Here is a 56707-nt window from a genome sequence, read left to right on the forward strand (position 1 = left end):
AGTGGGTCCCCCGCCGCCGAGCGGTCGACCGGCGCGAAGCCCGCCGCGAGCCCCGCCCCGGCAGCCGGACGCACCCCCGCCGGTGAACGCACCCCCGAGCGGGCCGCCTCCCACTGGCAGGCGCTGCAGCGGGGCACCGACTCCGGCCGGGCCGCCGTGGCCCGGGCCGAACGGGAGGAGGCCGCCGGCGCCGCGCCCGGCCGGGCCGCCCCCGGACACGGCGTCAGCACCACCGGCGGCACCCCCGGCACCACCACCGCCGACCGCGACCCCGGTGCCCCGAGCGCCGGTACGGCCTCAGAAGGAGCAGAGCAGTGAGCAGCACGCCCAGTCCGACCGCCACCGACGAGATCTCGTGGGTGCTGACCCCGCTGCTGGAGCTGCCGGGGGTGCTGCACGCCGTCATCGCCACCGGGGACGGTCTGGTCGAGGGCGCCTCGGACGGCCTGGAGCGCGCCTCGGCCGAGCGGGTCGCCGCGATGACCGCCACCGTGCACGCCGCCGCCCGCGCCTTCACCAGCGCGTTCACCGACGTCGAGCGGCCCCGGCTGGCCCAGACCGTGGTGGAGTCCGACCTGGGCTACGCCGTCGTGGTGCCCGCCGGGGAGAACACCTCGCTCGCCGTGTTCACCACGCCGGACGCCCAACTCGGCAACGTGGCCTACCAGATGCAGCTGCAGGTCGCCGCCCTCGGTCGCGTGCTCGCGAGCCCGACCCGGCGGCAGGACGACGACGAGCGGTCATGACCGCGGCCCCCCGCAGGCGGATGGTGCCCGCCTACCTGGCCACCGGCGGCCGCAGCCGCCCCGGCACCAAGGGCTTCGAGCGGCTGACCGTGCTGTTCGCCGACCGCGCCGACCCCCCGGACACGCTCGAAACCGAACACCGCCGGCTCTGGGAACTGCTGCGCCCCGGCGCGCTGACCGTGGTGGAGGCCGCCGCGCACCTGAGCCTGCCGGTCAGCGCCACCGTCTTCCTCGCGGCCGACCTGGTCGAGGCGGGCTGCCTGCACGCCCGCGCGCCGATCCCGCGGGCCCAGCAGACCGACCGCTCCATCGTCGAGAGGCTCCTCGTTGGACTCCGTGCGCTCCGGTGACCCGGCCGGCCGGCCGGACCCGGAAGACCAGAGCCGGGTGGGCTACCTGCCCGACCAGGACCAGACGCTGATGAAACTGGTGGTGGCCGGCCCGTTCGGGGTCGGCAAGACCACCCTCATCCGGACCCTCTCCGAGATCGCCACCCTGCACACCGAGGAGGCGATGACCGAGACCGGCCGCCCGGTGGACGACCTGGCCGGCGTGCCCGAGAAGGCCACCACCACCGTCGCCGTCGACTTCGGCCGGCTCACCCTGCCCGGCAACGTCGTGCTCTACATGTTCGGCACCCCCGGCCAGCGCCGCTTCTTCCCGCTCTGGCAGGACATCGCCCGCGGCGCGGTGGGCGCCCTGGTGCTCGCCGACACCCGCCGGCTCGCCGACTCCTTCGAGATCATGGACATGGTTGAGGAGCAGGGCCTGCCGTACGCCGTCGCGGTCAACCGCTTCCCGGACGCACCGGACCACCCCGTCGAGGTGCTGCGCACCCACCTGGACCTGCACGCGGCCACCCCGCTGCTGCTCTGCGACGCGCGCGAGCGCGGCAGCAGCCTGGACGCGCTGATCGCGCTGGCCGAGCACGTCCTGGACGCCCTGCCCGCCGCCCCCGCCACCCCGGAGCAGCCGTGACCGTCGAGTCCCGCCCGACCCCGATCCACGGCCCGGTCTTCGCCGCCGACCCCCAACTGGTCTACGAGCGGCTGCGGCGGCACGGCGCGGTCGCCCCGGTGGAGATCGCGCCCGGCGTCGAGGCCCTGCTGGTCACCGACTACCAGGCCGCGCTGGACCTGCTGCGGGACACCGACACCTTCTCCAAGGACTCCCGGGCCTGGCAGCGGACCGTCGCCCCGGACTCCCCGCTGCTGCCGGTGCTCGGCTACCGCCCCACCGCGCTGTTCAGCGACGGCGAGACGCACGCGCGCTACCGGGCCGTGATCACCGACGCCCTCGCGATGTTCGAGCCGCACCGGCTCCAGCGGCAGGTCGCCGGCGCCGCGCACCGGCTGATCGACCGCTTCGCCGCCCTCGGGCACGCCGACCTGATCGCCGAGTACGCCCGCCGGCTGCCCGCCTTCGCGCTCACCACCTGGTTCGGCGTGCCGGAGGAGCAGCGCGAGGAGGTGGTGACCGCGATCACCGGGCTGATCGAGTCCACCGCGCAGGCCGGCGCCTCGTACGGCAAGCTCCTCGCCGTGGTCACCGCGATGGTCGCCGAGCGCCGCGAGCGCCCCCGGCACGACCTCACCTCCATGTACGTCACCCACCCGGTCGGGCTGGACGACGACGAGGTGATCCGGCAGATCACCCTGACCCTGATCGCCGGGCACGAACCGACCACCAACCTGATCGGCAACGCCCTGCTGCGCCTGCTCACCGACGCCCGCTACGCCGGCTCGCTGTTCGGCGGCGCGATGACCGCCCACCAGGCGATCGACGAGGTGCTCTGGCACGAGCCGCCGATGGCCAACCTCTCGGCCCACTACCCGCGGTACGACATCACCTTCCACGGCCGGGAGATCAAGGCGGGCACGCTGGTCCTGGTCTCGTACGCGGCCGCCAACTCCCAGGCCGCGCCGCCGAGGGACGACATCGGGCGGCGCAGCGGCGAGAGCGCCCACCTGGCCTGGGCGGCCGGCCCGCACGCCTGCCCGGCCCGGGACCCGGCCCTGCTGATCGCGATCACCGCCATCGAGCAGCTGGGCAGCCGCCTCAGCGACCTCGAACTCTCCACCCCGGCCGAGGACCTCCTCTGGCGCCCGGGCCCGTTCCACCGCGCCCTGATGCACCTCCCGGTCCGCTTCGCACCGGTGGAGGGGTAGCGCGGAGGCCCGGACACCGACCGTGTCCGGGCCTCCGCGCCGTCCGCCGGGCCTACTCGGCCGGCTTCAGCGTCAGGGAGACGCTGTTGATGCAGTACCGCTGGTCCGTCGGCGTGCCGTAGCCCTCGCCCTCGAAGACGTGGCCGAGGTGTCCGCCGCACTTCGCGCAGCGCACCTCGACCCGGCGCATGCCGAGGGAGTCGTCCTCGATGTACTGGACGCGGTCCCCGGCCAGCGGCGCGTAGTAGGACGGCCAGCCGCAGTGGCTGTCGAACTTGGTCTCCGAGCTGAACAGTTCGGACCCGCAGGCCCGGCAGCTGTAGACGCCGACCGTCTTGGTGTCGGTGTACTCGCCGGTGAACGGGCGCTCGGTGCCCGCCTCGCGGAGCACGTGGTACTCCTCGGGGCTGAGCTGGGCGCGCCACTCGGCCTCGGACTTCTCGATCTCGTAGCTCATCTCACGGCTCCCGGTCGCGGTGGACGGACGTCGGACGGACGTCGGACGGACGTGGGTCAGACGTTGGAAGCAACGTTCGCGAGGTGCCGGAGGATTTCCGGCCCCAGGTTGGTGACGTCCCCGGCGCCCATGGTGAGCAGCAGGTCGCCCGGGCGGGCCAGGCCGGCCAGCAGGGCGGGGGCGGCGGCGAAGGAGTGCTCGGCGGTGACCTCGGCGCCGGCCCGCTGGGCCGCGTCGATGATCAGCTCGCTGGTCACGCCGGGGATCGGGTCCTCGCGGGCCGGGTAGATGTCCAGCACCACCGAGGCGTCGGCCAGGGCCAGGGCCCGGCCCATCTCCTCGGAGAGCTGCTGGGTGCGGCTGAACAGGTGGGGCTGGAACACGACCAGCACCCGGCCCTCGCCGGTCAGGCCCTCGCGGATCGCCTCCAGGTCGGCGGTCATCTCGGTGGGGTGGTGGGCGTAGGAGTCGATCACCTGGACGCCGGCGGCCTCGCCCTTGAGCTGGAGGCGGCGGCGCACGCCGGTGTAGGCGCCGAGCGCCTTGGCGAGGTCGGCGGCCGGGACGCCCAGCGCGACACCGGCGGCCAGCGCGGCGACCGCGTTGTGGGCGTAGTGGCGGCCGGGCACCGACACGGTGAAGGCCAGCTCGGCGCCGTCGATCAGCACGGTGACCTCGCTGGTCATGCCGCGGGCGACCACCGAGAGCACCCGCAGGTCGGCGTCCTCGGCGGAGCCGACCGTCACCACGTTCAGGCCCTCGCGGCCGGCCACCCGGGAGGTGAGCTCGCGGGCGCCGTCGTGGTCGGCGGAGACGACCAGGGTGCCGCCGGGCACGATCCGGCCCACGAAGGTCTCGAAGGACTCGTAGATCTCGTCGATCGAGGCGTAGTTGGCGTGGTGGTCGAGCTCCACGTTGAGCACGATCGCCACCTCGGGCGCGTACTTGTGGAAGCTCCGGTCGCTCTCGTCCGCCTCGGCGACGAAGATCTCGCCGGTGCCGTGGTGGGCGTTGGAGCCGGGTGCGTCGAGGTCGCCGCCGATCGCGTAGGACGGGTCCAGGCCGAGCTCGCCGAGGGCGACGGCGAGCATGCTGGTGGTGGTGGTCTTGCCGTGGGTGCCGGCCACCGCCAGCGCCCGGCGGCCACCCATCAGCGCGGCCAGCGCGTCGGAGCGGTGCACCACCGGGATGCCGCGCTCGTTGGCGGCGACCAGCTCCGGGTTGTCGGCGCGGATCGCGCTGGAGACGACCACGCTGCTGGTGCCGTCCGGCACGTGCTCGGCGGCGTGGCCGACGTGCACGGTGGCGCCGAGGGCGCGCAGCGCGAGGACGGTCTCGGACTCCTTGGAGTCGCTGCCCGAGACGCTGGCCCCGCGGACGGCGAGGATCTTCGCCAGGCCGGACATCCCGGCGCCGCCGATGCCGATGAAGTGCGGGGCGTGCAGGTCGTGCGCGGCGTCGTTCAAGGCGTGGCTCCGTACGGGCGGGGGCAGACAGGGCGGGCGGACGGGACGGAAGACGGAATCGTCCTCGCGGGCGGACCGCAAGGACGATTCTGCACCACCACCGGGTGAGGTCAGGAGTCGCTGGCGAAGAGCCTGAGCACCGGGACCCCCACCTTGTGCCGGGCCTGGGAGGCCCAGTCGCGGTGGAAGAACTCCTCCACGAAGTGCGGTGAGGTGAGCACCACCACCTCGTCCGCCCGCTGCTCCTCGACGACGGCGCGCAGCCGCTCCAGCGGCTTGTCCTCGACGAGTTCGCCCACCGCCTCGGCCCCGGCCGAGCGCAGGTGGCGCAGGCTGTGCTCCAGCGACTCGGTGGCCACGGTCGGCCCGCTCTCGGACTCGTCGTGCTCGTGGACCACCTTGTCGAGGTGGCCGAGGGCGACGTCGTCGAGTGCCCGCAGCAGTTCGTCCTGCTTGCCGCGCGGCTGCATCAGGACGACGAAGGACACCTTCTCCTCGCCGTGGAGCGTGGTGACGAGTTCCACGTCCGCGTCGGAGAGAGCCTTTTCGATCATCAGTACCGTCTTGAACACGTGAGTCCCTTCCAGTGGCCGGCCCCCGGGCCCCGGCATCGCATAACGGGATCACGATCGGGGGGTCACGGGGTCATCCGAACCGGGGTGACGCAGGTAGCGGGTGAAGAGGAATCCTTTCTGCTCGATCAATGAGACCAGCCGCATCCGCTGGACGTCCGGCATTCGCGCGTCGTGGAGGATGCGCGGCGCGTCGCCGCCGGTGAGCAGCGGGGCCAGCGACAGGCACAGCTCGTCCAGCAGCCCGGCCGCCGCGAGCTGCCCCAGCAGGCGCGGGCCGCCCTCGGTCAGCAGCCGGGTCCAGCCCCGCTCGGCCAGGGCCGCCACGGCCATCCGCAGGTCCACCGAGCCGGTGCCGGCGAGCACCAGGTCGGCCACCTCGGCGACCGCCCGGCGGCGCTCCTCGGCGGCGTCCTCGGTGGTGATCACCACCGTCCTGACCAGCGGTTCGGTGAACAGCGGCGCGGTCAGGTCCAACTGCAGCGAACGGCTCACCACGGCGATCACCGGGGCCGGCGCCTGCCCGGCCGCCGTCCGGGCCGCCGCGAACTCCTTGCGGGCCCGGGCCGGCCGGTAGCCCTCGGCGCGGACGGTCTCCGCGCCCACCAGTACCACGTCCGACAGCGCCCGCAGCACACCGAAGATCCGCTTGTCGGCATCGCCGGAGAGGCCCTCGGAGAGCCCGTCGAGCCTGGCCCCGCCGTCCAGGCCGGACACCATGTTGGCGCGCAGCCAGGGGCGTCCCTGATTCACCTGTTCGGGGTACGCGTAGACGGCGGCGAGCGATTCCAGTGCGGCCGGATCGGTGAGCCGCCCGCTCAGCGGACTGATCAACTGTTGCATGTCCCCAGTCTTCCACCGCCCGGCGTGGGCCGTCCGGGTCCGCGGGCGGCGGGCCGTCCCCAGCCGTCCCCAGCCGTGCGCCGCCCCGGCCGTGCGCCCTCCGCAGCCGCGCGCCGCCCCGGCCGTGCACTGCCCGCAGCCGTGCACCGCCCGCAGCCGTGCGTCGTTCGGACGGCCCACCCGGCAGGCGTACCCTCTACTGATGTGCCCGCAGCCTCCCACTCCGCCACCGCGCCCGAGCCGATAGCCGCCGCACCCGCGTCCGGCTCCCCGATCGCGCTCACCGACCGCCGCCCCGTCGTGCCCGCCGAGCGGCTGGTCGCCGAGATGGTCCCGCCGCCCCGGTTCGCCGACGTGAGCTTCGGGACGTACATCCCGGACCCGACCCAGCCGAGCCAGTACGAGGCCGTCCAGGTCCTGGAGCAGTTCGCGGCCACGCTCGGTGGAGGAAACGGTTCGGCGCCCAAGCGCAGCTGGTTCCGCCGCTCGGCCCCCGCGCCCACCGGCCCGGCCGGGGTCTACCTCGACGGCGGCTACGGCGTCGGCAAGACCCACCTGCTCGCCTCGCTCTGGCACGCCGCCCCCGGCCCCAAGGCCTTCGGCACCTTCGTGGAGCTGACCAACCTGGTCGGCGCGCTCGGCTTCCAGCAGGCCGTGCGGACCCTCTCCGGGCACACCCTGCTCTGCATCGACGAGTTCGAGCTGGACGACCCGGGCGACACCGTGCTGGTCTCCACCCTGCTCGGCCGGCTGGTCGACAACGGCGTCAAGCTGTGCGCCACCTCGAACACCCTGCCGGAGAAGCTCGGCGAGGGCCGCTTCGCCGCCGCCGACTTCCTGCGCGAGATCCAGGGCCTGTCCGCGCACTTCCGCCCGATGCGGATCGACGGCCAGGACTACCGCCACCGCGGCCTGCCGGACGCCCCGCCGCCGTACACCGACGAGGCCGTCGCGGCCGCCGCGGCCCGCACCCCCGGCGCCTCGCTGGACGACTTCGACGGCCTGCTCGCCCACCTCTCCGCCGTCCACCCCAGCCGCTACGGCGCGCTGCTGGACGACGTCACCGCGGTCTGCCTGCGCGGCGTCAAGCAGGTCGACGACCAGTCGACCGCGCTGCGCCTGGTCGTGCTGGCCGACCGGATGTACGACCGCGAGCTGCCGATCACCGCCTCCGGCCTGCCCTTCGACCAGGTCTTCCCCGAGGAGATGCTGCGCGGCGGCTACCGCAAGAAGTACCTGCGCGCGATCTCCCGCCTGGTCGCCCTCGCCCGGGACAGCGCCAAGGCCTGACCCGTGACCCTCCCCCTCGCTCGGCAGTTGTTCCCACTGCCGAGCGAGGGGGAGAGGCGTGACCGGTGACGAGTCCGGGGCGGGCTACGGGATCGAGATCGAGCCCGAGGTGCGGGTGTGGCTCCAGAACTGCCCGACCGCCGAGTACCGGGCGGCCGAACGCGCCGCCGACCGTCTCGCCGAGGACGGTGAGGCGCTGTCGTTCCCGTTGGCGAGCCACCTGGGCGGCCCGCTGCGCGAGTTGCGGATCGGGTCCATGCGCATCACGTACTGGCTCGCGCCGGGGCGGAGGGCTGTGCTGCTGACGGTCTTCCGCAAGACTAGGAACCGCGAGACCGATCAGGTCGAACGGGCGCGCCGCGCGCAGAAGGTCTGCGAGGCGGAGCACGGGCCCGCCGCCGACCACGAGATCTACGACCGGGAGGAGCGGCGATGAGCAGCGGCTACCACACCCGCTGGACCGTGCCGGCGGAGCACCGGGAGAGCGAGGAGTACCGCGCGGCCGGGCGGCGGATGGCGCTGGCCGAGGCCGTGTACGCCCGACGCTCCGCGCTCGGGTGGACACTCGCCGAGCTCGCCGAGCGGGCCGGGCTGGACGAGGAGACCGTCGAGGGCATCGAGGAGAGCGGGGTCGATCCGACCCTTCCGCTGATCGAGCGACTCGCCGCCGCCTTCGACTCCGTGGTGCGGATCGACCCCGCCCGGGAGCCGGCCATGAGCTTCGAGGCCCACGCGGCCTGATCGAACCGGCCTCGCTTGTCAGTGGGGGGTCGTACCGTTGAGTGGTGCGTCCCATCACGAGTATTGAGCGGTCCGTGGCGCCCTTCGAGGTCGTCAGCCCCTTCCAGCCGAACGGTGACCAGCCGGCGGCGATCGCCGAGCTGGAACGGCGGATCAGGGGAGGGGAGAAGGACGTCGTGCTGCTCGGTGCCACCGGCACCGGCAAGTCGGCCACCACGGCCTGGATGATCGAGAAGCTGCAGCGGCCCACCCTGGTGATGGCGCCGAACAAGACGCTGGCCGCGCAGCTCGCCAACGAGTTCCGCGAGCTGCTCCCGAACAACGCGGTCGAGTACTTCGTCTCGTACTACGACTACTACCAGCCCGAGGCGTACGTCCCGCAGACGGACACCTACATCGAGAAGGACTCCTCGATCAACGAGGAGGTCGAGCGGCTGCGCCACTCGGCGACCAACTCGCTGCTGACCCGCCGGGACGTGGTCGTGGTCGCCTCGGTCTCCTGCATCTACGGCCTCGGCACGCCGCAGGAGTACGTGGACCGGATGGTGCGGCTCAAGGTCGGCCAGGAGATCGACCGGGACGACCTGCTGCGCCGCTTCGTCGACATCCAGTACGCCCGCAACGACGTGGCCTTCACCCGCGGCACCTTCCGGGTCCGCGGCGACACCATCGAGATCTTCCCGGTCTACGAGGAGCTCGCCGTCCGGATCGAGATGTTCGGCGACGAGATCGAGGCGCTGTACACCCTGCACCCGCTCACCGGCGAGATCATCAGCCAGGACGACTCGGTCTACGTCTTCCCCGCCTCGCACTACGTCGCCGGCCCCGAGCGCATGGAGCGGGCGATCACCGGCATCGAGAAGGAGCTGGAGGGGACGCTCGCCCGGCTGGAGAAGCAGGGCAAGCTGCTGGAGGCCCAGCGGCTGCGGATGCGCACCACCTACGACATTGAGATGCTGCGCCAGATCGGCACCTGCTCGGGCGTCGAGAACTACTCGATGCACTTCGACGGCCGCGAGCCCGGCTCCCCGCCGAACACCCTGCTCGACTACTTCCCGGAGGACTTCCTCCTGGTCATCGACGAGTCGCACGTCACCGTCCCGCAGATCGGCGCGATGTACGAGGGCGACGCCTCCCGCAAGCGCACCCTGGTCGAGCACGGCTTCCGGCTGCCCTCCGCGATGGACAACCGCCCGCTGAAGTGGGAGGAGTTCCTGGAGCGGATCGGCCAGACCGTCTACCTCTCGGCGACGCCCGGCCCGTACGAGCTGTCGCGCGGCGACGGCCAGGTCGAGCAGATCATCCGCCCGACCGGCCTGATCGACCCCGAGGTGATCGTCAAGCCGACCGAGGGCCAGATCGACGACCTGGTGCACGAGGTCCGCACGCGGGTCGAGCGGGACGAGCGCGTCCTGGTCACCACGCTGACCAAGAAGATGGCCGAGGACCTCACCGACTACATGCTCGGCCTGGACATCCGGGTCCGGTACCTGCACAGCGACGTGGACACCCTGCGCCGGGTGGAGCTGCTGCGCGAGCTGCGGGCGGGCCGGTACGACGTGCTGGTCGGCATCAACCTGCTGCGCGAGGGCCTGGACCTGCCCGAGGTGTCGCTGGTGGCGATCCTGGACGCGGACAAGGAGGGCTTCCTGCGCTCCGGCACCTCGCTGATCCAGACCATCGGCCGCGCCGCCCGCAACGTCTCCGGCCAGGTCCACATGTACGCGGACAGGATCACCCCCGCGATGGAGAAGGCCATCGACGAGACCAACCGCCGCCGGGCCGTGCAGCAGGCCTACAACAAGGAGCACGGGATCGACCCGCAGCCGCTGCGCAAGAAGATCGGCGACATCCTGGACACCCTCGCCCGCGAGGACGTGGACACCGACGAGCTGCTCTCCTCCGGCTACCGGAACCAGGGCAAGGGCAAGGCGCCGGTGCCGGCGCTGGGCGCGGACCGCAAGCCGGCCAAGTCCCTGCCGGCCGCCGAACTGGCGGACCTGATCCAGGAGATGACCGACCGGATGCACACGGCCGCCGCGGACCTCCAGTTCGAGGTCGCGGCCCGGCTGCGCGACGAGGTCAAGGAGCTGAAGAAGGAGCTGCGGCAGATGCGCGAGGCCGGTGTGGCGTAGGGCGTGTCCTGGGGGCGCCCCGCCCGGGCTTGGCCGGAATGACACCGGTCAAGCCCACCGGTGTCTCAGCCTTGCCACAAACGGGGAAACCCGGGGGAGCCCGGGGTGCCGCAGGCCCTAGGCTGGCCTGCGGCATCGTGCCCTCGGGACGGGGTGGCGGGCCGTACGCAGAGGGGGCCTCAGCCGGGGGACGGCGACGGGGTGTTCCACCGTGGAGCCGCGCGGGCGCGACCGGGCGGCCGGCAGAGAGGGCAACGTCGTGTCGGTGAACCTGGCCAAGGGGCAGAGGGTCAGCCTCCAGAAGGGTCAGGGCGGTGCCCTGACGGTGGTCCGGATGGGCCTGGGCTGGCAGGCCGCGCCCAAGCGCGGGCTGTTCGGCAGCCGCACCCGGAAGATCGACCTGGACGCCTCGGCGCTGCTGTACGCCGAGAAGACCCCGTCCGACGTGGTGTTCTTCTCGCACCTTGAGAGCAACGACGGTTCCGTCCGGCACACCGGCGACAACCTGGAGGGCGGCTCGGGCGCCGAGGACGACGAGGCGATCCTGGTCGACCTGGTGCACGTGCCCGTGAACATCACCCAGGTAGTGTTCACGGTGAGCTCGTACACCGGGCAGACCTTCGCCGAGGTGCAGCGGGCGCACTGCCGGCTGGTGGACGAGGCCACCGGGCTGGAGCTGGCCCGTTACGAGCTGGCGGGCGGCGGGCCGCACACCGGGCAGATCATGGCCAAGGTGGTCCGGGACGGCGACGGCGGCTGGGAGATGCAGGCGATCGGCGCCCCGGCCAAGGGGCGCACCTTCCAGGACCTGCTGCCGGCGATCGAGCCGTACCTGTAGCCACCGCCGCGGCCGCGCGGTCCGGCAGCCGCCGGAGAACCCCCGCGGCGGGGTGAGCCGCCTCCGCGTTCTTTACCTTCTTTACCTTTCCTTGGGTGTCCTGTTACCCTCGTTGGCAGCGGAGGGGAGTATTCCTCGACAGCCGACCCCGTCATCACGGATGCCCGTCGCGGCATCCCGGGGCGCTGGCCCGACGGGCGGAAGAGACCTCCGGCAGTGACGATGACTGTCTCGCCTACCTGCCGGAGGAGCAGTAGTGGACGTTTCCGTAACCATGTGGGTCTCCACGATCCTGGTGCTGATCGCACTGGTCGTGGCCGACTTCTTCATCGGAGGGCGCAAGCCGCACGAGGTCTCGATCAAGGAGGCCGGGATCTGGACGGCCGTCTGGGTCGCCCTGGCGGTGCTCTTCGGTGGCTTCCTCTGGTGGCACTCCGGCGGGCAGCCGGCGGGCGAGTTCTTCGCCGGCTACATCACCGAGAAGTCGCTCAGTGTCGACAACCTCTTCGTGTTCATCCTGATCATGGGCAAGTTCGCGGTGCCCAGGATCTACCAGCAACGCGTGCTGATGTTCGGCGTGATCATCGCACTGGTGCTCCGGGCGGTGTTCATCGCCGGCGGCGCCGCGCTGGTCTCCGAGTTCTCCTGGGTGTTCTTCATCTTCGGCGGCTTCCTGATCTGGACGGCCTGGAAGCTGATCAAGGAGGCCCGCGCCGAGGAGGAGGACGAGGAGTTCGAGGAGAACCGCGTCCTCAAGTCGATCACCCGCCGCTTCCCGGCCACCGAGGACTACCGCGACACCAGGCTGATCGTCCGGGAGCACGGCCGCCGGCTGATCACCCCGATGCTGATCGTCATGCTGGCGATCGGCACCACCGACGTGCTGTTCGCCCTGGACTCGATCCCGGCCATCTTCGGCCTGACCCAGGACCCGTACATCGTCTTCACCGCCAACGCCTTCGCCCTGATGGGGCTGCGCCAGCTGTACTTCCTGATCGGCGGCCTGCTGAAGAAGCTGGTCCACCTGTCGTACGGCCTGTCGGTGATCCTCGGTTTCATCGGCGTGAAGCTGGTGCTGCACGCCGCCCACGAGGCCGGAGCGACGTGGGCCCCGGAGATCGGCATCCCGTTCTCGCTGGGCTTCATCGTGGTCGTGCTGGCGATCACGACCTTCACCAGCCTGCGGGCCGCGAAGAAGGCGGACCGGGACGAGCAGGAGAAGCTCGACGCCTGAACCGCCGAGGGCGCACAGGGGCCCCCGCGACCGCTTCCGGTCGCGGGGGCCCCGCCGTCCGGCGCGGAGGGCTACCAGCCGCGCTCGCGCCACTCGTCGAGGTGCGGGCGCTCGGCGCCGAGGGTGGTGTCGTTGCCGTGGCCGGGGTAGACCCAGGCCTCGTCGGGCAGGGCGTCGAAGATCTTCTCGGTGACGTCCCGGTAGAGGGTCCGGAAGGCCTCCGGGTCGCCCCAGGTGTTGCCCACGCCGCCCGGGAAGAGGCAGTCGCCGGTGAAGACGTGCGGGTGCCCCTGGGGGTCGTCGTAGACCAGCACGATGGCGCCCGGGGTGTGCCCGACCAGATGGCGGACGGTCAGTGCGACCTCGCCGACCCGCAGCGTGTCGCCGTCCGCGAGCAGCAGCTCGGTGGGGACGTCGATGCCCTCGGCGTCGTGCTCGCCGGCCGCGGTGCGGGCGCCGGTGGTGGCGACCACCTCGGCCAGCGCCGCCCAGTGGTCGTGGTGCCGGTGGGTGGTGACCACGGTGCCGAGCTCCTCGCCCACCGTCTCCAGCAGCACCGGGGCGTCCGCGGCCGCGTCGATCAGCAGCTGTTCGTCGGTGGCCCGGCAGCGCAGCAGGTAGGCGTTGTTGTCGTACGGGCCGACGGCCACCTTGGTGATGATCAGGTGGGCCAGCTCCCGCACGTCCGGCGCCCCGCCGACCTTGACCGCTCCGTGGTACGTCATCCGTTCGCTCCCTCTCCGGTGGCTCCTGGGATCATCCTCGCGCCGTCAGCCCATCGGGGGAAGCGGGGGGAGGTCGGTGTCGGGGGCGTGGCGCAGTCCGTCGCCGGTGGAACGGCCGGAGAGCCAGGCGGTGAGGGCGCGGAGTGGGCCCTCGACGGTCAGGGACACCTCGCCCGAGCCGATCACGGCGCGGTCCGCGGTGTCGTCGGAGACCAGCTCGACGGCCGGCAGGTCGGCCGCCCCGGCCAGCCCTCCGGAGATCCGGCGGAACTGGGCGGCCGCGAACTCCTCCGGCCAGTGCGCGGGGGTGTACCCGGCGTCCAGGTCGACGTGGTGGAACTCCAGCTCGACCACGCGCTTGGCCGGGATGTCGCAGGCCGGGAAGACGTAGCCGAAGCGGTGCCTGACCGTCGCCGTCCAGGCCTCGTCGGTCATCCGCGCGGCGGCGGCCAGGAAGCGCTCGTGGGAGTCGCGCAGGTCGGCGAGCTGGACGTCGAGCGGCCGCGGCGCGTCGCGCTCGATGTCGGCGTCGCGGGCCTCGTGGGTGGCGTACTGGGGGATGTCGGTGCCGGTGCGGGCGCCGGTCAGCAGGTTGACCAGCGAGTCGGCGTTGCGGGCGAGGTGGGCGAGCACGTGACCGCGGGTCCAGCCGGGCAGGGCGGAGGGTTCGGCGAGGGCCTGCGGCTTCAGCTCGGCGGCGGTGTGCAGCAGGTGTCGGGTGCTCTCCTCGACCCGGGCCAGGGCCCGGGAGGCGGAGGCGGCGGCGGACTTCGGGTCGGCGGACTTCGGGTCGGTCATCACATCTGCCTTCTGTGCGCGACGGCGCGTTGCCCGAGGGGGCCCCGCTCGTTGACCATGTGACGCTACCGCCGAAATCGGGCCCTGAGCAGGCCCTTTTTCGGTCCGGGTACGGACGGTCCGGAGGTCGGCCTCACTCGTTCGGGTGGTCCCGGCTGGACAAGGTCGATATTCGAACGTCTGAGCTATAGGCTGGCTGCCGCATCCTGGAAGAAGCAGCACATCCCAACGCAAGCCCTCTCGCACCGGAGAAAGGCGCCAGAAGCAGTGGCCGACCGCCTCATCGTCCGCGGTGCTCGCGAGCACAACCTCAAGAACGTCTCGCTCGACCTGCCCCGCGACTCCCTCATCGTCTTCACGGGCCTCTCCGGCTCCGGCAAGTCCTCGCTCGCCTTCGACACGATCTTCGCCGAGGGCCAGCGCCGCTACGTCGAGTCGCTGTCGTCCTACGCCCGCCAGTTCCTGGGCCAGATGGACAAGCCCGACGTCGACTTCATCGAAGGCCTCTCCCCGGCCGTCTCGATCGACCAGAAGTCCACCAACCGCAACCCCCGTTCGACCGTCGGGACCATCACCGAGGTCTACGACTACCTGCGCCTGCTGTTCGCCCGGATCGGCAAGCCGCACTGCCCGCACTGCGGCCGTCCGATCGCCAAGCAGTCCCCGCAGGCGATCGTCGACAAGGTGCTGGAGCTCGCCGAGGGCACCCGCTTCCAGGTGCTGAGCCCGGTGGTGCGCGAGCGCAAGGGGGAGTTCGTCGACCTCTTCGCCGACCTCCAGTCCAAGGGCTACTCCCGCGCCCGGGTCGACGGCGGGACGATCCAGCTCGCCGAGCCGCCGAAGCTCAAGAAGCAGGAGAAGCACACCGTCGAGGTGGTGATCGACCGCCTGACCGTCAAGGACAGCGCCAAGCGGCGGCTCACCGACTCGGTGGAGACGGCCCTGCGGCTGTCCGGCGGCATGGTCGTGCTCGACTTCGTCGACCTCCCCGAGGACGACCCGGAGCGCGAGCGGATGTACTCCGAGCACCTCTACTGCCCGTACGACGACGTGTCGTTCGAGGAGCTGGAGCCGCGCTCGTTCTCCTTCAACTCGCCGTTCGGCGCCTGCCCGGACTGCTCGGGCCTGGGCAACCGGATGGAGGTCGACCCGGAGCTGGTCGTCCCGGACGTCGAGCGCTCGCTCGACGAGGGCGCGATCCACCCGTGGTCGGCCGGGCACGCCAAGGAGTACTTCCAGCGCCTGATCGACGCGCTGGCCGGGGAGCTCGGCTTCCGCACCGACATCCCCTGGGCCGGGCTGCCCGCCCGGGCCAGGAAGGCGCTGCTGTACGGCCACAAGCACCAGGTGGAGGTCCGCTACCGCAACCGCTTCGGCCGGGAGCGCTCGTACAGCACGGGCTTCGAGGGCGCGATCCCGTTCATCCAGCGCCGGCACACCGAGGCGGAGAGCGACAGCAGCCGCGAGCGCTTCGAGGGCTACATGCGCGAGGTGCCCTGCCCGACCTGCCGGGGCACCCGGCTCAAGCCGGTGGTGCTCGCCGTCACCGTCCAGGACAAGTCGATCGCCGACGTCTCCTCGATGTCGATCAGCGACTGCTCCGAGTTCCTGGGCGCGATGAAGCTCAACGCCCGGGACAAGCAGATCGCCGAGCGGGTCCTCAAGGAGGTCAACGAGCGGCTGCGCTTCCTGGTCGACGTCGGCCTGGACTACCTCTCGCTCGACCGCGCGGCCGGCACCCTGTCCGGCGGCGAGGCCCAGCGCATCCGGCTGGCCACCCAGATCGGCTCCGGCCTGGTCGGTGTGCTGTACGTGCTGGACGAGCCGTCCATCGGCCTGCACCAGCGGGACAACCACCGGCTGATCGAGACGCTGGTGCGGCTGCGCGACATCGGCAACACCCTGATCGTGGTCGAGCACGACGAGGACACCATCAAGACCGCGGACTGGGTGGTCGACATCGGACCGGGTGCCGGTGAGCACGGCGGCAAGGTGGTGCACTCCGGCTCGCTGAAGCAGCTGCTCGCCAACAAGGAGTCGCTGACCGGCCAGTACCTCTCCGGCAAGCGGTCCATCCCGATCCCGACCACCCGCCGCGAGCGGGACAAGAAGCGCCAGCTGACCGTCCACGGGGCCCGCGAGCACAACCTCAAGGACGTCACGGTCGGCTTCCCGCTCGGCACCTTCACGGCGATCACGGGCGTCTCCGGCTCCGGCAAGTCGACGCTGGTCAACGACATCCTGTACACCCACCTCGCCCGGGAGCTGAACGGCGCCCGCAGCGTGCCCGGCCGGCACACCCGGATCACCGGCACCGACCTGGTGGACAAGGTGGTGCACGTCGACCAGTCGCCGATCGGCCGTACCCCGCGCTCCAACCCGGCCACCTACACCGGGGTGTTCGACCACGTCCGCCGGCTCTTCGCGGAGACGCAGGAGGCCAAGGTCCGCGGCTACCTGCCCGGCCGGTTCTCCTTCAACGTCAAGGGCGGCCGCTGCGAGAACTGCTCGGGCGACGGCACCATCAAGATCGAGATGAACTTCCTGCCGGACGTCTACGTGCCGTGCGAGGTCTGCCACGGCGCCCGGTACAACCGGGAGACGCTGGAGGTCCACTACAAGGGCAAGTCCATCGCCGAGGTGCTGGACATGCCGATCGAGGAGGCGCTGGCGTTCTTCGAGGCCGTCCCGGCGATCGCCCGGCACCTGCGGACGCTCAACGACGTCGGCCTCGGCTACGTCCGGCTCGGCCAGTCCGCGCCCACCCTCTCCGGCGGCGAGGCGCAGCGCGTCAAGCTCGCCTCGGAGCTGCAGAAGCGCTCCACCGGGCGGACGGTCTACGTGCTGGACGAGCCCACCACCGGCCTGCACTTCGAGGACATCAGCAAGCTGATCAAGGTGCTCAGCGGGCTCGTCGAGAAGGGCAACACGGTGATCGTCATCGAGCACAACCTCGATGTGATCAAGACCGCCGACTGGGTCGTCGACATGGGCCCCGAGGGCGGCTCCGGCGGTGGCACGGTGGTCGCCGAGGGCACCCCCGAGCAGATCGCCGGCGTGCCGGAGAGCCACACCGGCAAGTTCCTGCGGGACATCCTGCCGGACGGCTTCGCGGACGCCCCGGCCGCCGCCCCGGCGAAGAAGGCGCCGCGCAAGCGCGCGGCCGCCGCGAAGAAGTAACCGCCGCGAAGAAGTAACCGACGCGAAGACACGGCCGTCGAGAAGACGCGGCCCCGCCCGCCCCGCCGCTCCCCGGGCACTGCCAGGAGCGGCGGGGCGGGCGCCGCATAGACTTCCGTGGTCCCTCGCCGCAGCAGCAAACCGTAGGAGCACACCGATGTCCGAGGCCCCCGAGACCAGCCCCACCGCCTCCCGCCGCACCCTGCTCTGCGGGGCCGCGGCCGTCCTGGCGGCCGGCGGCACCGTGGCGGTCACCGGGTGCAGTTCCTCGGCGGGGGACAAGGGCGCCCTCAAGGGCCCGGTCGACCTCGGCCCGGCTTCGGCCGTGCCGGAGGGCGGCGGCAAGGTCTTCCGCGAGCAGAAGATCGTGGTGACCCAGCCCACCGCTGGCCAGTACAAGGCGTTCAACGCCCGCTGCACCCACGCCGGCTGCCTCGTCGACCAGGTGAAGAACGCCCAGATCCAGTGCCCCTGCCACGGCAGCCGGTTCGCCATCGCCGACGGCGCCGTGCAGGACGGACCGGCCCCCTCCCCGCTGCCCGCCTACACCGTCACGGTCGAGGGCGGCAACCTCAAGGTGACCCCGAGCTGACCGAGTTGACCGAATTGACCGCCTCCCGACCGCCACGGTCCCCGTTGACGATCGCCGCCCCGCGGCCCCGGCCCCACTCGGTACGGTGGACCCATGGCTGACCCGAGCACCTACCGCCCCGCGCCCGGTGCGATCCCGACCTCCCCCGGCGTCTACAAGTTCCGCGACGCCCACGGCCGGGTCATCTACGTCGGCAAGGCCAAGAGCCTGCGGCCGCGCCTCTCGTCCTACTTCCAGGACCTGGCCGGCCTGCACCCGCGCACCGCGACCATGGTCACCACCGCCGCCTCGGTGGAGTGGACCGTCGTCGGCACCGAGGTCGAGGCGCTCCAGCTGGAGTACTCCTGGATCAAGGAGTTCGACCCGCGGTTCAACGTCAAGTACCGCGACGACAAGAGCTATCCGGAACTCGCCGTCACCCTGAACGAGGAGTACCCGCGGGTCCAGGTGATGCGCGGGGCGCACAAGAAGGGCGTGCGCTACTTCGGCCCGTACGGGCACGCCTGGGCGATCCGCGAGACGGTCGACCTGCTGCTGCGCGTCTTCCCCGTCCGCACCTGCTCCAACGGCGTCTTCAAGCGCGCCCGCCAGGTCGGCCGGCCCTGCCTGCTCGGCTACATCGGCAAGTGCGCCGCGCCCTGCGTCGGCAAGGTCTCGGCGGACGAACACCGGGCGCTGGCCGAGGACTTCTGCGACTTCATGGCCGGGCGCACCGGCAACTACCTGCGCCGGCTGGAAGACGGGATGCGGGAGGCCGCGGCCGAGCTGGAGTACGAGAAGGCGGCCCGGCTGCGCGACGACATCGGCGCCCTCAAGCGCGCGATGGAGAAGAACGCCATCGTGCTCGCCGACGCCACCGACGCCGACCTGCTGGCCGTCGCCGAGGACGAGCTCGAAGCCGCCGTGCAGATCTTCCACGTCCGCGGCGGCCGGGTGCGCGGCCAGCGCGGCTGGGTCACCGACAAGGTCGAGGACGTGGACACCGCCGGCCTGGTCGAGCACGCCCTCCAGCAGCTCTACGGCGGCGGCGAGTCCGTCCCCCGCGAGGTGCTCGTCCCCGCTTTGCCCGACCCGGCGGAGCCGGTCCGCGAGTGGCTCGGCGGCCTGCGCGGCAGCCAGGTCGACCTGCGCATCCCCCAGCGCGGCGACAAGAAGGACCTGATGGCCACCGTGCAGCGCAACGCCCAGCAGGCGCTCGCGCTGCACAAGACCAAGCGCGCCTCCGACCTCACCACCCGCAGCCGCGCCCTCCAGGAGATCGCCGACGCGCTGGAGCTGGACTCCGTCCCGCTGCGCATCGAGTGCTACGACATCTCCCACCTCCAGGGCGAGGACGTGGTCGCCTCCATGGTCGTCTTCGAGGACGGCCTGGCCCGCAAGAGCGAGTACCGGCGCTTCCAGATCAGGGGCTTCGAGGGCCAGGACGACGTCCGCTCGATGCACGAGGTGATCAGCCGGCGCTTCCGCCGCTACCTCCAGGAGCGCGAACAGACCGGCGAGTGGGCCGTCCCGGAGTCCGAGGACGGCCCGGCCGAGGACGACCGGCCGGAGGACGGCCCGCGCACCGAGGATGGCCGCCCCAAGCGCTTCGCCTACCCGCCTCAGCTGCTGGTCGTCGACGGCGGCCAGCCGCAGGTCGCCGCCGCCAAGCGCGCCCTGGACGAGCTCGGCATCGACGACGTCGCGCTGTGCGGCCTGGCCAAGCGCCTGGAGGAGGTCTGGCTGCCGGGCGAGGACGACCCGGTGGTGCTGCCCCGCTCCAGCGAGGGCCTCTACCTGCTCCAGCGGGTCCGCGACGAGGCGCACCGCTTCGCGATCAGCTATCAGCGCAACAAGCGTTCCAAGCGACTCACCGCCGGGGAACTGGACTCCGTCCCGGGCCTCGGCGAGACTCGCCGCCGGGCGCTGCTCAAGCACTTCGGCTCGCTGAAGAAGCTCCGGGCCGCCACCGTGGACGAGCTCTGCGAGGTACCCGGCATCGGACGCCGCACCGCGCAGACTGTTGCGGAGGCGTTGTCGTCCCGTACACCCGTCGCACCCGCGGTCAACACCGCGACCGGCGAGATCATCGAGGACGGGGTCGACGAGACCACCGAGCCGGTGGCAGCAGCACCCCAGACCGCACCATCCCAGGAGACGCCATGACGGCCGACGCCGCCCGTCAGCCGGTGCGCCCCGGCCCCGCCCGCCTGCCCGGGCCGGGGAAGGGCGGCCGAGCCGTACGCGTTCTCCCCAGCAGAAAGACCGAGAGCGGGGAACCGAAGTGACCGTGTCAGACGTGGCCGAGAACGCGCCGGAGCTGGTGATCATCTCCGGCATGTCCGGAGCCGGCCGCTCCACCGCGGCCAAGTGCCTGGAGGACCTCGGCTGGTTCGTGGTGGACAACCTGCCGCCGGCCCTGATCCCGACCATGGTCGACCTGGGCGCGCGCTCCCAGGGCAACGTCGCCCGGATCGGCGTGGTCGTGGACGTCCGCGGCCGGCAGTTCTTCGACGACCTCCTCACCTCGCTGGACGAGCTGGAGAAGCGCGGAGTCCGGCTCCGGGTCGTCTTCCTGGACTCCTCCGACGAGGCGCTGGTGCGCCGCTTCGAGAGCGTCCGCCGCCCGCACCCGCTGCAGGCCGACGGCCGGATCGTGGACGGCATCGCCCAGGAGCGCGACCTGCTGCGCGACCTGCGCGGCGAGGCCGACCTGGTGATCGACACCTCCAACCTCAACGTGCACCAGCTGCGGGCCAAGCTGGACGCCCAGTTCGCCGACCACGACGAACCCGAGCTGCGCGCCACCGTGATGTCCTTCGGCTTCAAGTACGGCCTGCCGGTCGACGCCGACCTCGTGGTGGACTGCCGTTTCCTGCCCAACCCGCACTGGGTGCCCGAACTGCGGGCCCGCACCGGCACCGACGCGGACGTCGCCGACTACGTCTTCCAGCAGCCCGGAGCCAACGAGTTCCTGGACGGCTACACCCAGCTGCTGCGCATCATCACCGAGGGATACCGCCGCGAGGGGAAGCGCTACATGACGCTTGCCGTAGGCTGCACCGGTGGCAAGCACCGCAGCGTCGCCATGTCCGAGCGTCTGACCAAGCGTCTCATCGCCGACGGAGTCGAGACGGTGCTCGTTCACCGTGACATGGGACGGGAGTAACCGCCGCCTCCCTGCCGGGCCCGTCGGCGGAGCGGTCGGCGGGCCGAGGAACGCGAGGTGATTGTGGCGGGATACGTGCCCGGGCGGCAGCCGCAGAGCAGGACCGGTGACCGGGCGGGCAGCCCGGCCCGGCCCACGGCGCCGAGTCGTCCGCGCAGCAGTCCCGCCCGGGCCAATCCGGCCCCGAGGATCACCGCGCTCGGTGGCGGGCAGGGCCTGTCCGCCTCGCTGTCCGCGCTGCGCCGGCTCACCAGCGACCTGACCGCCGTGGTCACCGTCGCCGACGACGGCGGCTCCAGCGGGCGGCTGCGCGAGGAGCTGGGGGTGCTGCCCCCGGGCGACCTGCGCAAGGCGCTGGCCGCGCTGTGCGGGGACGACGACTGGGGCCGCACCTGGTCCGAGGTGATCCAGCAGCGCTTCACCGGCAACGGGGAGCTCGGCGGCCACGCGGTCGGCAACCTGCTGATCGTCGCGCTCTGGGAGAAGCTGGGCGACCCGGTGGCGGCACTGGACTGGGTCGGCCGGCTGCTCAACGTCCAGGGCCGGGTGCTGCCGATGTCGGCGGTGCCGCTGGACATCGAGGCGACCGTCCGCGGCCACGACCCGCTGCACCCCGGCGAGCTCACGGCCGTCCGCGGCCAGGCCGACGTCGCGGTGACCCCGGGCACCGTGCAGTCGATCCGGCTGCTGCCCGACGAGCCGCCCGCCGTCCCGGAGGCGGTCACCGCCGTCCGGGAGGCGGACTGGGTGGTGCTCGGCCCCGGCTCCTGGTTCACCAGCGTGCTGCCGCACCTGCTGGTGCCCGAGCTGGCCGCGGCGCTCACCGAGACCCGCGCCCGCCGGCTGCTCACCCTGAACCTGGCCCCCCAGCCCGGGGAGACCGAGGGCTTCACCCCCCAGCGCCACCTGGAGGTCATCGCCGACCACGCTCCGGACCTCGCGGTGGATGCGATCCTGGTGGACGAGCGCGCCGTCACCGGCGGGGCCTTCGGCCAGGCCGACCTGGACGGCTTGGAGAAGTCCGCGGCCCGGATGGGCGCCGCTCTGGTACTCGGCTCGGTGGCCCGCACCGACGGGACGCCGCGACACGACCCCGAGCTGTTGGCGGCAGCGTACGACCGGATTTTCCGGACACATGGAAGGATCGGGCCATGGCGATGACTCCAGCGGTGAAGGACGAGATCAGCCGGCTCCCGGTCACCCGGGCCTGCTGTCGCAAGGCGGAGGTGTCGGCGATCCTGCGGTTCGCGGGCGGACTGCACATCGTGAGCGGCCGCATCGTGATCGAGGCGGAGCTGGACACCGGAGCGGCGGCACGGCGGCTGCGCAAGGACCTGCTGGAGATCTTCGGGCACTCCTCGGACCTCGTGGTGATGGCCCCCGGCGGGCTGCGCCGCGGCAGCCGCTTCGTGGTGCGGGTGGTCAAGGACGGCGAGCTGCTCGCACGCCAGACCGGGCTCGTGGACGGCCGCGGCCGTCCGATCCGGGGGCTGCCCCCGGCGGTCGTCTCCGGGGCGACCTGTGACGCCGAGGCGGCCTGGCGCGGGGCCTTCCTGGCGCACGGCTCGCTCACGGAGCCGGGTCGCTCCTCCTCGCTGGAGATCACCTGCCCCGGCTCCGAGGCCGCCCTCGCGCTGGTCGGCGCCGCCCGTCGGCTCGGCATCCCGGCCAAGGCCCGCGAGGTGCGCGGCGTGGATCGGGTGGTGATCCGCGACGGCGACGCGATCGGCGCCCTGCTGACCCGGCTCGGCGCGCACGAGTCGGTGCTGGCCTGGGAGGAGCGCCGGATGCGGCGCGAGGTGCGCGCCACCGCCAACCGGCTGGCCAACTTCGACGACGCCAACCTGCGCCGCTCGGCCCGGGCCGCGGTGGCGGCCGGTGCCCGGGTGGCCCGCGCGCTGGAGATCCTCGGCGACGAGGTGCCCGAGCACCTGGCCGCGGCCGGCCAGCTGCGGATGCAGCACAAGCAGGCCTCGCTGGAGGAGCTGGGCGCGCTCGCCGACCCGCCGCTGACCAAGGACGCGGTGGCCGGCCGGATCCGCCGTCTGCTGGCGATGGCCGACAAGCGCGCCTCCGAGCTCGGCCTGCCGAGCACCGAGGCCAGCATCACCGACGAGATGGCGATGAACTGACGGTCACGCCCGGTGACGACACCACGGCCGGCGCCCCCGCTCGGGGGCGCCGGCCGTCGGCGTTCCCGGGCGTTCCCGGGGGCGGCCTCCGAACGGGTTTCCGGGCCCGCCGACACTCCCGAATTGGTAGAGACCACTGGCCCGGGACCAACTGCCCGGCGGAGCAAGGCCGGACGGCCTGAAATCGGGTTTCGGCCGCGCCACGCCCGGTCCCACCAGGCGGCGCGATGTGCCGTCCCAGGCCCCGGAGGGGTAGGGTCATAGGCGGTCGGGGACTTCCCAAATCTCACCCCCGCCGGGCCTCGCGCCCGGCGTACCTAACGAGGAGATCGGTTCGTGACGATCCGGGTAGGCATCAACGGCTTCGGCCGCATCGGCCGCAACTTCTTCCGCGCGGTCAAGGCTCAGGGCGCGGACATCGAGGTCGTGGGTGTCAACGACCTCACCGACACGAAGACCCTGGCCCACCTGCTCAAGTACGACACCACCCTGGGGACCTTCCCGGGCGAGGTCTCGCACACCGAGGACAGCATCACCGTCGACGGCCACACCTTCAAGGTGACCGCCGAGCGTGACCCCGCCAACCTCCCGTGGGCCGCCCTGGGCGCCGACATCGTCGTCGAGTCCACCGGCATCTTCACCAAGGCCGAGGCCGCGAAGAAGCACCTCGCCGCCGGCGCGAAGAAGGTCATCATCTCGGCGCCCGCCAGTGACGAGGACGTCACCATCGTGCTGGGCGTCAACGACGAGAAGTACGACGCCGCCAACCACCACATCATCTCCAACGCCTCCTGCACCACCAACTGCGTGGCGCCGATGGCGAAGGTGCTGAACGAGGCCTTCGGCATCGTCAAGGGCCTGATGACCACCGTCCACGCGTTCACCAACGACCAGGTGACCCTGGACTTCCCGCACAAGGACCTGCGCCGTGCTCGTGCGGCCTCGCAGAACATCATCCCGACCTCGACCGGCGCCGCCAAGGCGACCGCCCTGGTCCTGCCGGAGCTGAAGGGCAAGCTGGACGGCACCTCGCTGCGCGTCCCGGTCCCGACCGGCTCCATCACGGACCTGGTCGTCACCCTGGAGCGCGAGGTCACCAAGGACGAGGTCAACGCGGCCTTCCAGAAGGCCGCGCAGGAGGGCCCGCTCAAGGGCATCCTGGCCTACACCGAGGACCCGATCGTCTCCTCGGACATCGTCAACGACCCGGCTTCGTGCATCTTCGACAGCCAGCTCACCATGGTCCAGGGCAACCAGGTCAAGGTGCTCGGCTGGTACGACAACGAGTGGGGCTACTCGAACCGCGTGGTCGACCTGGTCACCCTCGTCGGCGGGCAGCTCTGACCTTGCGGGAGCTGACGTGATGTAGGGGCGAGGGCCCGGGCGGCGTACGGTGCCGGCCGGGCCCTCGTTCCGCGCTCAAGGACTTCTCAGGCGGCCCCTGCGCCGTGCCGCCTCACTGCGCATCAACCATCTCCCCAGGAGAAACCGAATCCCCGTGAAGACCATCGAAGAGCTCATCGAAGCCGGCGTCGAAGGCAAGCGCGTGTTCGTGCGCGCCGACCTGAACGTGCCGCTGGACGGCGACACGATCACCGACGACGGCCGGATCCGCGCCGTCGCGCCGACCATCGCCAAGCTGGCCGCGGCCGGCGCGAAGGTCGTCGTGGCCTCGCACCTCGGCCGCCCCAAGGGCGAGCCGGACCCGAAGTTCTCGCTCGCGCCGGTGGCCGTGCGCCTCGGCGAGATCCTCGGCAAGGACGTCGCCTTCGCCGCCGACACCGTCGGTGACAGCGCGGCGGTCACCGTGGCCGGGCTGGCGGCCGGCGAGGTCGCGCTGCTGGAGAACCTGCGCTTCAACGCCGGCGAGACCAGCAAGGACGACGCCGAGCGCAAGGCCTTCGCCGAGCAGCTGGCCGCGCTGGCGGACCTGTACGTCGGTGACGGCTTCGGGGCCGTGCACCGCAAGCACGCCTCGGTCTACGACCTGCCGGCGCTGCTGCCGCACGCCGCCGGCGACCTGATCGCCACCGAGGTCGGCGTGCTGAAGAAGCTCACCGAGGAGGTCGCCCGCCCGTACGTGGTGGTGCTGGGCGGCGCCAAGGTCTCCGACAAGCTGGGCGTGATCGACAACCTGCTGGAGAAGGCCGACCGGATCCTGATCGGCGGCGGCATGGCGTACACCTTCCTCAAGGCCAAGGGCCACGAGGTCGGCATCTCGCTGCTGCAGGCGGACCAGATCCCGACCGTCCTGGAGTACCTGGCCCGGGCCGAGGCGCGCGGCGTCGAGTTCGTGCTGCCGGTGGACGTCCTGGTCTCCGCCGAGTTCCCGGACCTCAAGACCAAGGCCCCGGCGAACCCCTCGACCGTCGCCGCGGACGCCATCCCGGCCGACGAGGAGGGCCTGGACATCGGCCCGAAGACCCGCGAGCTGTACGCGGCCAAGCTGGCCGACGCGGGCACCGTGTTCTGGAACGGCCCGATGGGCGTCTTCGAGCACCCGGACTACGCGAACGGCACCAAGGCCGTCGCGCAGGCCCTGATCGACAGCGACGCGTTCACCGTGGTCGGTGGCGGCGACTCCGCCGCGGCCGTCCGCATCCTGGGCTTCGACGAGACGGAGTTCGGGCACATCTCGACCGGCGGCGGCGCCAGCCTCGAGTACCTGGAGGGCAAGACCCTCCCCGGTCTCGCCGCTCTGGAGGACTGAAAGCACATGACCGACCGTCTCCCGCTGATGGCGGGCAACTGGAAGATGAACCTCAACCACCTTGAGGCCATCCAGCACACCCAGAAGCTGGCCTTCGCGCTGGCCGACAAGGACTACGAGGCCGTCGAGGTCGCCGTCCTGGTGCCGTTCACCGACCTGCGCTCGGTGCAGACCCTGGTGTTCGGCGACAAGCTGAAGATCAAGTACGGCTCGCAGGACATCTCGCAGCACGACGGCGGGGCCTACACCGGCGAGGTCTCCGGCCCGATGCTGGCCAAGCTGCAGTGCACCTACGCGGTGATCGGCCACTCCGAGCGCCGCCAGTACCACGGCGAGGACGAGGAGGTCGTCAACGCCAAGGTGAAGGCCGCCTACCGCGCCGGGATCACCCCGATCCTCTGCGTCGGCGAGCCGCTGGACGTCCGCAAGGCCGGCACCCACGTCGAGCACACCCTGGCCCAGCTGGACGGCGGCCTGGCCGGCGTCCCGGCCCACCAGGCCGAGTCGATCGTGGTCGCGTACGAGCCGGTCTGGGCGATCGGCACCGGCGAGGTGGCCACCCCGGAGGACGCGCAGGAGGTCTGCGCCGCGATCCGCGCGCGGATCGCCGAGCTGTACGACGCCGAGCTGGCCGGCAAGGTCCGCGTGCTGTACGGCGGTTCGGTGAAGTCGTCGAGCGCGGCCGGCCTGATGGCCAAGCCCGACATCGACGGCGGCCTGGTCGGCGGTGCCTCGCTGGACGCCGAGGAGTTCGTCAAGATCGTGCGCTACCGTGAGCAGGCAGTAGGCTAACGCCGCCGCAGCAACGTAGGCTTTGGGGCCGGACCGCCGTACGCGGCCCGGCCCCTTCGCCGAAGATACGAGAGAGTTGGTCCCGTCGTGGTTCTCGGGTTCTCGATTGCCCTGATCATCTTCAGTCTGCTGATGATCCTCCTGGTGCTGCTGCACAAGGGGAAGGGCGGCGGCCTGTCCGACATGTTCGGCGGCGGCGCGATGTCCACCGGTGGCGGTTCGGCGGTGGCCGAGCGCAACCTGGACCGCATCACCATCGTTGTGGGCGTGGGATGGTTCGCATCCATCATCGTGCTGGGCCTGCTGATGAAGACCTCGGTCTGACGTACCCCTGACGCCCCGTCGCCCGAGCGCCTATCCTGTAACGGCCCGGTGCGGAGGCGATGGTGGCGGATGCTTAACTCCTGCTTACACTAGGACGACTTTCGCCACCGACGCGCACCGCGGCGGGTCGGCGCACCAGTACGCAGGGAGTCAGACCGTGGCAAGTGGCAATGCCATCCGTGGCAGCAGGGTCGGGGCCGGCCCGATGGGCGAGGCGGAGCGCGGCGAGTCCGCCCCGCGCAACCGGATCTCCTTCTGGTGCGCGAACAAGCACGAGACCCGACCCAGCTTCGCGGCCGAAGCGGCGATCCCGGAGACCTGGGACTGCCCGCGCTGCGGCTTCCCGGCGGGGCAGGACCAGCACAACCCGCCGGCGCCCTCGCGCAACGAGCCCTACAAGACCCACCTCGCCTACGTCCGCGAGCGGCGCACCGACGCCGACGGCGAGGCGATCCTGGCGGAGGCGCTGGCGAAGCTGCGCGGCGAGATCTGACCGGAACACCCGCTGAACACCCGCTGAACGGCGCGAAGGGCGCCACCGTCGAACGACGGTGGCGCCCTTCGGCGTTGCCGGGCCCGCCTACGCGGAGGCCGGCGGGTACAGCTGCGGCGGGATCTGCTCCGCGGCCGCGCGGTCCAGCAGCCACAGGGTGCGGCTGCGGCCGTACGCCCCGGAGGCGGGCGCCTGGAGCTCGCCGGGGCCGGACAGGGCCAGCGCGACCGCGCCCGCCTTGTCCTCGCCGGCGGCCAGCAGCCAGACCTCGCGGGCGGTGCGGATCGCCGGGAGGGTGAGCGAGACCCGGGTCGGCGGGGGCTTGGGGGCCCCGCGCACGCCGACCACGGTCAGCTCGGTCTCCCGCACGCCGGGGTGCTCCGGGAAGAGCGAGGCGACGTGGGTGTCCGGGCCGACGCCGAGCAGCAGCACGTCGAAGGCCGGGACACCGAGCCGGTCGCCCGGACCGGCCGCCTTCGCCAGCTCCTCGGCGTAGCGGGCGGCGGCGGCCTCCACGTCCGAGCCGTCCACCCCGTCCGAGGCGGGCATCTCGTGCACCCGTGCCGGGTCGAGCGGGACGGCGTCCAGCAGCTCGGCGCGGGCCTGGACGGCGTTGCGCTCCGGATCGGCGGCGGGCAGGAAGCGCTCGTCGCCCCACCAGAGGTCCAGCCGGCCCCAGTCGACCGCGTCGCGCGCCGGGGAGGCGGCGATCGCGGCCAGCAGGGCGTTGCCGTTGCGACCGCCGGTGAGCACCACCGAGGCGCTGCCGCGGGCGGCCTGGGCGTCCACGATCCGGGTGATCAGGCGGGCCGCGGCCGCCTGGGCCATCAGCTCCTTGTCCCGGTGGACGACCAGCTGCGGGGTCGCGTTGGTCATGCGCCTTCCTTGGTGGTGCGCTTGCCGGAGGCCTTCCGGGCGGGCTTCTTCTCCGCCGTCTCGGCGGTCACCCGGTCCGGGTTGGCCACGGCCGCCTCGGCGGCCTGCTCGACCGCCTCCTCGGCCTCCGCCGCGACCTCGCGGGCGACCTTCTCGGCCGCCTCGGTCTCGGCGTTGTCCGGCTCGTGCAGCTGGTCGACGGGCGTGCGCACGGCCGTCGCGTAGATGTCGTCCGGGTCCAGGCGGCGCAGCTCCTCGGCGATCAGCTCCGAGGTCTCGCGCCGCTTGAGCGCCACCTGGCGGTCCGGCGAGCCGGGCATGGAGAGCGTGCCGAGCAGGCCGTCCGGGCGGTCCAGTGTGATGTCCCCGTCCTTGGTGCGCAGGCGCACCGCGGTGATGCCGGGGCCGTTGGTGACGACCCGCTCGACCGGCACCTGCAGCCGGTTGGTCAGCCACAGGCCGAGCAGCTCGACGCTCGGGTTGTACGACTCGCCCTCGACCACCGCGGAGACGATCGTGGACGGCCGCTGGTCCAGCGCGGCGGCCAGCATCGAGCGCCAGCCGGTGATCCGGGTCCAGGCCAGGTCGGTGTCGCCCGGGGAGTAGCTCTGCGCGCGCTGGGCGAGCTGGCCGACCGGGGACTCGGCGGTGACGGTGTCGGTGATCCGGCGCTGGGCGATCGAGCCCAGCGGGTCCTGCGCCGGGTGGAGCGGCGCGTTGTCCGGCCACCAGACCACGGTCGGGGCGTCCGGCAGCAGCAGCGGCAGGACCACCGACTGGGCGTGCGCGGCGAGTTCGCCGTGCATCCGCAGGACAACCGTTTCGCCGGAGCCGGCGTCCGAGCCGACCAGGATCTCGGCGTCCAGCCGGGTCTCGGCCCGGGCCCGGGGCGAGCGCCCGGCGCGCTTGATCACCGCGAGGGTGCGCATCGGGTGCTCGCGGGAGGCGTCGTTGGCGGCCTTGAGGGCGTCGTAGGCGCTGCCCTCGTCGGTCACGATCACCAGGGTGAGCACCATGCCGGCGGCGCCGGAGCCACGGGCCCGGCGCGCCTCCATCAGCGCGGCGTTGATCTTGCTGGACGTCGTGTTGGTGAGGTCGATCTTCATGGCCGGCGCCAGCTCCTGCCGTCTCGTGCGAGCATCTCGTCCGCCTCGACGGGGCCCCAGGTCCCCGCCGCGTACTGGGCGGGCTTGCCGTGGGTGTCCCAGTACTTCTCGATCGGGTCGAGGATCTGCCAGGAGAGCTCGACCTCCTGGTGGCGCGGGAACAGGTTGGCGTCGCCGAGCAGCACGTCGAGGATGAGCCGCTCGTACGCCTCCGGGCTGGACTCGGTGAAGGACTCGCCGTAGGCGAAGTCCATCGTGACGTCCCGGACCTCGAAGGAGGTGCCCGGCACCTTGGAGCCGAACCGCACCGTCACGCCCTCGTCCGGCTGCACCCGGATGACCAGGGCGTTCTGCCCCAGCTCCTCGGTCGCGTAGGAGTCGAAGGGCAGGTACGGGGCGCGCTGGAAGACGACGGCGATCTCGGTGACCCGCCGGCCCAGGCGCTTGCCGGTGCGCAGGTAGAACGGGACGCCCGCCCAGCGGCGGTTGTTGATCTCCAGCTTGATGGCCGCGTAGGTGTCGGTCTTGGAGTCCGGGTCGATCCCGTCCTCGTCCAGGTAGCCGACGACCTCCTCGCCGCCCTGCCAGCCGGACGCGTACTGGCCGCGCACGGTGTGCCGGCCGAGGTCGGCCGGGAGCTTGACGGCGCTGAGCACCTTGAGCTTCTCGGCCACCAGCGCCTTGGGGTGGAAGGAGGCGGGCTCCTCGATGGCGGTGAGCGCCATCAGCTGGAGCAGGTGGTTCTGGATGACGTCACGGGCGGAGCCGATGCCGTCGTAGTAGCCGGCCCGGCCGCCGATGCCGATGTCCTCGGCCATGGTGATCTGCACGTGGTCGACGTACGACCGGTTCCAGATCGGCTCGAACATCTGGTTGGCGAAGCGCAGCGCCAGGATGTTCTGGACCGTCTCCTTGCCCAGGTAGTGGTCGATCCGGAAGACCTCGTCCCGGGGGAAGACCTCGTGGACGACCTTGTTGAGCTCCTGGGCGCTCTCCAGGTCGTGGCCGAACGGCTTCTCGATGACCGCGCGGCGCCAGGAGCCCTGCGGCGGGTCGGCCAGGCCGTGCTTCTTGAGCTGCTGGACGACGGTCGGGAAGAACTTCGGCGGGACGGACAGGTAGAAGGCGAAGTTTCCGCCGGTGCCCTGGGCCTGGTCCAGTTCCTGGATGGTCTCGCGCAGCTTGTCGAAGGCGTCGTCGTCGTCGAAGGTGCCGTGGACGAACCGCATGCCCTTGGCGAGCTGCTGCCAGACCTCCTCCCGGAAGGGGGTGCGGGCGTGGTCCCGGACGGCGTCGTGGACCTCCTTGGCGAAGTCCTCGTCGTCCCACTCCCGGCGGGCGAAGCCGACGAGGGAGAAGCCCGGCGGAAGCAGACCGCGGTTGGCCAGGTCGTAGATGGCCGGCATCAGCTTCTTGCGGGACAGGTCGCCGGTGACCCCGAAGATGACCAGACCGGACGGCCCCGCGATGCGCGGGAGCCGTCGGTCGGAGGGGTCACGAAGCGGGTTGACCGGGCTGGGCGGGAGGTCGTCCACGTCCGATTCCGGAGTCAACTCGGGGAAATCAGTGCTCACTTGATGGGCTCCGCTTTCGTGCGCTGGCTGTGAGCCTGGGTCACTTCTCGTCGGCGAAGGAAGCGAGCGAGGCGGTGACGGTGTCGAGCAGTTCCTTCCAGGACTGCTCGAACTTCTCGACGCCCTCGTCCTCCAGGACCTGGACGACGTCGTCGTAGTCCACGCCGGCGGCGGCGATCGCGTCCAGCACGGCCTTGGCGTCGGCGTAGTTCGGGACGATGGTGTTGCCGGTGACCACACCGTGGTCGCCGGTGGCGTCCAGGGTGGCCTCGGGCATCGTGTTGACGGTGCCGGGGGCGACCAGCTCGGTGACGTACAGGGTGTCCGGCAGGGCCGGGTCCTTGACGCCGGTGGACGCCCAGAGCGGGCGCTGCGGCTTGGCGCCGGCGGCCTCCAGGGCCTTCCAGCGGGCGCTGCCGGCGGTCTTGCCGTCGACGCTGCCGAAGACCTCCTCGTACGCCTGGTAGGCGAGACGGGCGTTGGCCAGGGCGGCCTTGGAGCGCAGGTTCCGGGCGTCGCCGCCGATCTTGTCCAGGCGCTTGTCGATCTCGGTGTCCACGCGGGAGACGAAGAAGGACGCGACCGACTCGATCTGGGAGAGGTCCAGGCCCTTGGCCTTGGCGGTCTCCAGACCGGTCAGGTAGGCGTCGATGACGGCCTTGTAGCGCTCCAGCGAGAAGATCAGGGTGACGTTGACGCTGATGCCCTTGCCGATGACCTCGCTGATCGCGGGCAGGCCGGCCTTGGTGGCGGGGATCTTGATGAAGACGTTCGGGCGGTCGACCAGCCACCACAGCTGCTTGGCCTCGGCCACGGTGACGGCGGTCTCGTGGGCCAGGCGCGGGTCGACCTCGATGGAGACCCGGCCGTCGCGGCCGTTGGAGGCGTCGTAGACCGGGCGCAGCACGTCGGCCGCGTCGCGCACGTCCGAGGTGGTGATCATGCGGATCGCCTCGTCGGTGGTGACCTTGCGGACGGCGAGGTCGCGCAGCTGGCTGTCGTAGGAGTCGTCGCCGGCGCCGGCGATGGCCTTCTGGAAGATGGTCGGGTTGGTGGTCACGCCCACCACGTGCTTGTTCTGCACCAGTTCGGCCAGGTTGCCGGAGTTCAGCCGCTTGCGGCTGAGGTCGTCCAGCCAGATCGCAACGCCTTCGTCGCTGAGGCGCTTCAGTGCGTCAGTCATGGTGCTTCAGTCCCTTGTTCTTCTTGCTTCGTGGGGTGGTCTGAGGGGGCCGCGTGCCCGCGTGCGGGCGGGCACGCGGCCCAGGAACCGCTAGCGGTTGACGGCTTCGAGGGAGCGCAGGGCGTTGTGGGCCTCGGCCACCACGCGCTCGGCGGTGATGCCGAACTCCTCGAACAGCACCTTGTAGTCAGCGGAGGCGCCGAAGTGCTCCAGCGACACGATCCGGCCGTGGTCGCCGACCAGCTCGCGCCAGCCCTGGGCGATGCCGGCCTCGACCGAGACGCGGGCCTTGACCGACGGCGGCAGCACGCTGTCGCGGTAGGCCTGGTCCTGCTCCTGGAACCACTCGAAGGACGGCAGCGAGACCACGCGGGTGGCGATGCCCTCGGCCTCCAGCACCTCGCGGGCCTGGACGGCCAGCTGGACCTCGGAACCGGTGCCGAGCAGGATCAGCTGCGGGTCGCCGGTGGAGGCCTCGGCCAGGACGTAGCCGCCCTTCGCGGTGCCCTCGGCGGAGCCGAAGACCTCGCGGTCGAAGGTCGGGACGCCCTGACGGGTCAGGGCCAGGCCGACCGGGCCGGGGTGGCTGGTCTGGCGCTCGACGATGGTGCGCCAGGCGACGGCGGTCTCGTTGGCGTCGGCCGGGCGGACCATGGCCAGGCCCGGGATGGCGCGCAGCGAGGCCAGGTGCTCGACCGGCTGGTGGGTCGGGCCGTCCTCGCCGAGGCCGATCGAGTCGTGCGTCCAGACGTAGGTGACCGGCAGCTTCATCAGCGCGGCCAGGCGGACGGCCGGGCGCATGTAGTCGGCGAAGACCAGGAAGGTGCCGCCGTACACGCGGGTCCTGCCGTGCAGCGCGATGCCGTTCATGGTGGAGCCCATGGCGTGCTCGCGGATGCCGAAGTGGATCGTCCGGCCGTACGGGCCGGCCGACTTCAGCGGGTTGCCCTCGGGGAGGAAGGAGCTGTCCTCGTCGATGGTGGTGAGGTTGGACTCCGCGAGGTCGGCCGAGCCGCCCCACAGCTCCGGGATCACCGCGCCGAGCGCCTTGAGGGTGTCGCCGGAGGCCTTGCGGGTGGCGACGTCCTTGCCGGCCGGGAAGGACGGGACGGCCTTCTTCCAGCCCTCGGGCAGCTCGCCGGCCTCGATGCGGTCGAAGTCGGCCGCGCGCCCCGGGTTGGCGGCGCGCCAGGCGTCGAAGGACTGCTGCCACTGGTCGCGGGCGGCCTTGCCGCGCTTGATGACCTGGCGGGCGTGCTCGATGACCTGGTCGCTGACCTCGAAGGTCTTCTCCGGATCGAAGCCCAGGACCTTCTTGGTGGCGGCGATCTCGGCGGCGCCGAGCGCGGAGCCGTGGGCCTTGGCGGTGTTCTGGGCGTCCGGGGCCGGCCAGGCGATGATGGTGCGCATCGCGATGATCGACGGGCGGGAGGTCTCGGCCTTGGCCGCGGCCAGCGCCTCGGCGACGGCGGCGACGTCGATGTCGCCGTTGGCCTTCGGGGTCACCCGCTGGACGTGCCAGCCGTACGCCTCGTAGCGCTTGAGGACGTCCTCGGAGAAGGCGGTCTCGGTGTCGCCCTCGATCGAGATGTGGTTGTCGTCGTAGAGGGCGACCAGGTTGCCCAGCTTCTGGTGGCCGGCCAGCGACGAGGCCTCGGCGGAGATGCCCTCCTCCAGGTCGCCGTCGGAGACGATCGCCCAGATGGTGTGGTCGAAGGGGGACTCGCCGGCCGGGGCCTCCGGGTCGAACAGGCCGCGCTCGTAGCGGGCGGCCATCGCCATGCCGACCGCGTTGCCGATGCCCTGGCCGAGCGGGCCGGTGGTGGTCTCCACGCCCGCGGTGTGGCCGTGCTCGGGGTGGCCGGGGGTGCGGCTGCCCGCGACGCGGAAGGCCTTGAGGTCGTCCAGCTCCAGGCCGTAGCCCGAGAAGTACAGCTGGGTGTAGAGCGTCAGGCTCGTGTGTCCGGGGGAGAGGACGAAGCGGTCACGGCCGACCCAGGAAGGGTCGGTCGGGTCGTGCCGCAGGAACCGCTGGAAGATCAGGTACGCGGCCGGGGCCAGGGACATGGCCGTCCCCGGGTGCCCGTTCCCGACCTTCTGGACGGCGTCCATGGCCAGGACGCGCGCAGTGTCAACCGTGCGCTCGTCCAGATCGGTCCACTCGAATGCGTTCGTCGGCGCAGTGCTCACCCTGTCTCAGGGCTCCTTCCATTGTGAAGAGTGACCCCGTGAATGGGGACCGGGTCGGCCACGGCGCTGTGGTCCCGACGCTGGGTGGTGCCGGTCACGGAGGGTAGATCCCGCTTCTCCGTGCGAGCCTACCGTCCGGGCCGCCACTCACCCTCCGTGCTGGGACAACCGGCAATTCCGCATGCAGATTCCCGGGGGAACGGTGCGAATGGATTTGTCCCAGACTCTCCCGGTTCGCCGCCCGCCGCCGCTCCGGTGGTCAGGACGGGCTAGGGGGTCCCGCGGCGGGCCCTCAGGGGTGTCCCCGGGGGGTTCACCCGGGGGTGTGCGTTCCGCCTCGCCGGGGGACCCCGGAGCCGGATGCGATATATGGAGCGTCTATGGTGTCGTGGTACGCGCAGAGCGGACGATTCGGGACCCTTCGTTCCTGTGGACGCCTGCGAAGATTCATCTTCAGTTGGGGTGTTAGTGACCGCCGTCGAAACCCGTCCCGCCGGGGTCACCGGGGCGACTCCTGCGCACCGGCCCTTCGGGGCCCGTGTCGGCGCGTTCGTCGCACTGACCAAGCCGCGGATCATCGAGCTGCTGCTGATGAGCACCGTGCCGGTGATGTTCCTGGCCCAGCAGGGCGTGCCGAACCTGTGGCTGGTCCTGAAGGTCGTCGTCGGCGGCTACCTCTCGGCGGGCGGTGCCAACGCCCTCAACATGTACATCGACCGCGACATCGACGCGGTCATGTCGCGCACCGAGCGGCGGCCGATCGTCACCGGGATGGTGTCACCGCGCGAGGCGCTGGTCTTCGGCATCGTGCTCGCGATCGGCTCGACCCTGCTGCTGGGCTACGGGGTCAACTGGCTGTCGGCCTGGCTGGCGCTCGGCGCGCTGCTGTTCTACGTGTTCGTCTACACGCTGGGGCTCAAGCGGCGCACCTCGCAGAACATCGTCTGGGGCGGCATCGCCGGCTGCATGCCGGTGCTGGTCGGCTGGTCCTCGGTGACCAACTCGGTGTCCTGGGCCGCGGTGGTGCTGTTCCTGGTGGTCTTCTTCTGGACGCCGCCGCATACCTGGGTGCTGTCGATGAAGGTCCGCGAGGACTACGAGCGCGCCGGTGTGCCGATGCTGCCGGTGGTCAAGGGCAACGTCGCGGTCGGCAAGCAGGTCGTCGTCTACTCCTGGGTGATGGTGGCGACCTCGCTGGCGCTCTGGCCGCTGGGGCACATGAGCTGGCTGTACCCGGTCGTCGCGGTGCTGCTGGGCGGGGCCTGGCTGCGCGAGGCGCACGCGCTGTACGGGCGGGCCAAGGCCGGCATCGTGGGCGCGAAGCTCAAGGAGATGCGGCTGTTCCACTGGTCGATCACCTACCTGTCGCTGCTGATGGTGGTCTGCGCGATCGACCCGTTCGTGAAGTAGAGGCTGTACGAGGAGAGCCCCGGTCCAGGCGGACCGGGGCTCTTCGCGTTCTCAACGGGAGGGCGGCTCGCTCAACGGGAGGGCAGCTCGGAGGGGCCGACGTGGCCGTCCAGCCAGTCCCGCAGCGATTGGGAGGCGTGCAGGAAGCCGGTGATCCGGGTGTACGCGGCGCGGGTGCCCAGCCACTTCGCGGGCTCCCACTCCTGCCAGGCCACCAGGCCCTTGTGGCGCAGCAGCCCGATCCGGGGGTGGTCCTTGGGGTAGCCGCGCGGGGCCGACTTGAGGGAGTCCCGGCCCACGACCAGCGGGCCCTGCTGCTCCACCCGGGCGATCACCCGCTCCAGCTCCGCGCCGGTGACGTCCTCCGCGACGGCGGCGCGATAGCGCTCCAGCTGGTCCGGGGCGAGCCGGTAGTAGCCGTTGCCGCAGGCCAGGCCGTCGGCGGAGAGCTGGATGTAGCCGCCGCTCTCCAGGTGGGCGCCGATGTGCGTCTTGTACGGGGACTTGTCGGCGCTGAACCGGACGTCGCGGTTGGGGCGGAAGATCTTCCCCGGCCCGAACTCGGGCTCCAGCTCGGCGAGCAGCTCCTCCATCGGGGCCCGCACGGCGTCGTCGTACTGCTCTCTGTGGGCCTGCCAGAAGGCCTTGGAGTTGTCGGCTTCCAGGTGCTCGTAGAAGTCGAGCGCCTCGGCCGGCCAGCCTGTGAACGTCACCCCTCCAGTATGTGGCCCGGTGCACAGGGCGTTCCCGTCGCCAGCGGCGCTACCGGTGGGTAGCATGCGGGCATGAGCAGCGCAGAGACCTCCACCGCCGCGCCGGACGCCCGCACCGAGCGCCGCGCCAAGCGCATCGCCAAGAACCTGACCAGCTTCGCCCGCGAGCACGGGGGCGGCGACGCCGTCGTCGAGTACGTCGGCTCCGTGGCCACCCGCATCGTGGTCGTCGGCGCGGACGGCGCCTGGGGCGACCAGGTCGCCCCCAGTTACGCCGTCGGCAAGCGGGCCGCGGAGCTCGCCGGGCTGACCCTGCACGACGACTTCGAGGGCGAGCTGGGCCTCAAGGTGAAGACCGGCGCGTACGAGTGGAAGCGCATGGCCGGCATCCAGATCTGAGCCCGCACATCGCGAACGGCCTGGTTCCCCCACACGGGGGAACCGGGCCGTTCGTCGTACCGGGGCACCGCCGCACCTCGTCTACGGGCTAGGTGCGCTGGAAGTCGGCGGGGTCGACTTCTGGTGCTTGACGGCCTGGGTGCGGCAGTGGGCGAGGGCGTACCTGATGCGGGTGTCGGGGTTGGGGGTGGTGGTGAGGAGTTCGCCAGCGGTGACGAGGGTGGCCCAGTAGAGCGTGGGGTTGCCGGTGCGGGGCATGGGTCGGGCGTGGCGTCGGGCCCGGCTTGGATCATCACGGGCATCGAGCGTGAGCCGTCACCGACGAGGATACGGACGAGCCGGTCGGTCGGACGGCCGACACCGACGAGCTTGCGGGCCTGGCAGCCGGTCTAGCCGATGACGAGCATCCGTGGTTGAGCCCGTTCGACGACGCCACTCTCGTCAGCGAGTCGGCATTGGCGTTCAGCGACCTCGGCCGCCCCAAGGAGGCTCTTCGGCACGGGATGCAGGCTGTGGTGCTACGGGAGGAAGGCCGCACACGTTCGCTCACCTTCAGCAGGATCACCCTCGTCCGTATCCATGCCGATCGCGGTGACCTGGACGCTGCGATCAGTGTCGGAGCCGAGCTTCTCGACACCAGCCCGACACTCGGGTCCGTTCGGGTCGTTCGCCAGATGGATGACCTCCGTGAACTCCTTGAGAAGCACCGCGACTACGGCCCGGTCTGTGAATACCTGGCACGATTCGATGAGGCGCGCAGAGCCCGGCAGCTCCTGCTCGCTGACATCATCCCGTTGCCTCGGGGAGGTCCAACATGAGGCCCGCACCTACCGACACCCAAGCCTGGAACGCCTACCTGGCGGAGGGGAACGCCAGGCAAGCCCGGAAGCGCGTCTCGGCGGACGTGATCCTGCGCGACCGGGCTGGTCGCATCCTGACCGTCAACCCGACCTACAAGGAGGGCTGGGACCTCCCCGGCGGGATGGCTGAAGCCAACGAGCCACCGGACGAGGCCGCAGTGCGGGAACTGCGCGAGGAATTGGGCCTGGAGATCAGGATCCATCGCCTGTTGGTCGTGGACTGGGTTGCGCCGCACGGCCCGTGGGACGACCAGATCGCGTTCATCTTCGACGCGGGAACCCTCCCACCCACTCGGGCCGCGGGGGTTCGCCCACACGACGACGAACTGTCCGAGGCCGTCTTCCTCCCCGCATCGGAGGTCGCCGAGCGACTGCGGATCCGCCAGCGGAACCGGCTGAACGCCGCTGTCAGGGCAATCGCAGACGGTGGCACACGGTATCTGCGTGACGGGGTAGAGATGTGGTGACGCCAGGGGCAGTGAACGGGGCAGACCGGCTCCCGTCTGCGTCGCCGGGCGGCGGCGCGCGCTTGGACCATGATCACCCAGCCCCCGCTCCCGCAGCTGCGCGTACACGTGGCGGGATGTGTTCCTGCGAACAGGAGTTCAGGTTTGACCGAGCACCATGAGCCGTTCCTCTACGTCATCGTCTGCGCCTCGGGAATCGCTGACGGCGTGGGCGAACTGATCACCGCCGCCCGCGCCGAGGGATGGAAGGTCGGGGTGATCGCCACTCCCAACGCGCTCGGCTTCCTGGACCAAGAAGCCATCGAGGCCCAGACCGGCTATCCGATCCGCTCGGCCTGGCGCACGCCCGGAAGCTCGCGGCCACTGCCGGAGGCGGATGCCGTCGCGGTCGTCTCCGCGACGTTCAACACCATCAACAAGTGGGCCCTCGGGATCGCCGACACGCTCGCGTTGGGCATCCTCTGCGAGGCGTACGGGCTGGGCATTCCCGTCGTCGTCCAGCCCTACGTCAACTCCGCCCTCGCGGCCCACCCGGCCTATGCGGAGAGCCTGGCCCGCCTGCGCTCGATGGGCGTCCTGATCGGCGACTCGGTTCCCCACAGGCCCAAGTCCGGCGGAGCGCGACGAGTACAACTGGACCCATGTCCTCGACGCGCTTCGCCCGACCCTCGGCAGCTGTTCGAAGCCGACCACGTGAGAAGCGATACCGCGAGGCGAGATCCACAGGAGGCGGGGATGCCGCCGCCGCTCCACCTGGTGTCCGTCGCGGGGCGCGAGGGCGGCCGGGTGCCGGCGATCCGGCTCTTGGACGGCGGGGAGGCGGTCGAGCTGGAGGGCCAGTTGAAGGAGGTGTTCGCGGAGGCGTTCGCGGAGCCTCCCTACGGCGAGGGGCCGGCCGACGTGGAGCGGGCGTTCCGCCGGTTCCGCTCGCAGGTGCGGCGGCGGGGGTTCCGGGCGGCGGTCGCCTTCGACGGCGACACCGTCGTGGGCATGGCGTACGGCTACCCACTGTCGGCGAGCACGGGATGGTGGGACACCCTGATCGATCCGGTGCCCGAGGATCTGAGGCGCGAGGACGGACGGCGCACGTTTCGGTCTCTTCGAGCTGGCGGTCCGGCCTCGGTGGCGCCGCCAGGGGGCCGCCACCCGCATGCATCGCGTCCTCATCGAGGGAGTCGACAACGCCCGGGTGATGCTGAACACCCGACCGGAGGCGACTGCGGCCCAGGCGTCCTACCGAGCGTGGGGCTACACGCGCGTCGGGTCGGCGATCCCATGGGAGGGCGCGGCTCGGCACGACGTGATGCTGCTCGATCCGGCCCGTCCGGTGGCGTGAGCGTGAGATCCCAATCGACGCCGCTCCGCTCGATGGCCGTTGCGGGGTGGCGGTGCGCGAGGACGGCCGGGTGCTGGCGATTCGCCGGGCTGACAACGGGACCGGGAGCCTCCGGGTGGTGTTCTGGAGCTGGATGAGGCCGTCGAGGACGGCGTGCGCCGCGAGGTCTACGAGTAGACCGGGATCAAGGTCGGCGTGGAGCGGCTGAGCAGCATCTACAAGAACGTGAGCCGAGGTCTATGCCGTACGTGTCCTGGATGCGCTCCGGAATGACTCGGCACCGAACATCCGGACTCACGACGGGCGACAGCTGCTGTGGCAACGTCGAACCGCCCGCTGTCCGATCGACCACCTCCACCTCCACCTCCACCTGCAGCACGCGGCAGGTGGAGGTGGTTCGAGGCGAGCAAGTGCAAGGAGTGACGTCCTCGACGCTCAGCGTTAGTTGATCGTGGTCAGGCTAGGGCCGGCCGCCGGGGCGCCCCCTGTAGGGTCGAGTCGTGGCAACTCTGGCGCTCTTCGACATTGACAAGCAGGTGCTGCCTGAGGTCCCCGCGGAAGCAGTCGAGCACGGTGAGGTCTTCACCCGCCGTTGGGTCGTCGAGCTCATCCTCGATCTGCTCGGCTATACGCCGGACAGGGACCTCGCGCAGCTGAAGGTCGTCGAGCCTGCTTGTGGTGCAGGGGCATTCCTTGGCGTGATCGCTTCACGGATAAGTGCCTCATGTAGGGCTCACGGTCGTCCGATCACCGACGCAGTGCATGCCGTCCAGGCGTTCGACCTGCTCGGGCGTAACGTGGCCGAGAGCCGGGAAGTCGTCGAAGAATGGCTCCACGGTGATGGCTGGGGGCGCAGTGAGGCTCGGAAGGTTGCCTCGCACTGGGTGCAACAGGGCGACTACCTTCTCCAGCCTGATGTCGAGCACCGTGCGGACTTCGTCGTTGGCAATCCCCCCTACATCAGGCTGGAGGATGTCCCCGACGGTCGGATGGAGGCCTACCGTAGCGTGTGCTCCACAATGGGAGGCCGTGCCGATATCTACGTCGGCTTCTACGAGGTGGCACTCCGGAGCTTGCAGCCGGGGGGCCGGCTCGGTTTCATCTGCGCAGACCGTTGGATGAGGAACCAGTACGGCCGTAAGCTCCGCCAGCTGGTGACCAGGCAGTTCAGCATGGACCTGACGCTGGTGATGCATGACGTGGACGCTTTCCAGGAGCAGGTCTCGGCATATCCTGCTATCACGATCATTTCCCGCCAGGCGCAGGGTGGCGCGGTTGCCGCCGATACGACCCGCGCGTTCGGGAAGCCGGAAGCCCGTGACTTCCTCGCCTGGTACGAGGCTGAGGATCGGAGACCGATTTCCACAGCCGCCTTTCAGGCGGCCCCTCTGCCGCACTGGTTCCCTGACGAGGACTCCTGGCCGGCGGCCTCACCTGCCAGGCTCGCCGTTCTCGAAGACCTCAGCGACCGGTTTCGCCTACTGGAGGACAAGGCCACAGGGACACGCGTCGGCATCGGTATCGCGACCGGTGCGGACAAGGTTTTCATCACTGATGATCGCGAACTGGTTGAACCGGACCGGCTCCTGCCTCTGGCCATGGTCCGAGACACCACCACCGGTTCCATCGACTGGAGTGGGTCCTGCCTGGTCAATCCGTGGAACTCCCAGGGCGAACTCGTCGACCTTGTTGCCTATCCGAAACTCGCCGCCTACTTCCGCCAACACAGTGGCGTCCTGCGTAAGCGGTATGTCGCAGTCAAGCAGCCCGACCGTTGGTACAAGACGATCGACAAGGTCGACCACGGACTGACAAGCCGGTCCAAACTTCTCTTTCCGGACATGAAACTGACAATCCATCCGGTGCTTGATGAAGGGAAGTTGTACCCTCACCACAACCTGTACTTCATCGTCTCGGACGTCTGGGACATGCGCGTGCTCGGCGGCCTGCTCCTCTCCAAGGTGGCCGAGGCGTTCGTAGAGGCATACGCGGTCAAGATGCGTGGGGGAACGCTCCGCTTCCAGGCGCAGTACCTCCGCAAGATCCGTGTTCCGGACCCGACGGCCATCGCCGAGGAGGACCGTGCTGCCCTGGTTGACGCCTTCGACAAGCGGGACGTGAAGGCGGCCACCGAGGCGGCACTGCGCGTCTACGGGCTTACCGAGCTACCCGATTAGGAGGAACCGACCTTGACAGTCAGCCGCCAGGATTTCGAGGACGCTGTTGCGGCGTACTGGGGTGTCAAGCAGGCCCAGAATGATCAGTCGGCGATCAGGGCCGCAGCCGGTGCTGGCACTGCGGGTTCTGTCAGAGGTGGCAAGCACTTCGATTCCATTGCGGCCCTCCTGGCGAAGTTCTTCCTCGAAGCGGGCTATCCGCGTGAGAGCATCCGGATCACCAAGGCTCAGCGGCTGGAGCTCCCTGGCTACTACCGGCCGCAGAAGCAGTGGGACGTCGTCGTCGCGTACGAGGACACGCTGGTTGCTGCCTTCGAAATGAAGGCCCTGGGTGGGCCGTCTTTCGGCAACAACTACAACAACCGGGTCGAGGAGGCCCTGGGCAGCGCCGTCGACCTTCGAAGGGCGGCATTGGCTGACCTCTACCCCGGGGAGAAGCCCTGGCTCGGTTACTTCTTCATCATGCAGGACGAGGAAGGATCGAGGAGGCCGGTGAAGCCGGCCGAGGGAGTTCTCCCAGTCGAGGACATCTGGCGCGGCAAGTCCTACCAGGAGCGGTTTGGGATCTTCTGTCAGCGGTTGATGACCGAGCAGCTCTACGATGCGGTTTGCTACGTCACGTCCTCCGCGACCGACCCGAAGCCGAATGAGCCGGTTGCCAGTCTGGACTGGCGGCACTTCTCTGCTGCTATAAACGCGCGGATCGGCTACCTGCAGGAACTGGGACTGCCGAAGCCGCATTGGCCTCACAGCGCCTTGTTCGGGGATCTCGGCTAAGCCTGATCTGATACGGCGAAGGCCCCCATCGTGGGATGGGGGCCTTCGCCGTATGTCCTGCTTTTGCTCAGACTGCGGCGGGCTGCGGGGTCTGGGCGGGGAGCTGGTCGGTGACTTCCTCGTCCGCGCGGGTGCGCAGGGCGAGGGGGACGCGCAGGGCGGCGATCCAGGTCAGTGCCGCGAGGAGCATGTGGAGGCCGACCATCAGCTCGGGGGCGTCGGTGAAGTACTGGATGAAGCCCAGGACGCCCTGGAGGAGCAGGACGGCGAGCAGTTCCTTGGTGCGGGACCGGGCCGCCTGGGGGGCCTTCACGGCGGCGAGGACGAAGATCACCGCGATGGCCAGGCCGACGGACACGAACGCGAAGTCCGCGTGGAACTGGGCGAGGCGGTCGTAGTCGATCGGGATGCGCGGGACGATCTTGTTGTCCTTGGGCGTGCCGGGGTGGTGGCCGGCGCCGGTCACCAGGGTGCCGGCCGCGACGAGCAGGCCGATCGCGGTGACCAGGACGTAGGACAGCTGGTGGACCGGGCGGGGCACCACGAGCTTCGGCGGGCCGTCGCCCTCCTTGGACCGCTCCCACATCAGCAGCGCGACCCAGACCAGGGCCATCGCGGCGATCATGTGCAGCGCCACGGTGTACGGGTTGAGGCCGGTCAGCACGGTGATGCCGCCGAGCACAGCGTTGCTCATCACCAGCCAGAACTGCGCCCAGCCGAGCCTGGTCATGCCGTGCCGCCACGGCCGGTGGCAGCGGGCGGCCAGGATGGCCCAGCCGACGGCGGCGCTCAGCACGTAGGTGAGCATCCGGTTGGTGAACTCGACGACGCCGTGGAAGCCCATCTCGGCGGTGGGCACGAGGCTCTCGTCGGTGCAGCGGGGCCAGGTCGTACAGCCGAGGCCGGAGGCGGTGAGGCGGACGGCGCCGCCGGTGACGACGATCACCACGCTCATCACCAGCGCGGCGAACGTGGCGCGCCGGACCATCTCGGCGGATGGCTGCCAGCGCTCGGCGAGCAGGGAGAAGGGGTTAGGCACGGGGTCAATCGTAGGCGGCCTTACAGGCGATCTTGGGGCGGGGCGCGGGCGGTGCGGCGGGCGGTGGGGCGGGACGGCGCGGGTGGTTCGGCCGAGTGGGGCGGAGCCGGTGGTCGGCGACACGCGGAGGGGCGACACGCGGACAAACCGGGGTGGTTCGGTCAAGGAGTGAATTGGTCTTGACCATTCACCCGTTTGGCCGAAAGAGTGCGGGTTGGTCCATACCTTTTCCGGGCCGCTCCCCCCACCCTTCCCGCACGCAAGCGGAGCCTGCACATGCGCATACCCATTTCCGCCGCCGCGCTCGCCGTCGGTGGCTCACTCGCACTGGCCGGGCTCGTCGCGCCGGCCGCCCAGGCCGTCGGCACCGACCAGGAGTGCCGCGGCCTCGGGGTCGCCAACCTCTACGGCGAGTTCATCGAGGGCGACGACACCCACACCCCGGACGCCGAGGGCGCGGTCGCGGTCGGCGGCAACGCCGACTTCACCGGCGGCTTCTCGGTCGGCCAGGAGCTCACCGCCGCCGAGGTCGACGCGCTGCCCGGCAAGAACGCCCTGGTGGTGGCCGGCAAGATCACCGGCCACAACACCCAGGTGATGAAGGGCAACGGCGTCTTCGGTGCCAAGGCCGACGGCGCCGTGGTCCAGGCCCACCAGGGCGCCGTCGCCCAGGGCTCCTCGCCGATCGACTTCAAGGCCGAGTTCGCCAAGCTGCGCGCCGCCGCCACCTCGCTGGCCGCCGTGCCGCAGACCGCCGGCGCCACCGTCCAGGCCGAGGGCGCCAAGCTGACGCTCACCGGCGGGGACGCGAAGTACAACAGCTTCACCGTCGACGCGGCGAAGCTGCAGGGCGCCAAGGACGTCTTCCTCAAGGTGCCGGCCGGCTCGGTGACGGTGGTCAACGTGACCGGCGGCTCGTACGACATGGCGGCGGCCGGGACCACCGGCTTCCACCTGTGGGACGAGGGCAAGAAGGCCTTCGTGCTGGACGACAAGCTGCAGAGCGCCGCGGGCGGGGCGATCCGGTCCAAGCTGCTCTGGAACTTCCCGACCGCCATCAAGGTGGTCAAGAACAGCCAGGCCGCGTGGGCCGGTACCGTGCTCGCCCCGAACGCCGCCTTCGACCTCGGCAGCGGCGGCCCGGTCAACGGCTCGGTGATCGCCGCCTCGCTGACCGGCAAGGGCGGCGCGGAGACGCACCACTACCCCTTCACCGGCTGCCTGCCCGGCACCGTCCCGACGCCGTCCGGCACGCCGACCCTCCCGCCGACCGGCCCGAGCGGCTCCCCGTCGGCCACGCCGAGCGCGTCGACCTCCCCGAGCGGCTCGGCGAGCCCGTCGGGCAGCCCGTCCGCCCCGACCAGCGGCAAGCCCAGCGCGAGCAGTTCGGCCAGTCCGTCGACCGGTGGCGCGACGGCCGCTCCGGCGGCCTCGGGCAGCCCGTCCGCCCAGCCGGACGCCGGCGGCAACCTGGCGCACACCGGCTCCGGCCCGGTGCTGCCGCTGGCCATCGGCGGCGCGGTGGTGATCGCGGCCGGCGGTGCGATCGTGGTGGCGGCCCGGCGCAAGGCGGCCCGGAAGGCCTGAGCCGTCGGGGCCGGAACGGCCCGGAGATTCGTCGGCTGACCGAATCGGAGCCCTCGGTGATTGAACCTGATCACCGGGGGCTCCGTTCTGTCTTGAAGATGACGTAGCCCATTCAGGTTTGCCGAATCCGCATTCTGCGAGGTCGCGGCTGTGATGGGCTGGTCATGCACATCAGAAGACGGACGGAAAGTCGATATCCGGTCGTACGGCGGGGTGTGGCGGGGTGCGGGAGTGCCGGTAGAGTCCCCCGGACAGTCGTAGCGGGCCACCGCGAACCACTCAACACGCCTGCTGCACAAGACCGTTCGGAGGGGAACATAGTAATGGCACGACAGCAGCGGCACTTCGCGATCGGCGCGACGGCGCTCGCCGGCACGGCTGCGGCCGGTTTTCTCCTGCCCCTGGCGCTGGCCACCAACGCCTCGGCGCACGTGCCGAGTTGGACGGTGACCTGCGACAAGATCGTGGTCGATCTGATCAACTACAGCCCCAAGGCCGACGTGAAGAACACCGTCAGCCTCACCATCGACGGCGAGAAGGTCCTGGACGCCAAGGCCTTCCCCGCGGAGTTCCACGGTTCCTTCCCGGTGAAGGACCACAACGCCCCGATCAAGGCGAACCTGGTGGTCACCACCACGGAGAACCCGAACGAGAAGGGCTGGAACATCAACGAGACCAAGACCATCGAGCCGTGCCACACGCCGACTCCGACCCCCACGCCCACTCCCACCAAGACGCCGACCCCGACGCCGACGCCGACCCCGACGCCGACCGTGAGCACCCCGCCGCCGGCCACCACGCCCCCGGCCAGCCCGAGCCCGTCGGTCACCCACACCCCGACCAAGACCCCGACCCCGGCGCCCGCCACCAGCGCTCCGGCGCTCGCCCAGACCGGTAGCAGCGACGCGACGCCGATGATCGCGGCGGCCGGCGGCGGCGTGCTGCTGGTCGGCGGCGCGCTCGTGCTGCTCGCCCGCAAGCGACGCGGCGGCAGCGAGAGCTGACGCCCGCAGGCGGAGAACGACGACGCCCCCCGGCCTGTCCAGGCCGGGGGGCGTCGTGCGTCGGGGGTGTCGCGCGTGGTCGCGGATCGCTCCCGGCGGATCACTTCCCGTGGGTCACCCGCAGCGGTTCACTCCCAGCGGAAGAAGCGGGCGGCGGCGGCCAGGGCCACCACGGCCCAGCCGGCCAGGATGCCGAGGTCCGACCACGGCACCCCGGCGCCGGACTGGAGCACCGACCGCAGGCCGTCCGAGAGCGCGGAGATCGGCAGCAGCTCCAGCACCGACCGCACGGCGTCGGGGAACCTGCTCAGCGGCACGATCACCCCGCCGGCGAGCAGCAGCAGGACGAACACCAGGTTGGCGCCGGCCAGGGTGGCCTCGGCCTTCAGGGTGCCGGCCATCAGCAGGCCGAGCCCGGAGAAGGCGGCGGTGCCGAGGACCAGCAGCGCGGCGACCGTCAGCGGGTTGCCGTGCGGGGACCAGCCGAGGGCCAGCGCGATCACCGACAGCAGCGCGACCTGCAGCGCCTCCGTCACCAGGACGCAGCCGGTCTTGGCGGTCAGCAGCGCCCAGCGCGGCAGCGGGCTGGCGCCGAGCCGCTTCAGCACGCCGTAGCGGCGCTCGAAGCCGGTGGCGATGGCCTGGCCGGTGAAGGCGGTGGACATCACGGCCAGCGCGAGCAGGCCGGGGGCCAGGAAGTCGACCCGCTTGCCGGGGCCCTCGACCGCGACGATGTCCACGGCGGAGAACAGCACCAGCAGCACGGTCGGGATGACCACGGTGAGCAGCAGCTGCTCACCGTTGCGCAGCAGCATCCGGGTCTCGAACGCGGTCTGCGCGAGCAGCATCCGGCCGACCGGCGCGGCGCCCGGCCTGGGGGAGTAGTCCGTGGTGCTCATGCGTCGACCCCGCTCCGTTCGGTGGGCGCCGCGCTCGACGCGCACCGCTCGATGGTTCGCTCGGTCACGGTCGGAGCTCCCGTCCGGTCAGGTCGAGGAAGACGTCCTCCAGGCTGCGGCGCTGGACGGACAGCCGTTCGGGCAGGATGCCGGAGGCCGCGCACCAGCCGGTGACGGTGGCCACCAGCTTCGGGTCGACGGGGGCCTCGACGCGGTAGCGGCCGGGGGCGGTCTCGACGGCGGTGGCGCCCCCGGGCAGCTCCTTGAGCAGCGGGCCGAGGTCGAGGCCGGGCGGGCCGTCGAAGTGCAGCGCGCTCTCGGCTCCGCCGCGGCACAGCTCCTCGGTGGTGCCGTCGGCGATGACCTTGCCGCGGTCGACGACGGCGACCCGGTCGGCGAGCTGCTCGGCCTCGTCCATGTGGTGGGTGGTGACGACCACGGTGACGCCGTCGCGGCGCAGGTCGCGCACCAGCTCCCAGGTGGCGCGGCGGGCCTGCGGGTCGAGGCCGGCGGTGGGCTCGTCCAGGAAGACCAGTTCGGGGCGGCCGACGACGGCCATCGCCAGGGCGAGCCGCTGCTGCTGGCCGCCGGAGAGCCGGCGGTAGGTGGTGCGGCCGCAGGAGCCGAGGCCGAGGCGTTCGACCAGGGCGTCGACGTCCAGCGGGTGGGCGTGCAGCTTGGCGGTGTGCCGCAGCATCTCGACGGCGCGCGCGCCCGCGTACACGCCGCCGGACTGCAGCATCACGCCGATCCGGGGTCGCAGTGCGGCGCTCTGGGTGACCGGGTCGAGGCCGAGGACGCGGACGGTGCCGGCGTCGGGGCGGCGGTAGCCCTCACAGGTCTCGATGGTGGTGGTCTTGCCGGCGCCGTTGGGGCCGAGGACGGCGGTGATCGCGCCGGCCGGGATGGTGAGGTCGAGGCCGTCCACCGCGAGCTTGTCGTCGTAGCGTTTGACCAGCCCGGCGATCTGGACCGCGGGTTCGGAGTGCATACCGGCGAGTGTAAGAGTGCCTGACGCGCGGGCCGTCCGGCGGGCCGATGATCGTTTTCCCAGGTCAGGTAAGGCTTACCTGCGTGACAGATGACACCGGTGAGGCCTGGGTCACGGCTTGTCCCGGCGGAAGGAATTACGCAACACTGGTGTTGTGAAAAACATGCGCGAGCACGCCCAGCAGCAGGAGGCCGAGTCGGCCTCCTCCTGCGACGTGCCCGTGACGGCGGCCGAGGTGCTGCTGGAGGGCCACCGGGCCACCCGGGACCGGGTCGCGCGGTCGATCCTGGACCACGGTCCGTCCTCCGCCGCCGACCTCGCCAACCGGCTCGGCCTCACCGCCGCGGCCGTCCGCCGCCACCTCGACGGGCTGGCCGCCACCGGCCTCGTGGAGTCCCGCGAACAGCGGGTCTACGGCAGCCGGGGCCGGGGCCGTCCGGCCAAGGTCTTCGCACTCACCGACGCCGGCCGGGACGCCTTCTACCAGGCCTACGACCAGCTCGCCGCCGACGCGCTGCGCTGGATCGCGGAGTCGGTGGGTGGCGGCAAGGCGGGCGAGGAGGCGGTCGCCGCCTTCGCCCGCGCCCGGTTCGGCAAGCAGGCCGAGAAGTACCTGGAGGCCCTGCGCCTGGCCGCCGCCGGAGAGCGCACCGAGGCGCTCGCCCAGGCGCTGAGCGCGGACGGGTACGCTGCGACGGTGCGGCGTGTCCCGTCGGCCGCGGCCAAGGCCCCGGCGGGCGCCCAGCTCTGCCAGCACCACTGCCCGGTCGCGCACATCGCCGAGCAGTTCCCGCAGCTCTGCGAGGCGGAGACCGAGGTCTTCTCCCAGCTCCTGGGCACCCATGTGCAACGGCTGGCCACGATCGCCCACGGCGACGGGGTCTGCACCACCTATGTGCCGGCATCCGGTGCCGCATCGTCGTCCGCCCTGGTGCCCTCGGGCCGCGGCTCCGATGCGCTGCCGACTGCCGGTACGTCCACCGAAGATTCTGCGTCCGCGCGTTAGGAAGCTCGCATGACTGACACCGTTTCGCACCCGGAGCTCGAGGGCCTGGGCACTTACGAGTACGGCTGGGCCGACCCGGACACCGCCGGTGCCGCGGCCAAGCGCGGGCTCAGCGAGGAGGTCGTCCGCGACATCTCCGCGAAGAAGAACGAGTCCGAGTGGATGCTCAACCTGCGTCTCAAGGGCCTGAAGCTGTTCGGCAAGAAGCCCATGCCGACCTGGGGCTCCGACCTCACCGGCATCGACTTCGACAACATCAAGTACTTCGTCCGCTCCACCGAGAAGCAGGCCGAGTCCTGGGAGGACCTGCCGGCGGACATCAAGGCGACCTACGACAAGCTCGGCATCCCGGAGGCGGAGAAGCAGCGCCTGGTCGCCGGCGTCGCCGCCCAGTACGAGTCCGAGGTCGTCTACCACCAGATCCGCGAGGACCTGGAGGAGCAGGGCGTCATCTTCCTGGACACCGACACCGCGCTGCGCGAGCACCCGGAGCTGTTCAAGGAGTACTTCGGCACGGTGATCCCGGCCGGCGACAACAAGTTCGCCGCGCTGAACACCGCGGTGTGGTCCGGCGGCTCGTTCATCTACGTGCCGAAGGGCGTGCACGTGGACATCCCGCTGCAGGCCTACTTCCGGATCAACACCGAGAACATGGGCCAGTTCGAGCGGACGCTGATCATCGTCGACGAGGACGCCTACGTCCACTACGTCGAGGGCTGCACCGCCCCGATCTACTCCTCCGACTCGCTGCACTCGGCGGTCGTGGAGATCATCGTCAAGAAGGGCGGCCGCTGCCGCTACACGACGATCCAGAACTGGTCGAACAACGTCTACAACCTGGTCACCAAGCGCGCCGTGGCGTACGAGGGCGCGACCATGGAGTGGGTCGACGGCAACATCGGCTCCAAGGTCACCATGAAGTACCCGGCCGTGTACCTGATGGGCGAGCACGCCAAGGGCGAGACCCTGTCGATCGCCTTCGCGGGCGAGGGCCAGCACCAGGACGCCGGCGCCAAGATGGTGCACATGGCGCCGAACACCTCCTCCAACATCGTCTCCAAGTCGGTGGCGCGCGGCGGCGGCCGGACCTCCTACCGCGGTCTGATCGAGATCGGCGAGGGCTCCAAGGGCGCCAAGTCCAACGTGCTGTGCGACGCGCTGCTGGTCGACACCGTCTCCCGCTCGGACACCTACCCGTACGTGGACGTCCGCGAGGACGACGTGTCCATGGGCCACGAGGCGACGGTCTCCAAGGTCAGCGAGGACCAGCTCTTCTACCTGATGAGCCGCGGCCTGACCGAGTTCGAGGCGATGGCGATGATCGTCCGCGGCTTCGTCGAGCCGATCGCGCGTGAGCTGCCGATGGAGTACGCGCTGGAACTCAACCGGCTGATCGAGCTGCAGATGGAGGGCTCGGTCGGCTGACCCCCGGCCGCCGCCGTCCACTCATTTCCGAGGAAGAGAGCACTACGAACAGCCATGGCTGAGCAGAACACCACCGGCTCCACCACCGCCGGGTCGATCGAGGTCGGCACCGCCGGCGCGGGCGCGCAGCTCGCCGGCCCCGGCACCGGCCGGACCACCGTCCAGCAGCCGATCGACGCGCGCGTCGCGGTCAAGCCGTCCTTCGACGTGAACGACTTCCCGGTGCCCACCGGCCGCGAGGAGGACTGGCGGTTCACCCCGCTGCACCGCCTCGCCGGCCTGCACGACGGCACCGCCGCGGCTGCCGAGCGCGGCGAGGACAAGGTCGAGTTCACGCTGCCGGACGGCGTCACCGCCGAGACCGTCGGCCGGGACGACGCCCGCCTGGGCAAGGCCGGCACGCCGGTCGACCGGGTCGCCGCGCAGGCGTTCAGCGCCTTCGAGCAGGCCCTGGTGGTCACCGTCCCGAAGGAAGCGGTGCTCACCGAGCCGGTCAAGATCGACGTGCGCGGCGAGGGCGGGGTCCGCTTCGCCCACGTGGTGATCGACGTCAAGCCGTTCGCCGAGGCCGTCGTGGTGCTCAACCACGCGGGCACCGGCACCCGGGCCGCCAACGTCGAGCTGCTGGTCGGCGAAGGCGCCAAGCTCACCTTCGTCTCCGTGCAGGACTGGGAGCGCGACGCCGTCCACGTCGCCCAGCACAACGCGCTGGTCGGCCGCGACGCCTCCTACAAGTCCGTGGTCGTCACCTTCGGCGGTGACCTGGTCCGCCTGCACCCGCGCGTCAACTACGCGGGCCCCGGCGGCGAGGCCGAGCTGTTCGGCCTCTACTTCGCCGACGCCGGCCAGCACCTGGAGCACCGCCTGGTCGTCGACCACGACACGCCGCACTGCCGGTCGAACGTGGCGTACAAGGGCGCGCTCCAGGGCCAGGACGCCCACGCGGTCTGGGTCGGCGACGTGCTGATCCGCGCCGCCGCGCTCGGCACCGACACCTACGAGCTCAACCGCAACCTGGTGCTCACCGACGGCGCCCGGGTCGACTCGATCCCGAACCTGGAGATCGAGACCGGCGAGATCGTCGGCGCCGGCCACGCCTCCGCGACCGGCCGCTTCGACGACGAGCAGCTGTTCTACCTGATGGCCCGCGGCATCCCGGCCGACGAGGCCCGCCGCCTGGTGGTGCGCGGCTTCTTCGCCGAACTGCTCCAGCAGATCGGCGTGGCCGAGGTCCAGGACCAGCTCATGGAGAAGATCGACGCCGAGCTGGAAGCGGCGGTCTGAGCCCGATGACCTTCCTCCGTGCCTGCGCGCTGAGCGACCTCCAGGAGGACGTTCCCAAGCGCGTGGACCTCAACGGCGTGCCGGTCTCCGTCGTCCGCACCGACGAGGGGGTGTTCGCGATCAACGACACCTGCTCGCACGCGAACGTCTCGCTCTCCGAGGGCGAGGTCGAGGACTGCATGATCGAGTGCTGGCTGCACGGCTCCAGCTTCGACCTGCGCACCGGCAAGCCCTCCGGCCTGCCCGCCACCAAGCCGGTCGCTGTCTACCCCGTAAAGATCGAAGGGGACGATGTGCTCGTCTCCGTCAACCAGGAGTCCTGAGTACACATGGCAACCCTTGAAATCCGCGACCTGCACGTCTCCGTGGACGCCGAGAACGGCCCGCGCGAGATCCTGAAGGGCGTGGACCTGACCGTCAAGCAGGGCGAGACCCACGCCATCATGGGCCCGAACGGCTCCGGCAAGTCCACCCTGGCCTACTCGCTGGCCGGTCACCCCAAGTACACCGTCACCGGCGGCTCGGTGCTGCTGGACGGCGAGGACGTCCTGGAGATGTCCGTCGACGAGCGCGCCAAGGCCGGCGTCTTCCTGGCCATGCAGTACCCGGTCGAGGTCCCCGGCGTCTCGGTCTCCAACTTCCTGCGCACCGCCGCCACCGCCGTCCGCGGCGAGGCCCCCAAGCTGCGGCTGTGGGTGAAGGAGGTCAAGGAGGCGATGGCCGCCCTCCAGATGGACCCGGCCTTCGCCGAGCGCAACGTCAACGAGGGCTTCTCCGGCGGCGAGAAGAAGCGCCACGAGATCCTCCAGCTGGAGCTGCTCAAGCCGAAGATCGCGATCCTCGACGAGACCGACTCCGGCCTGGACGTCGACGCGCTGCGGATCGTCTCCGAGGGCATCAACCGGGTCCGCTCGACCGGCGAGGTCGGCACCCTGCTGGTGACCCACTACACCCGCATCCTGCGGTACATCAAGCCCGACCACGTCCACGTCTTCGCGGGCGGCCGCATCGTCGAGTCCGGCGGCGCCGAGCTGGCCGACAAGCTGGAGAACGAGGGCTACGAGGCGTATGTGAAGGGGGGCGCGTCCGCGTGACGCATCCGTTCGCGGGACTGCTCGACACCGACGCGATCCGCAAGGACTTCCCGGTCCTCCAGCGGGTGCTGCACGACGAGAAGCCGCTCGTCTACCTGGACAACGCGGCCACCTCGCAGAAGCCGCGCCAGGTACTGGAAGCCCTGAACGCCTACTACGAGCGGCACAACGCCAACGTCCACCGCGGCGTGCACGTGCTCGCCGAGGAGGCCACGGCGCTGTACGAGGGCGCCCGGGACAAGGTCGCGGCGTTCGTCAACGCCCCGAGCCGCAACGAGGTGATCTTCACCAAGAACGCCTCGGAGTCGCTCAACCTCGTCGCCAACATGCTCGGTTGGGCCGACGAGCCGTACCGGGTGGACGCCGACTCCGAGATCGTCATCACGGAGATGGAGCATCACTCCAACATCGTCCCGTGGCAGCTGCTCTCGCAGCGCACCGGTGCGAAGCTCAAGTGGTTCGGGCTGACCGACGAAGGCCGGCTCGACCTGTCGAACATCGACGAGCTGATCACCGAGAAGACCAAGGTGGTCTCCTTCACCCTGGTCTCCAACCTGCTGGGCACGGTCAACCCGGTCGAGACGATCGTCCGCAAGGCCCAGTCGGTCGGCGCGCTGGTCGTCATCGACGCCTCGCAGGCCGCACCGCACATGGTGCTGGACGTACAGGCGCTGGAAGCCGACTTCGTCGCCTTCACCGGCCACAAGATGCTGGCCCCGACCGGCATCGGCGTGCTCTGGGGCCGGCACGAGCTGCTGGAGGACCTCCCGCCGTTCCTCGGCGGCGGCGAGATGATCGAGACCGTCACCATGGGCTCGTCCACCTACGCCCCGGCGCCGCACAAGTTCGAGGCCGGCACCCCGCCGATCGCCCAGGCGGTCGGACTCGGCGCGGCCATCGACTACCTCCAGGACATCGGCATGGAGAGGATCGCGGCGCACGAGCACGCGATCACCGAGTACGCCGTCGAGCGGCTGCTCGAGGTCCCGGACCTGCGGATCATCGGCCCGCGCACGGCCGTCGACCGCGGCGCCGCGATCTCCTTCACCCTCGGCGACATCCACCCGCACGACGTGGGCCAGGTGCTCGACGAGCAGGGCATCGCCGTGCGCGTCGGCCACCACTGCGCGCGGCCGGTCTGCCTGCGGTACGGAATTCCGGCGACCACGCGGGCGTCGTTCTACCTGTACTCGACGCCGGGCGAGGTCGACGCGCTGATCGACGGCCTGCACCACGTCCGGAACTTCTTCGGCTGACGGGACGGGGCAGGACGACCATGAAGCTCGACTCGATGTACCAGGACATCATCCTGGACCACTACCGCAACCCCCACGGCAAGGGTCTGCGGGACGGCGACGCCGAGGTGCACCACGTCAACCCGACGTGCGGCGACGAGATCACCCTGCGGGTGAAGCTCGACGGCGCCACCGTCACCGACGTCTCGTACGAGTCGCAGGGCTGCTCGATCAGCCAGGCGAGCGCCTCGGTGCTCAACGACCTGGTGGTCGGCAAGACCGTGGGCGAGGCGCAGGCGGTCCAGGAGGCGTTCCTGGAACTGATGCAGAGCAAGGGGCAGGGCGAGGGCGACGAGGAGGTGCTGGAGGACGCGGTCGCGTTCGCCGGCGTCTCCAAGTACCCGGCCCGGGTCAAGTGCGCCCTGCTCAGCTGGATGGCCTGGAAGGACGCCACCGCCCAGGCGCTCGCCCAGAACCCCGCCACGAACGACTGACCCCGCAGAGGAGGACAAGACCATGAGCGACGAAAGCACCACCACCACCACCGGCGCCGAGGCCCCCGCTGCGGAGCAGCAGACCGGCACCGTCATCGTCGGCACCACCGCCGGCACGGTCTCCGTCGAGGACCTGACCGAAGCCCTGATGGACGTCGTCGACCCCGAACTGGGCATCGACGTCGTCAACCTGGGCCTGATCTACGGCATCCACATCGACGAGTCCGACGTGGCCACCATCGACATGACGCTCACCTCGGCGGCCTGCCCGCTGACCGACGTCATCGAGGACCAGGCCAAGACCGCCACCGACGGCCTGGTCCAGGACCTGCGCATCAACTGGGTCTGGATGCCGCCGTGGGGCCCCGACAAGATCACCGACGACGGCCGCGACCAGCTGCGGGCGCTGGGCTTCAACGTCTGAGATCGTCTTCGGCTCAAGCTGCTGCCGCGCGACACCCTTGGGGTCGCGCGGCAGCGGTGTGCCGGGGGGCCTTCGCCTGGAGCGGGCCTGGCCGTGTGCCGCCCGGCCCGGCGGCACACGGTGCGTCCAGCAGCGTCCGGCCGGCTCGCACCGGCCTCAGCGGGCGATCAGCTTGCGGACCTCGTCGCTGACCTCGGGCAGCTCACCCGGGAGTGCCCACTGGTGCGCGTCGTGTTCGGCGAGGACGACCGGCCCGGTCCGCTCCACGGTGACGGCGAAGTTGAACTGGCGGGTGGTGCCGCCGCGGCTGTTCCGGTAGTCGAAGTGGCCGACGTAGCCGGTGATCCGGTCGATGGCCAGGCCGGTCTCCTCGGCGGTCTCCCTGTGCAGGGCGGCCAGGATGCTCTCCCCGGTCTCGACCGTTCCGGAGGGGATCTCCCACAGTCCGCCCAGGTAGTCGTCGGGGTTGCGCCGTACGAGCAGGACCCGGCCCTCGTGCTTGATCACGGCGGCCGCGACGAAGCCGGTGACGCCGGCGGCTTCGGCGTCGGCCGCCAGGCCGGCCACGAACTCGGGAGAGACGACAGTCACAGCAGCTCCTTGTGGTGGTCGCTGACCTTGACGGCCGCGCGGACGTACTGCTCGGCCAGTTCGAGATCCTGTTCACGATGCCAGACCGGGAGCTTGATCGTGTGAAGCGCAGCGCGAGGGTGCCGGTGTACCCGGCGACGACCTGGCGAGGCTGGTGGCCGGGTCGGTCGTGCCAAGGGCGGTTCACCATGCGGCGCTGATGGTGTGGCCCCGTCGGGGCCGGTGGGACAGCGTGTCTCAGACGGCGAGCTGTGCAGGCCGCCTGCCGGTCACCGCGGAGCGCAGGGCGGCCCGGACCCGGGCGGCGCCTGCGGCTGCCACCTCCGCCCCCTGGCCGACCGCGAGGGTTCGGGAGGCCAGGCCGGCGCACGGGCGGCAGATGCCCGGTCGGGGCACGGGGTCGTGGCACCTGGCGCACTCGGCGTACCGGGCCGGTGGCCGGGCGGTGGGCCGGGTGGGCGGCATCTTGTGCTCCAGGCGGTAGCGGAGCACGGCGGCCGCCGAGTGCATCGGGGTGGGCAGGCCCGGCAGCAGGGCGTGGGTGAGGTCGGCCGGCGTGCTGCCGCGAGCCAGCCACTGGGCCACCAGGGGCGCGAGTTCACGCGCTTCGGCCTCGCCCAGGCGCAGCCGGGGTTCGGGACGGATCACCCGGAACAGGGTGGCCACCGCTTCGCGGACCTCTTCGGTCCCGGAATCCTCCTCCTGTCCTTCCGGCGTGAGGTCATCGGCCGGACTCGCGGGGAGGGCGGGTTCTTGCTGCCGGTCCTTTACAACAGGGCTGCCAGCAGCACCGGTTGCCGCTCCACCGGGCGCCGGACGGGTGGCATCCGGTGCGCACCACGGTGTGTCGTACACGTGGGTCTCGGTGCGGATGGTGCCGTCCGGCATGCGGATCTTCTCGATCCGGTAGTAGCCGGCGTCAGTCAGCTCCTTCAGCGCCCTGCGGACGGCGCCGCGCCCCTGGGGGCTGGTGTCGGCCATGTGCCGGCCGTCCTCGCGCCAGCCGTCGGGGCGGGAGAGGAGGTCCGCGAGCAGGCCGCGGGCGGTGTAGGAGAGCCGTCGGTACTGGAGGACGGCGTTGGGCAGCACGGTGAAGTTGCGCACGGGGGCGCTACGATGGACGCGCATCGGGAGTTTGGGCTCCTGTTGCCGGACCCCGGGGTGTTGCGAGCACCGCCGGGG

The 56707-nt window shown here is 71.1% G+C and carries 55 protein-coding genes and 3 pseudogenes; 41 read left to right on the forward strand and 17 right to left on the reverse strand.

From position 1 onward, the window contains the following. The 5 genes and pseudogenes from AB0E96_RS01375 to AB0E96_RS01395 form a co-directional block, all read left to right on the forward strand. Positions 1 to 318, forward strand: a pseudogene (locus tag AB0E96_RS01375) (hypothetical protein); the annotation flags it as partial. Further along, a complete protein-coding gene (locus AB0E96_RS01380) occupies positions 315 to 746 on the forward strand; it encodes a roadblock/LC7 domain-containing protein (RefSeq protein WP_359817149.1) in 432 nt (143 codons plus the stop codon). The pseudogene AB0E96_RS01375 and the gene AB0E96_RS01380, both read left to right, overlap by 4 nt. Next, a complete protein-coding gene (locus tag AB0E96_RS01385; RefSeq protein ID WP_359817151.1) occupies positions 743 to 1096 on the forward strand; it encodes a DUF742 domain-containing protein in 354 nt (117 codons plus the stop codon). The genes AB0E96_RS01380 and AB0E96_RS01385 overlap by 4 nt, the downstream gene beginning before the upstream one ends. A 70-nt stretch (positions 1097 to 1166) precedes the next feature. Next, a complete protein-coding gene (locus AB0E96_RS01390) occupies positions 1167 to 1724 on the forward strand; it encodes an ATP/GTP-binding protein (RefSeq protein WP_359817250.1) in 558 nt (185 codons plus the stop codon). Beyond that, positions 1721 to 2914 (forward strand): cytochrome P450, encoded by a 1194-nt coding sequence (locus tag AB0E96_RS01395; protein WP_359817153.1) that lies wholly within the window; start codon positions 1721 to 1723, stop codon positions 2912 to 2914. Before AB0E96_RS01390 ends, AB0E96_RS01395 begins: the two co-directional genes overlap by 4 nt. A 52-nt stretch (positions 2915 to 2966) precedes the next feature. Here the strand turns inward: AB0E96_RS01395 and msrB are convergent, their stop codons facing one another. From msrB to AB0E96_RS01415, 4 genes are all read right to left on the reverse strand, one after another. Further along, the gene (gene msrB, locus AB0E96_RS01400) at positions 2967 to 3371 is read right to left on the reverse strand and encodes a peptide-methionine (R)-S-oxide reductase MsrB (RefSeq protein WP_359817155.1); all 405 of its coding nucleotides are present in this window, start codon (positions 3369 to 3371) and stop codon (positions 2967 to 2969) included. A 56-nt stretch (positions 3372 to 3427) separates the two neighbouring features. Then, positions 3428 to 4816 (reverse strand): UDP-N-acetylmuramate--L-alanine ligase, encoded by a 1389-nt coding sequence (gene murC, locus AB0E96_RS01405; protein ID WP_359817251.1) that lies wholly within the window; start codon positions 4814 to 4816, stop codon positions 3428 to 3430. Between the two features lie 131 nt (positions 4817 to 4947). After that, a complete protein-coding gene (locus AB0E96_RS01410) occupies positions 4948 to 5409 on the reverse strand; it encodes an indole-3-glycerol phosphate synthase (RefSeq protein ID WP_359817157.1) in 462 nt (153 codons plus the stop codon). Positions 5410 to 5460: 51 nt separating this feature from the next. Further along, entirely contained in the window at positions 5461 to 6252 is a 792-nt protein-coding gene (locus tag AB0E96_RS01415) for a pyrimidine reductase family protein (protein ID WP_359817158.1), read from the reverse strand. A 243-nt stretch (positions 6253 to 6495) separates the two neighbouring features. On the opposite strand from AB0E96_RS01415, the gene zapE reads away from it, so the two are divergent. The 6 genes from zapE to AB0E96_RS01445 all read left to right on the forward strand — a co-directional run bounded on the left by zapE (position 6496) and on the right by AB0E96_RS01445 (position 12490). Continuing rightward, positions 6496 to 7542: a cell division protein ZapE gene (gene zapE, locus AB0E96_RS01420; RefSeq protein ID WP_359817253.1), complete on the forward strand. Its 1047-nt coding sequence runs from the start codon at positions 6496 to 6498 to the stop codon at positions 7540 to 7542. A gap of 58 nt (positions 7543 to 7600) precedes the next feature. Next, on the forward strand, positions 7601 to 7978 hold the full coding sequence (locus AB0E96_RS01425) for a type II toxin-antitoxin system RelE/ParE family toxin (RefSeq protein WP_359817160.1): 378 nt from the start codon (positions 7601 to 7603) through the stop codon (positions 7976 to 7978). After that, on the forward strand, positions 7975 to 8283 hold the full coding sequence (locus AB0E96_RS01430) for a helix-turn-helix transcriptional regulator (protein ID WP_359817162.1): 309 nt from the start codon (positions 7975 to 7977) through the stop codon (positions 8281 to 8283). The genes AB0E96_RS01425 and AB0E96_RS01430 overlap by 4 nt, the downstream gene beginning before the upstream one ends. A 44-nt stretch (positions 8284 to 8327) precedes the next feature. Next, positions 8328 to 10418, forward strand: a complete 2091-nt coding sequence (uvrB, locus tag AB0E96_RS01435; protein ID WP_359817164.1) for an excinuclease ABC subunit UvrB — start codon at positions 8328 to 8330, stop codon at positions 10416 to 10418. 259 nt (positions 10419 to 10677) lie between these two features. Then, positions 10678 to 11256, forward strand: a complete 579-nt coding sequence (locus AB0E96_RS01440) for a TerD family protein (RefSeq protein ID WP_359817166.1) — start codon at positions 10678 to 10680, stop codon at positions 11254 to 11256. Between the two features lie 256 nt (positions 11257 to 11512). Continuing rightward, positions 11513 to 12490: a TerC family protein gene (locus tag AB0E96_RS01445; RefSeq protein WP_359817167.1), complete on the forward strand. Its 978-nt coding sequence runs from the start codon at positions 11513 to 11515 to the stop codon at positions 12488 to 12490. A 71-nt stretch (positions 12491 to 12561) separates the two neighbouring features. Here the strand turns inward: AB0E96_RS01445 and AB0E96_RS01450 are convergent, their stop codons facing one another. Then, entirely contained in the window at positions 12562 to 13215 is a 654-nt protein-coding gene (locus AB0E96_RS01450) for an MBL fold metallo-hydrolase (protein ID WP_359817169.1), read from the reverse strand. Between the two features lie 45 nt (positions 13216 to 13260). Further along, complete coding sequence (locus AB0E96_RS01455; RefSeq protein WP_359817171.1) at positions 13261 to 14013, reverse strand: maleylpyruvate isomerase family mycothiol-dependent enzyme; 753 nt, start codon at positions 14011 to 14013, stop codon at positions 13261 to 13263. Between the two features lie 267 nt (positions 14014 to 14280). Here AB0E96_RS01455 and uvrA point away from each other — a divergent pair, with 267 nt between their 5' ends. The 11 genes from uvrA (at position 14281) to AB0E96_RS01510 (ending at position 27384) form a co-directional block, all read left to right on the forward strand. Beyond that, positions 14281 to 17193, forward strand: a complete 2913-nt coding sequence (gene uvrA / locus AB0E96_RS01460; protein ID WP_359817172.1) for an excinuclease ABC subunit UvrA — start codon at positions 14281 to 14283, stop codon at positions 17191 to 17193. Between the two features lie 157 nt (positions 17194 to 17350). Then, positions 17351 to 17785 (forward strand): Rieske (2Fe-2S) protein, encoded by a 435-nt coding sequence (locus tag AB0E96_RS01465; RefSeq protein WP_359817174.1) that lies wholly within the window; start codon positions 17351 to 17353, stop codon positions 17783 to 17785. Positions 17786 to 17878: 93 nt separating this feature from the next. After that, positions 17879 to 19930 carry an excinuclease ABC subunit UvrC gene (gene uvrC / locus AB0E96_RS01470; protein ID WP_359817176.1) on the forward strand — a complete coding sequence of 684 codons (2052 nt, stop codon included), beginning with the start codon at positions 17879 to 17881 and terminating at the stop codon, positions 19928 to 19930. 118 nt (positions 19931 to 20048) lie between these two features. Next, positions 20049 to 20933 (forward strand): RNase adapter RapZ, encoded by an 885-nt coding sequence (gene rapZ / locus AB0E96_RS01475; protein ID WP_359817177.1) that lies wholly within the window; start codon positions 20049 to 20051, stop codon positions 20931 to 20933. Between the two features lie 63 nt (positions 20934 to 20996). After that, entirely contained in the window at positions 20997 to 22094 is a 1098-nt protein-coding gene (yvcK, locus tag AB0E96_RS01480; RefSeq protein ID WP_359817255.1) for a uridine diphosphate-N-acetylglucosamine-binding protein YvcK, read from the forward strand. After that, positions 22085 to 23065, forward strand: a complete 981-nt coding sequence (whiA, locus tag AB0E96_RS01485; protein WP_316527119.1) for a DNA-binding protein WhiA — start codon at positions 22085 to 22087, stop codon at positions 23063 to 23065. Before yvcK ends, whiA begins: the two co-directional genes overlap by 10 nt. Before the next feature lie 336 nt (positions 23066 to 23401). Then, positions 23402 to 24409, forward strand: coding sequence for a type I glyceraldehyde-3-phosphate dehydrogenase (gene gap / locus AB0E96_RS01490; protein WP_359817179.1), 1008 nt, complete (start codon positions 23402 to 23404; stop codon positions 24407 to 24409). Positions 24410 to 24563: 154 nt separating this feature from the next. Next, positions 24564 to 25775, forward strand: coding sequence for a phosphoglycerate kinase (locus AB0E96_RS01495; protein ID WP_359817181.1), 1212 nt, complete (start codon positions 24564 to 24566; stop codon positions 25773 to 25775). Between the two features lie 6 nt (positions 25776 to 25781). After that, a complete protein-coding gene (gene tpiA, locus AB0E96_RS01500) occupies positions 25782 to 26567 on the forward strand; it encodes a triose-phosphate isomerase (protein ID WP_359817183.1) in 786 nt (261 codons plus the stop codon). A gap of 87 nt (positions 26568 to 26654) precedes the next feature. Then, positions 26655 to 26891 (forward strand): preprotein translocase subunit SecG, encoded by a 237-nt coding sequence (secG, locus tag AB0E96_RS01505; protein ID WP_359817184.1) that lies wholly within the window; start codon positions 26655 to 26657, stop codon positions 26889 to 26891. 157 nt (positions 26892 to 27048) lie between these two features. Next, a complete protein-coding gene (locus AB0E96_RS01510; protein ID WP_188300552.1) occupies positions 27049 to 27384 on the forward strand; it encodes an RNA polymerase-binding protein RbpA in 336 nt (111 codons plus the stop codon). Positions 27385 to 27471: 87 nt separating this feature from the next. Here the strand turns inward: AB0E96_RS01510 and pgl are convergent, their stop codons facing one another. The 5 genes from pgl to tkt all read right to left on the reverse strand — a co-directional run bounded on the left by pgl (position 27472) and on the right by tkt (position 34313). Continuing rightward, positions 27472 to 28260: a 6-phosphogluconolactonase gene (pgl, locus tag AB0E96_RS01515; RefSeq protein WP_359817187.1), complete on the reverse strand. Its 789-nt coding sequence runs from the start codon at positions 28258 to 28260 to the stop codon at positions 27472 to 27474. Beyond that, the gene (gene opcA / locus AB0E96_RS01520; protein WP_359817189.1) at positions 28257 to 29366 is read right to left on the reverse strand and encodes a glucose-6-phosphate dehydrogenase assembly protein OpcA; all 1110 of its coding nucleotides are present in this window, start codon (positions 29364 to 29366) and stop codon (positions 28257 to 28259) included. The genes pgl and opcA overlap by 4 nt, the downstream gene beginning before the upstream one ends. Next, complete coding sequence (gene zwf / locus AB0E96_RS01525; RefSeq protein WP_359817257.1) at positions 29363 to 30901, reverse strand: glucose-6-phosphate dehydrogenase; 1539 nt, start codon at positions 30899 to 30901, stop codon at positions 29363 to 29365. Before zwf ends, opcA begins: the two co-directional genes overlap by 4 nt. 79 nt (positions 30902 to 30980) lie before the next feature. Next, positions 30981 to 32123: a transaldolase gene (gene tal / locus AB0E96_RS01530; RefSeq protein ID WP_359817191.1), complete on the reverse strand. Its 1143-nt coding sequence runs from the start codon at positions 32121 to 32123 to the stop codon at positions 30981 to 30983. Positions 32124 to 32213: 90 nt separating this feature from the next. After that, positions 32214 to 34313 carry a transketolase gene (gene tkt / locus AB0E96_RS01535; protein ID WP_359817193.1) on the reverse strand — a complete coding sequence of 700 codons (2100 nt, stop codon included), beginning with the start codon at positions 34311 to 34313 and terminating at the stop codon, positions 32214 to 32216. Positions 34314 to 34775: 462 nt separating this feature from the next. On the opposite strand from tkt, the gene AB0E96_RS01540 reads away from it, so the two are divergent. Continuing rightward, a complete protein-coding gene (locus AB0E96_RS01540) occupies positions 34776 to 35723 on the forward strand; it encodes a heme o synthase (protein ID WP_359817195.1) in 948 nt (315 codons plus the stop codon). Positions 35724 to 35794: 71 nt separating this feature from the next. Here AB0E96_RS01540 and AB0E96_RS01545 read toward each other — a convergent pair whose 3' ends face one another. Next, positions 35795 to 36436, reverse strand: a complete 642-nt coding sequence (locus AB0E96_RS01545; RefSeq protein WP_359817197.1) for a DUF2461 domain-containing protein — start codon at positions 36434 to 36436, stop codon at positions 35795 to 35797. A 72-nt stretch (positions 36437 to 36508) separates the two neighbouring features. Here AB0E96_RS01545 and AB0E96_RS01550 point away from each other — a divergent pair, with 72 nt between their 5' ends. The 8 genes and pseudogenes from AB0E96_RS01550 to AB0E96_RS01585 all read left to right on the forward strand — a co-directional run bounded on the left by AB0E96_RS01550 (position 36509) and on the right by AB0E96_RS01585 (position 42452). After that, positions 36509 to 36835, forward strand: coding sequence for a hypothetical protein (locus AB0E96_RS01550; protein WP_359817199.1), 327 nt, complete (start codon positions 36509 to 36511; stop codon positions 36833 to 36835). A gap of 413 nt (positions 36836 to 37248) precedes the next feature. Continuing rightward, on the forward strand, positions 37249 to 37653 hold the full coding sequence (locus tag AB0E96_RS01555; protein WP_359817200.1) for a hypothetical protein: 405 nt from the start codon (positions 37249 to 37251) through the stop codon (positions 37651 to 37653). After that, positions 37650 to 38162, forward strand: coding sequence for an NUDIX hydrolase (locus AB0E96_RS01560; protein ID WP_359817202.1), 513 nt, complete (start codon positions 37650 to 37652; stop codon positions 38160 to 38162). Before AB0E96_RS01555 ends, AB0E96_RS01560 begins: the two co-directional genes overlap by 4 nt. A 144-nt stretch (positions 38163 to 38306) precedes the next feature. Next, positions 38307 to 38859 (forward strand): annotated as a pseudogene (locus tag AB0E96_RS01565) (flavoprotein). Positions 38860 to 39267: 408 nt separating this feature from the next. Then, positions 39268 to 39498, forward strand: a complete 231-nt coding sequence (locus tag AB0E96_RS01570; protein ID WP_359817258.1) for a GNAT family N-acetyltransferase — start codon at positions 39268 to 39270, stop codon at positions 39496 to 39498. 7 nt (positions 39499 to 39505) lie between these two features. Then, positions 39506 to 39814: pseudogene (locus AB0E96_RS01575) on the forward strand (NUDIX domain-containing protein); the annotation flags it as partial. 184 nt (positions 39815 to 39998) lie between these two features. Then, entirely contained in the window at positions 39999 to 41675 is a 1677-nt protein-coding gene (locus AB0E96_RS01580) for an Eco57I restriction-modification methylase domain-containing protein (protein ID WP_359817204.1), read from the forward strand. Between the two features lie 12 nt (positions 41676 to 41687). Continuing rightward, a complete protein-coding gene (locus tag AB0E96_RS01585; RefSeq protein ID WP_359817206.1) occupies positions 41688 to 42452 on the forward strand; it encodes a PaeR7I family type II restriction endonuclease in 765 nt (254 codons plus the stop codon). Between the two features lie 67 nt (positions 42453 to 42519). On the opposite strand, the gene AB0E96_RS01590 is transcribed toward AB0E96_RS01585, so the two are convergent. Then, positions 42520 to 43440 (reverse strand): COX15/CtaA family protein, encoded by a 921-nt coding sequence (locus AB0E96_RS01590; protein WP_359817260.1) that lies wholly within the window; start codon positions 43438 to 43440, stop codon positions 42520 to 42522. Between the two features lie 327 nt (positions 43441 to 43767). On the opposite strand from AB0E96_RS01590, the gene AB0E96_RS01595 reads away from it, so the two are divergent. Both AB0E96_RS01595 and AB0E96_RS01600 read left to right on the forward strand, forming a co-directional pair. After that, on the forward strand, positions 43768 to 45078 hold the full coding sequence (locus tag AB0E96_RS01595; RefSeq protein WP_359817208.1) for a choice-of-anchor A family protein: 1311 nt from the start codon (positions 43768 to 43770) through the stop codon (positions 45076 to 45078). A gap of 323 nt (positions 45079 to 45401) precedes the next feature. Then, the gene (locus tag AB0E96_RS01600) at positions 45402 to 46082 is read left to right on the forward strand and encodes an LAETG motif-containing sortase-dependent surface protein (RefSeq protein ID WP_359817210.1); all 681 of its coding nucleotides are present in this window, start codon (positions 45402 to 45404) and stop codon (positions 46080 to 46082) included. Positions 46083 to 46210: 128 nt separating this feature from the next. On the opposite strand, the gene AB0E96_RS01605 is transcribed toward AB0E96_RS01600, so the two are convergent. Both AB0E96_RS01605 and AB0E96_RS01610 read right to left on the reverse strand, forming a co-directional pair. Then, positions 46211 to 46981 carry an ABC transporter permease gene (locus AB0E96_RS01605; RefSeq protein ID WP_359817212.1) on the reverse strand — a complete coding sequence of 257 codons (771 nt, stop codon included), beginning with the start codon at positions 46979 to 46981 and terminating at the stop codon, positions 46211 to 46213. 64 nt (positions 46982 to 47045) lie between these two features. Next, positions 47046 to 47972: an ABC transporter ATP-binding protein gene (locus AB0E96_RS01610; RefSeq protein WP_359817214.1), complete on the reverse strand. Its 927-nt coding sequence runs from the start codon at positions 47970 to 47972 to the stop codon at positions 47046 to 47048. A 163-nt stretch (positions 47973 to 48135) separates the two neighbouring features. On the opposite strand from AB0E96_RS01610, the gene AB0E96_RS01615 reads away from it, so the two are divergent. The 8 genes from AB0E96_RS01615 to AB0E96_RS01650 are packed head-to-tail and all read left to right on the forward strand — an operon-like array spanning position 48136 to position 54934. Continuing rightward, on the forward strand, positions 48136 to 48978 hold the full coding sequence (locus tag AB0E96_RS01615) for a MarR family transcriptional regulator (protein WP_359817216.1): 843 nt from the start codon (positions 48136 to 48138) through the stop codon (positions 48976 to 48978). Between the two features lie 9 nt (positions 48979 to 48987). Next, positions 48988 to 50403, forward strand: a complete 1416-nt coding sequence (gene sufB / locus AB0E96_RS01620) for a Fe-S cluster assembly protein SufB (protein WP_359817218.1) — start codon at positions 48988 to 48990, stop codon at positions 50401 to 50403. A 54-nt stretch (positions 50404 to 50457) separates the two neighbouring features. Next, on the forward strand, positions 50458 to 51687 hold the full coding sequence (sufD, locus tag AB0E96_RS01625) for a Fe-S cluster assembly protein SufD (protein WP_359817220.1): 1230 nt from the start codon (positions 50458 to 50460) through the stop codon (positions 51685 to 51687). Positions 51688 to 51692: 5 nt separating this feature from the next. Then, positions 51693 to 52010 (forward strand): bifunctional 3-phenylpropionate/cinnamic acid dioxygenase ferredoxin subunit, encoded by a 318-nt coding sequence (locus AB0E96_RS01630; RefSeq protein ID WP_063349526.1) that lies wholly within the window; start codon positions 51693 to 51695, stop codon positions 52008 to 52010. 6 nt (positions 52011 to 52016) lie between these two features. Next, positions 52017 to 52781 (forward strand): Fe-S cluster assembly ATPase SufC, encoded by a 765-nt coding sequence (gene sufC / locus AB0E96_RS01635; protein WP_359817222.1) that lies wholly within the window; start codon positions 52017 to 52019, stop codon positions 52779 to 52781. Next, the gene (locus AB0E96_RS01640; protein ID WP_359817224.1) at positions 52778 to 54037 is read left to right on the forward strand and encodes a cysteine desulfurase; all 1260 of its coding nucleotides are present in this window, start codon (positions 52778 to 52780) and stop codon (positions 54035 to 54037) included. Before sufC ends, AB0E96_RS01640 begins: the two co-directional genes overlap by 4 nt. Before the next feature lie 20 nt (positions 54038 to 54057). Further along, positions 54058 to 54510: a Fe-S cluster assembly sulfur transfer protein SufU gene (sufU, locus tag AB0E96_RS01645; protein WP_359817226.1), complete on the forward strand. Its 453-nt coding sequence runs from the start codon at positions 54058 to 54060 to the stop codon at positions 54508 to 54510. 22 nt (positions 54511 to 54532) lie between these two features. Further along, positions 54533 to 54934, forward strand: coding sequence for a metal-sulfur cluster assembly factor (locus AB0E96_RS01650; protein WP_359817228.1), 402 nt, complete (start codon positions 54533 to 54535; stop codon positions 54932 to 54934). A gap of 156 nt (positions 54935 to 55090) precedes the next feature. On the opposite strand, the gene AB0E96_RS01655 is transcribed toward AB0E96_RS01650, so the two are convergent. Then, a complete protein-coding gene (locus AB0E96_RS01655) occupies positions 55091 to 55525 on the reverse strand; it encodes an NUDIX domain-containing protein (protein WP_359817230.1) in 435 nt (144 codons plus the stop codon). A gap of 237 nt (positions 55526 to 55762) precedes the next feature. Continuing rightward, the gene (locus AB0E96_RS01660; RefSeq protein ID WP_359817232.1) at positions 55763 to 56653 is read right to left on the reverse strand and encodes a hypothetical protein; all 891 of its coding nucleotides are present in this window, start codon (positions 56651 to 56653) and stop codon (positions 55763 to 55765) included. Between the last annotated feature and the right edge of the window lie 54 nt (positions 56654 to 56707).

It is taken from the genome of Kitasatospora sp. NPDC036755, from assembly GCF_040636595.1.
GTDB lineage: Bacteria > Actinomycetota > Actinomycetes > Streptomycetales > Streptomycetaceae > Kitasatospora.

What these genes read in the sequence shown, in the direction of transcription:
- AB0E96_RS01415 (WP_359817158.1), bottom strand. Translation starts at nt 6,252, where the DNA reads ATGCAACAGTTGATCAGTCCGCTGAGCGGGCGGCTCACCGATCCGGCC.
- AB0E96_RS01560 (WP_359817202.1), top strand. Translation starts at nt 37,650, where the DNA reads ATGAGGCCCGCACCTACCGACACCCAAGCCTGGAACGCCTACCTGGCG.
- sufC (WP_359817222.1), top strand. Translation starts at nt 52,017, where the DNA reads ATGGCAACCCTTGAAATCCGCGACCTGCACGTCTCCGTGGACGCCGAG.
- AB0E96_RS01610 (WP_359817214.1), bottom strand. Translation starts at nt 47,972, where the DNA reads ATGCACTCCGAACCCGCGGTCCAGATCGCCGGGCTGGTCAAACGCTAC.
- AB0E96_RS01600 (WP_359817210.1), top strand. Translation starts at nt 45,402, where the DNA reads ATGGCACGACAGCAGCGGCACTTCGCGATCGGCGCGACGGCGCTCGCC.
- AB0E96_RS01650 (WP_359817228.1), top strand. Translation starts at nt 54,533, where the DNA reads ATGAGCGACGAAAGCACCACCACCACCACCGGCGCCGAGGCCCCCGCT.
- pgl (WP_359817187.1), bottom strand. Translation starts at nt 28,260, where the DNA reads ATGACCAACGCGACCCCGCAGCTGGTCGTCCACCGGGACAAGGAGCTG.
- tpiA (WP_359817183.1), top strand. Translation starts at nt 25,782, where the DNA reads ATGACCGACCGTCTCCCGCTGATGGCGGGCAACTGGAAGATGAACCTC.
- AB0E96_RS01590 (WP_359817260.1), bottom strand. Translation starts at nt 43,440, where the DNA reads ATGGTCCGGCGCGCCACGTTCGCCGCGCTGGTGATGAGCGTGGTGATC.
- AB0E96_RS01615 (WP_359817216.1), top strand. Translation starts at nt 48,136, where the DNA reads ATGCGCGAGCACGCCCAGCAGCAGGAGGCCGAGTCGGCCTCCTCCTGC.
- sufU (WP_359817226.1), top strand. Translation starts at nt 54,058, where the DNA reads ATGAAGCTCGACTCGATGTACCAGGACATCATCCTGGACCACTACCGC.
- sufD (WP_359817220.1), top strand. Translation starts at nt 50,458, where the DNA reads ATGGCTGAGCAGAACACCACCGGCTCCACCACCGCCGGGTCGATCGAG.
- AB0E96_RS01605 (WP_359817212.1), bottom strand. Translation starts at nt 46,981, where the DNA reads ATGAGCACCACGGACTACTCCCCCAGGCCGGGCGCCGCGCCGGTCGGC.
- tal (WP_359817191.1), bottom strand. Translation starts at nt 32,123, where the DNA reads ATGACTGACGCACTGAAGCGCCTCAGCGACGAAGGCGTTGCGATCTGG.
- AB0E96_RS01450 (WP_359817169.1), bottom strand. Translation starts at nt 13,215, where the DNA reads ATGACGTACCACGGAGCGGTCAAGGTCGGCGGGGCGCCGGACGTGCGG.
- AB0E96_RS01385 (WP_359817151.1), top strand. Translation starts at nt 743, where the DNA reads ATGACCGCGGCCCCCCGCAGGCGGATGGTGCCCGCCTACCTGGCCACC.
- AB0E96_RS01630 (WP_063349526.1), top strand. Translation starts at nt 51,693, where the DNA reads ATGACCTTCCTCCGTGCCTGCGCGCTGAGCGACCTCCAGGAGGACGTT.
- sufB (WP_359817218.1), top strand. Translation starts at nt 48,988, where the DNA reads ATGACTGACACCGTTTCGCACCCGGAGCTCGAGGGCCTGGGCACTTAC.
- uvrC (WP_359817176.1), top strand. Translation starts at nt 17,879, where the DNA reads ATGGCTGACCCGAGCACCTACCGCCCCGCGCCCGGTGCGATCCCGACC.
- whiA (WP_316527119.1), top strand. Translation starts at nt 22,085, where the DNA reads ATGGCGATGACTCCAGCGGTGAAGGACGAGATCAGCCGGCTCCCGGTC.
- AB0E96_RS01465 (WP_359817174.1), top strand. Translation starts at nt 17,351, where the DNA reads ATGTCCGAGGCCCCCGAGACCAGCCCCACCGCCTCCCGCCGCACCCTG.
- AB0E96_RS01455 (WP_359817171.1), bottom strand. Translation starts at nt 14,013, where the DNA reads ATGACCGACCCGAAGTCCGCCGACCCGAAGTCCGCCGCCGCCTCCGCC.
- AB0E96_RS01390 (WP_359817250.1), top strand. Translation starts at nt 1,167, where the DNA reads ATGAAACTGGTGGTGGCCGGCCCGTTCGGGGTCGGCAAGACCACCCTC.
- opcA (WP_359817189.1), bottom strand. Translation starts at nt 29,366, where the DNA reads ATGAAGATCGACCTCACCAACACGACGTCCAGCAAGATCAACGCCGCG.
- AB0E96_RS01430 (WP_359817162.1), top strand. Translation starts at nt 7,975, where the DNA reads ATGAGCAGCGGCTACCACACCCGCTGGACCGTGCCGGCGGAGCACCGG.
- AB0E96_RS01550 (WP_359817199.1), top strand. Translation starts at nt 36,509, where the DNA reads ATGAGCAGCGCAGAGACCTCCACCGCCGCGCCGGACGCCCGCACCGAG.
- msrB (WP_359817155.1), bottom strand. Translation starts at nt 3,371, where the DNA reads ATGAGCTACGAGATCGAGAAGTCCGAGGCCGAGTGGCGCGCCCAGCTC.
- AB0E96_RS01595 (WP_359817208.1), top strand. Translation starts at nt 43,768, where the DNA reads ATGCGCATACCCATTTCCGCCGCCGCGCTCGCCGTCGGTGGCTCACTC.
- AB0E96_RS01660 (WP_359817232.1), bottom strand. Translation starts at nt 56,653, where the DNA reads ATGCGCGTCCATCGTAGCGCCCCCGTGCGCAACTTCACCGTGCTGCCC.